Raw genomic sequence first — 53,274 nt, forward strand, 5'->3', positions numbered from 1 at the left:
CTATCCGCGAAGGCGGCCGCACCGTGGGCGCCGGCGTCGTTGCCAAGATCATTGCGTAATCCTCGAAACACAAGGAATACCCAATGTCCAAGCAAAAGATCCGTATCCGCCTGAAGGCGTTCGACTACAAGCTGATCGACCAGTCTGCAGCCGAAATCGTGGAAACCGCCAAGCGCACCGGCGCGATCGTCAAGGGCCCCGTGCCGCTGCCGACCCGCATGAAGCGCTTCGACATCCTGCGTTCGCCCCACGTGAACAAGGCTTCGCGCGACCAGCTCGAAATCCGCACCCACCAGCGCCTGATGGACATCGTCGACCCGACCGACAAGACGGTTGACGCGCTGATGAAGCTGGACCTGGCTGCCGGCGTGGACGTCGAAATCAAACTGCAATAAGCCTTTTGTGCAACGCCGCAAGGCGTTGCCGGCTGGCATTTTTAACGCGGACTTGCTGAAAAGCCAAGTCCGCGTTAAAATTTATGGCTTCGCGTCTTGAGTGATCAAGGCGCGGAGTTTTTATCAACCTTCTTTCGCGCCCTGGGCCTTGGATCCTGGGCAACACCGGGCCAATTGCAGTTTCGGTGGCGAGAGTTTTGGAGCAACAAATGAGTCAAAGCAACTCCCTCGGGTTGCTGGGCCGCAAAGTGGGCATGATGCGCCTCTTTACGGATGACGGGGATGCAGTTCCTGTCACCGTGGTGGACGTGTCCAACAACCGCGTGACCCAGGTCAAGACCCAAGAGAACGACGGCTACGTGGCCCTGCAGGTCACTTTCGGCAAGCGTCGTGCATCGCGCGTGACCAAGCCTGCTGCCGGCCACCTGGCCAAGGCTGGCGTCGAAGCCGGTGAAATCATCAAGGAATTCCGCGTCGAAGCAGAAACCGCTGGCAAGTATGCCGCCGGCGCAACCCTGCCCGTGACCGAAGTCTTCTCCGTGGGCCAGAAGGTGGACGTGCAAGGCACCTCCATCGGCAAGGGCTACGCAGGCACCATCAAGCGTCACAACTTCAGCTCGCAGCGTGCATCGCACGGTAACAGCCGTTCGCACAATGTCCCCGGCTCGATCGGCATGGCACAAGACCCCGGTCGCGTGTTCCCCGGCAAGCGCATGACCGGCCACATGGGCGATGCGACCGTGACCACCCAGAACCTCGACGTGATCCGCATCGACGAAGCACGTCAGCTGCTGTTGATCAAGGGCGCCATTCCCGGAGCCAAGGGCGGCTTCGTGACCGTGTTCCCCGCCGTCAAGGCAGTTGCTAAAGGAGCGAACTAATGAAGCTCGAACTCCTGAATGACCAAGGCCAGGCCGCATCGGACTTCGATGCGCCCGAGACCGTGTTCGGCCGCGACTTCAACGAAGACCTGATCCATCAGATCATCGTTGCCTACCGCGCCAACGGCCGCCAGGGCACCCGTGCCCAGAAGGACCGTGAACAGGTTCGCCACACCACCGCCAAGCCGTTCCGCCAAAAGGGCACCGGCCGCGCGCGTGCCGGTATGTCGTCCTCGCCGCTGTGGCGTGGCGGCGGCCGCATCTTCCCGAATCTGCCTGAAGAAAACTTCACGCAGAAGATCAACAAGAAGATGTACCGCGCCGGCATGGCTTCCATCCTGTCGCAGCTGGCCCGCGAAGGCCGCCTGGCCGTGGTGGATTCGCTGAAGGTGGATTCGCCCAAGACCAAGGTGCTGGCCGACAAGTTCAAGTCCATGAAGCTGGACTCGGTGATGGTGATCGCCGACGAAGTGGACGAAAACCTGTACCTGGCATCGCGTAACCTGAAGAACGTGTTCGTGGTGGAGCCGCGCTACGCCGACCCCGTGTCGCTGGTGCATTTCAAGAAAGTGCTCGTCACCAAGGGCGCGATCGACAAACTCAAGGAGATGTTCGCATGAGCACGCTCAAGTTTGACGAAGGTCGTCTGATGCAAGTGTTGGTCGCTCCCATCGTGTCCGAAAAGGCCACGCTGGTTGCCGAGAAGTCCAACGCTGTGACATTCAAGGTGCTGCAGAACGCAACCAAGCCTGAAATCAAGGCCGCCGTGGAACTGCTGTTCAAGGTGGAAGTGAAGGCCGTGTCTGTGGTGAACACCAAGGGCAAGACCAAGCGCTTTGGCAAGACCATCGGCCGCCGCGACAACGTGCGCAAGGCCTATGTGATGCTCAAGCCCGGTCAAGAGCTGAACCTCGAAGGAGGCGCTGCTTAATCATGGCTGTTATCAAACTCAAACCCACCTCCCCTGGCCAGCGCCACGTGGTGAAGGTCACGCGTGGTCACCTGCACAAGGGTGAAGGCTACGCGCCCCTGCTGGAATCGCAATTCCAGAAGGCCGGCCGCAACAACAACGGCCACATCACCACCCGCCACAAGGGCGGTGGCCACAAGCACCACTACCGCGTGGTGGACTTCAAGCGCAACAAGGACGGCATCCCCGCCAAGGTTGAGCGCATCGAGTACGACCCGAACCGTACGGCCCACATCGCCCTGGTGTGCTATGCCGACGGCGAGCGCCGCTACATCATCGCTCCGCGCAACCTCGAAGTGGGCGCGACCATCCTGAGCGGCTCCGAGGCGCCGATCCGCGTGGGCAACACCCTGCCGATCCGCAACATCCCCGTGGGCTCGACCATCCACTGCATCGAGCTGAACATCGGCGGTGGTGCACAGATCGCGCGTTCCGCCGGTACCTCGGCCACGCTGCTGGCCCGCGAAGGCGTGTACGCCCAGGTGCGCATGCGTTCCGGCGAAGTGCGCAGGATCCACATCGAGTGCCGCGCCACCATCGGTGAAGTCGCCAACGAAGAGCACAGCCTGCGCCAACTGGGCAAGGCCGGTGTGAAGCGCTGGATGGGTATTCGCCCGACCGTTCGCGGCGTGGTGATGAACCCTGTCGACCACCCGCACGGCGGTGGTGAGGGTAAGACTGGTGAAGGCCGTCATCCGGTTGACCCGTGGGGTAACCTGACGAAGGGCTACCGTACCCGTAACAACAAGCGCACGCAGACCATGATCGTCTCGCGTCGCAAGAAGTAAGAGGTAGCAAATGACTCGTTCTCTTAAAAAGGGTCCGTTTGTTGACCATCACTTGCTGGCCAAGGTCGAGAAGGCCATCGCCACCAAGGACAAGAAGCCAGTGAAGACCTGGTCGCGCCGCTCCATGGTCCTGCCCGAGTTCATCGGCCTGACCATCGCCGTGCACAACGGCAAGCAGCACGTGCCGGTCTACATTACCGACCAGATGGTGGGCCACAAGCTGGGCGAATTCGCCCTGACGCGCACCTTCAAGGGTCACCCTGCCGACAAAAAAGCCGGTAAGAAATAAGGAGTAGACCATGTCTGAAACACGTGCAGTCCTCCGCGGCGTTCGCCTGTCGGTAGACAAGGGCCGTCTGGTTGCGGATCTGATCCGCGGCAAGAAGGTCGACCAGGCCCTGAACATTCTCGAGTTCACGCAGAAAAAAGCTGCGGTGATCGTGAAGAAGGTTCTGGAGTCCGCCATCGCCAACGCCGAGCACAACGACGGCGCCGACATCGACGAATTGCGTGTCAAAACCATCTACGTCGAACAAGGCACCACGCTCAAGCGTTTCACCGCTCGCGCCAAGGGCCGCGGCAATCGCATCAGCAAGCCCACCTGCCACGTTTACGTGACGGTCGGCAACTGAGGCCAGAAGGAAGACTATGGGACAGAAAATCCATCCTACCGGCTTCCGTCTGGCGGTGAGCCGTAACTGGGCAAGCCGCTGGTACGCAAGCAACCGTGACTTCGCCGGCATGCTGGCCGAAGACATCAAGGTGCGCGAGTACCTGAAGGAAAAGCTGAAGAACGCCGCGGTGTCGCGCGTTCTGATCGAGCGTCCTGCCAAGAACGCCCGCATCACCATCTTCTCGGCACGTCCGGGCGTGGTGATCGGCAAGAAGGGCGAAGACATCGAGAACCTGAAGAAGGAACTCTCGACCCGTCTGGGCGTGCCGGTTGCCGTGAACATCGAAGAAGTGCGCAAGCCCGAAATCGATGCCCAGCTGATCGCCGACTCGATCACCCAGCAGCTCGAAAAGCGCATCCAGTTCCGCCGTGCGATGAAGCGCGCGATGCAGAACGCCATGCGCCTGGGCGCGCAGGGCATCAAGATCATGTCGTCGGGCCGTCTGAACGGTATCGAAATCGCTCGTACCGAGTGGTACCGCGAAGGCCGTGTGCCGCTGCACACCCTGCGCGCCGACATCGACTACGCCACCTCCGAAGCCAAGACCACCTACGGTGTGATCGGCGTGAAGGTGTGGGTCTACAAGGGCGACACCCTGGGCCGCAACGACCTGCCTGCTGCAGAGACGCCGCGTCCCGAGGAAGAGCGCCGTCCGCGCGGCCCGCGCCGTGACGGTCGTGGCGACCGCGATGGCCGTGGTGGCCCCCGTGGTGGCCGCGATGGCCGCCGTGGTGGCAATGGGGCACCTGCAGACGGCAGCGACAAGCCTGCCGGCGCTGGCGCCGATTCCGTTAAGCGCGTTCGCAAGACTGACGCGCCCGCTACAGCAGCGGACGGTAAAGGAGAATAAACATGCTGCAACCTGCTCGCCGCAAATATCGCAAGGAGCAAAAGGGCCGCAACACCGGCATCGCAACCCGTGGCAACACGGTTGCGTTCGGTGACTTCGGTCTCAAGTGCACGGACCGCGGCCGCCTGACGGCTCGCCAGATCGAGGCTGCACGCCGTGCAATCTCCCGCCACGTCAAGCGTGGTGGCCGCATCTGGATCCGCGTGTTCCCCGACAAGCCGATCTCGACCAAGCCTGCCGAAGTCCGTATGGGTAACGGCAAGGGCAATCCCGAGTACTACGTGGCTGAAATCCAGCCCGGCAAGGTGGTGTTCGAGATCCTGGGCGTGCCGGAAGAACTGGCCCGCGAAGCGTTCCGCCTGGCTGCCGCCAAGCTGCCGCTGCGCACCACGTTCGTTGCCCGCCAACTTGGCGCTTAATCAGGAGAGATCGATATGACGAAAGCTGCTGAATTGCGCCAAAAGGATGTTGCTGGCCTCGAAGCTGAAATCAAGTCGCTGCAAAAGGCCCACTTCGGCCTGCGCATGCAAAAGGCTACGCAACAGCTGGGTAACACGGCAACGCTCAAGGCTACCCGCCGCGACGTGGCCCGTGCCAAGACCATTCTTGCTGAAAAGCAAGCCGCCAAGTAAAAAGGAGCCGACATGACGGAAGAGAAAAAGTCCCTCAAGCGCACCTTGGTTGGCAAGGTGGTCAGCGACAAGCGTGCCAAGACGGTGACGGTGCTCGTCGAGCGCCGTGTGAAGCACCCGATCTACGGCAAGATCGTGATCAAGTCCAGCAAGTACCACGCTCACGACGAGCAAGGTGAGTACAAGCTGGGCGATACGGTCGAGATCACCGAGAGCCGTCCGCTCTCGAAAACCAAGAACTGGGTGGTGACCAACCTGGTGCAAAAGGCTGCCCTGGTCTAAGCCTATTACGGCTGTTGCCACTGCAACCTTGAAAACGACCCACAATGCGTGGGTCGTTTTTTTTATGGCTTTTTGTCGGCGCGCCAATGCGCCGGCAGCGACGACGGCCGTCTCTTGCCCGCGTGGCACTGTGAAACAAGGAGAACCTGATGATCAAAATTGGTGATGCGCTGCCCGCAGCAACCCTGAACGAATTCGTGGCCGTGGAAGGCAACGGCTGCAGCCTGGGCCCGAACGCCTTCGACGTGCAAAAGGAAGCCGCCGGCAAGACCATCGCCCTGTTCGCCGTGCCCGGCGCCTTCACGCCGACTTGCTCGGCCAAGCACCTGCCCGGCTACGTGGAAAAGGCCGCCGAGTTCAAGGCCGCCGGCGTGGATGAAATCTGGTGCCTGTCGGTGAACGACGCCTTCGTGATGGGCGCCTGGGGCCAGGACCAGAAGACCGAAGGCAAGGTGCGCATGATCGGCGACGGCGATGCGGTGTTCGCCAAGGCCACCGGCCTGACGCTGGACCTCAACGGCAAGGGCCTGGGCCTGCGCAGCAACCGCTACTCCATGCTGGTCAAGGATGGCAAGGTGGTGCAGCTGAACGTCGAAGGCCCCGGCAAGTTCGAGGTCAGCGACGCCGACACGCTGCTCAAGCAAGCCAAGGCCTGATTCTTTCCTGCTGTCAGCTGGCTGAAACCATAGCTGCCAGCGCTTATCTGTCAACGGTTTCAGATAGTTTTATATCTGAAATCCAGTTGTGGTAGGCGCTGGCAGCTATCTTTTTTACTTGTTGCGGAAACTGTCGTGGCAGTTCTTGCAGCTGGTGGCCGCAGGGCCGAAGGCGGCCTTGAGGTTGTCTACATTGTTGGTCTTGGCGGCGGCGGCCAGCTTCACCGTCTCGGCCTGCATCTTGTCGGCCAGGTCCTTGAACTTGGCCTGTTCCTTCCAGATCTCGGGCTTGGCCTTGCCGCCCTCGTGGGCGGCCTCGAAGGCGGCCCAGGGCAGCTTGGCCATGCTGGCGACGATATCCGCATTGGCCTCGGCGGCCTTGCCGTCGAAGGGAATCTTGCCGTTGGCCATGGCGCCGAGGCGGCCGAAATGCTGGCCCATGATGAACAGCGCCGACTGGCGGTATTTCACGGCGTCTTCGGCCTTGGCGAATTGCGCAGATGCAGGGGCGGCAAAGCCCGCCATCGCGGTGGCCAGGGCCAGGCTGGTCCAGAGCACGTTTTTCGAGGTCATGCAAAATCCTTCGTGGGCTTGTTGGTCTGGGTGATCGGGCCAGGGAGCTGGCCCGCTGGCGCACAATGCTGAACATTGCACCATTGGTTTGTAGCACATTCGAGACGGAGGCAGTGATGGCGACTTCTTACCGCATCCGCGTATGGGACCTGCCCACGCGGCTGTTCCATTGGGCGCTGGTGTTGTGCTTCCTGGGCTCGTTCGTCAGCGGCAAGCTCGGTGGCAACGCCATGGTCTGGCATTTCCGCTGTGGCTATGTGATTGCCGCGCTGCTGCTGTTTCGACTGGCCTGGGGCCTGGTTGGCGGCTACTGGTCGCGCTTCGGGCAGTTCGCGCTTGGGCCGGCGCAGGTGCTGGCCTATCTGCGCGGGCGCGGCGCGTCGCGCCACGAGGTAGGCCACAGCCCCACCGGCGCCTGGGCGGTGCTGGCGATGCTGCTGCTGCTCGGCCTGCAGGTGGCAACAGGCCTGATGAGCGATGACGAGATCGCGTTTGCCGGGCCGCTCACGCGCTTCGTCTCCGGCGCGGTGGTGAGCCAGGCCACCAGCTACCACAAGGCGGTGGGCCAGTACCTGCTGCTGGGCATGATCGGGCTGCACCTGCTGGCCATCGTGTTCTACATCTTCCGGCTGCGCCGCACGGTGCTGCGTCCCATGCTGCACGGCCACAAGGAGCTGGAGCAGCATGTGGAGCATTCCATCGACAGTGCCGCGACCCGGCTGCTCGCGCTGCTGGTGCTGGCGGCCAGCGCCGGCCTGGTGTGGTGGGTCTCCAGCCTGGAGGCCTTGGGTTAGATCCTGACGTCGGCCTTCAGGTAGTGGGTGCCGGCGATGGGGTTGTGGTAGTAGGGCGGGATCTCCTCGAAGCCCGCATCGGCATACAGCGCGCGCGCCGACTCCATTGAATCGAGCGTGTCCAGCAGGATGCAGTCGTAGCCCAGGCGGGCGGCCGCGTCCAGCGTGGCATCGACCAGCAGGCGGCCGAGGCCGAAGCCGCGGAAGGCCTTGCGCACGTACAGGCGCTTCATCTCGCAGGCGTTGGCATAGTCCACGTCATCGATGGGGCGCAGTGCGCAGCAACCGGCCACCGAGCCGTCGACGATGGCCAGCAGCAGCTCGCCGCGCGGCGGCGCGTAGTCGCCAGGCAGCTGGGCCAGCTCGTCGGCAAAGCCCTGGAAGTCGAGGTCGACCTTCAGGCTGTCGGCGTATTCCTGGAAGATCTCGCGCGTCAGCCGCAGTTGTTCGGCGGTGGCGGGGGTGATGAGCGTGACCGCGGGCGTGTCCACTGTTGCGTTGGCAGAGTTGATCCAGTCCCGAGTGTAGCGGTCAGGCCTCGGCCAGCAGTTTTTCGATCAGCTGGTGCAGCTCGGCGAAATTGGGCGCGCCGATGTAGCTCTTCACGATCTGGCCGCGCTTGTTGACGATGTAGGTGGTCGGGGTGAGCTGCACATCGCCCCAGGCCTTGGCCACGCTGCCGGTGTTGTCTATCGCCACCTTGAACGGCAGCTTGCGGGTCTCGGCGTAGTTCACCACGTAGCTGGGCGGATCGTAGCTCATGGCCACGGCCATGGTCTCGAAGCCCTTGGACTGGTATTTGTTGTAGGTGGCGATGATGTCGGGCATCTCGGCCATGCAGGTCACGCAGCTGGTGGCCCAGAAGTTCACCAGCGTCACCTTGCCCTGCAGGTCGGCCGTGGTCTTGGAGCTGCCGTCCAGCAGCACGAAGGTGCTTTGCGGCGCCGGCGACTGGCCGGCGCCCCGGTACACATAGGCGCCCACGCCCAGTGCGGCCGCGACGGCCACGCCTGCCAGAAGGGATTTTGCGGTTTTCGATGCCATGGCTGCTGCTACTCGTGAGAACGCCCAGTGTAGCTAGAGTCGCCGATCCGGGAGAAGTTCAAGGGTATGGCGATAATCGTGCCATGCCTCGTCCTCTCTCGCCTGCCATTGCCATTGCAGCTACCGCTGCCGCCTTGCTGGTGCTCGCCGGCTGCAGTCCCAGCCTCAACTGGCGCAGCGTGCCGCTGGACGGCGCGCCGGTCATCGCCACCTTCCCCTGCAAGCCCGACCATGCCGTGCGCAGCGTCGACTGGGGCCAGGGCCCGGTCAGCCTGGCCATGGCGGGCTGCGAGGCCGACGGTGCGACCTTCGCGCTCTCGCACATGCCGGTGGCGCAGCCGGCCCAGGCCTCCGAGGTGCTGCAGCGCTGGCAGCAGGCGCTGCAAAAGCAGCTGCACCTGCCGGCCGGGGCGCCGGCCGGCACCCCCTTTGCAGCGCCTGGCGTCATGGGCCTGCCCCAGTCCGTGCGGGTGCAGTGGCAGGGCCGCGACGAGGGCGGCCGCCCGGTCTGGGTCGATGCGCTGTGGTTCGCCCGCCTGGAGGGTGCGCAGGCGCGGCTCTACCATGCTGTGGTGCTGTCGCCACGCGAGATCGGGCAGGCGGCGCGCGACACCTTCATGCAAGGCATGGCCATGCAGTGAGCGCGGGCCGCAAAGGTGAACATGTATCAAGGCGACAGCCTAGTGGTTTTCGTCTATGTTGCACTGCCGCATAAACGCTACACTTGCTTGATCGACCTGCCGCTTTTTTGCCTTGCAGCCATGAACAACCGGATTTTGCTGATTGCCCACGCTCCGCTGGCACATGCCCTGCGCGAGTGTGCCCGGCATGTGTTTCCGGATTGCGCCACGCAGGTGCTGACGCTGGATGTCGTGGCCAACGCCGATCCGCAGGCCAGCCTGGAGCAGGCCCGTGCGCTGCTGGACGCGGCTGGCGATGCACCGGTGCTGCTGCTCACCGACGTTTTCGGGGCCACGCCCCACAATGTGGCGCAGGAGCTGGCCAAGCGGCCCGACGCGCGGCTGGTCACCGGGGTGAACCTGCCCATGCTGCTGCGCAGCATCTGCTATGCGCAGGAGCCGCTCGATGCGCTGGCCGCGCGTGCGCTGGCCGGCGGCACCCAGGGCATCCTGCAAGTGACTTCCGCCACTCCCCAAAACCAGAACACCAGGCACTATGATCCAGACCAACGTGACCATCAGCAATAAGCTGGGCCTGCATGCCCGCGCGTCCGCCAAGCTGACCAAGCTCGCGGGCAGCTTCCCCTGCGAGGTGTGGATATCGCGGGGCGAGCGGCGCGTCAATGCCAAGAGCATCATGGGCGTCATGATGCTGGCCGCCGGCATGGGCACCGAGGTGGTGGTGGAGACCGACGGCGAGCAGGAGCAGGCGGCGATGGACGGGCTACTGGCCCTGATCAATGACAAGTTCGGTGAGGGTGAATAGCGCCCAGGCGGGCGCCGATCCGCTACAGTAGCGAGGCCGCCAGCGTGCGGCCTTTGTGTTGAGCACCGCAGGATACCTTCATGACCTTTGCGATCCATGGACTCGCCGTTGCGCGGGGAATTGCCATTGGGCGAGCCGTGCTGGCGGCATCGAGTCATCTGGAGGTGGTGCACTACTTCATCGAGCCCGAACTGGTCGAGGCGGAGATCGAGCGGGTGCGCACCGGGCGCATGGCCGTCATCGAGGAGCTGCAGCGCCTGCGCAGCGGCATGGGGGCGGATTCGCCGCACGAGCTGGCGCCGCTGCTTGACGTGCACCTGATGCTGGTGCAGGACGACATGCTCAGCAGCGGCGTGCGCCACTGGATCTCCGAGCGCCTGTACAACGCCGAATGGGCGCTGACCGCGCAGCTGGAGGTGCTGTGCCACCAGTTCGACGAGATGGAGGACGAATACCTGCGCGAGCGCAAGGGCGACCTGCAGCAGGTGGTGGAGCGCATCCTGCGCCATATGCGCGGCGTGGCCAGCCCGGTCACCGCGCCCGCGCCGGCCCCCGGCAAGGCCCAGCAGGACTGGGTGGGCGACGAGCGCGAGGCGCCGATGGTGCTGATCGCGCACGACCTGTCGCCCGCCGACATGCTGCAGTTCAAGCAAAGCGTGTTCGCCGGCTTCGTGACCGCGGTGGGCGGCAAGACCTCGCACACCGCGATCGTGGCGCGCAGCATGGACATTCCGGCCGTGGTGGGCGCGCGCAGCGCCAGCCAGCTGGTGCGGCCCGACGACCTGATCATCATCGACGGCGATGCGGGCGAGGTGATTGTCAATCCATCGCCCATCATGCTGGAGGAATACCGCTTCCGCCAGCGCCAGCTGAAGCTGGAGCGCGAGCGCCTCTCGCGCCTGCGCGACACCCCGGCGCTGACGATCGACGGCCAGCGCGTCGAGCTGCTGGCCAACATCGAGCAGCCTGGCGACATCGCCTCCGCGGTGCGGGCGGGCGCGGTGGGCGTGGGGCTGTTTCGCAGCGAATTCCTCTTCATGGGGCGCGGCGGCAAGATCCCCGGCGAGGAAGAGCAGTACGCCGCCTACGCCGAGGTGGTGCAGGGCATGCAGGGCATGCCGGTGACGCTGCGCACCGTGGACGTCGGCGCCGACAAGCCGCTCGACAAGACCAAGGAAACCACGCTCAATCCGGCGCTGGGCCTGCGCGCCATCCGCTGGAGCCTGTCCGATCCGCAGATGTTCCGCGCCCAGCTGCGCGCCATGCTGCGCGCGGCGGCGCACGGGCCGGTGCAGATCCTGTTCCCGATGGTGGCGCAGCAAAGCGAGATCCGGCAGATCCTGGCCCAGGTCGAGCTGGCGTCGCAGGAGCTGCGCGACCGCGGCGAGGCCCAGGGCGCGGTCAAGCTCGGGGCGATGATCGAGGTGCCGGCGGCGGCCATCATGGTGCGCAGCTTCCTGCGGTACTTCGACTTCCTGTCCATAGGCACCAACGACCTGATCCAGTACACGCTGGCGATCGACCGCGCCGACGAGGCCGTCGCCGACTGGTACGACCCGCTGCACCCGGCGGTGCTGCAGCTGATCGCCGACGTGATCGCAGCCTGCAACCAGGCCGGCAAGAAGATCAGCATCTGCGGCGAGATGGCCGGCGATCCGGCGATGACCGACCTGCTGCTCGGCCTGGGGCTGCGCAGCTTCTCGATGCAGCCCGCCGGCATCCTGCCGGTCAAGCAGCACATGCTGCAGACCAATACCCAGCCGCTGGTCGCCTGGGCGCAGCAGGTACTGCAGGCCGAGGACCCGCAGGCCTTCATGGCCGAGCATGCCCCCGCCTGAAGCCGGGTGAAGCCAGGAATGGGGGGAAGGAGTGGTGGGGTGGGCCTGGTCGCGCCTGCCCGTCAGTGCATGACCACGGGCTGCTGGGCCAGGCCGGTATAGCGGTCCAGCGCGGCCTCCACCTCTTCCTCGGTGGGCGCATTCGCCTGCCAAGCCTGCAGCTGCTGCTGGAATATCTCGGCCCACACGCCGTCCAGGTACAGCTCCTTGCCGCTGCGCTTGTCCACGATCTCGAATCCCTGGCGCAACAGCTTGCGAACGGGCTCCGTCACGGGCGGCTGCGTGGTGGCGCCGTCGGCAGACAAGGGAATTTCGGGCATGAGGTGCAGCACCACGAAAGAATCCGAGTCGTAAATCATTTGCATGGCATACCTCCTTAGCTTCGCAGGTGGTGGCGCCGCCCGGGTTTGCAAGAAGCGCCACAAGCTCTTTGTAGCAGCTTTTGGCAGCTGTTTTTTGCAAACACGGGGGCTTTTGTCTCCCTAACGCGCCAGCGCGCCAAAAAACAGACAAATCAGGGCGGCTGGCTGGCCGATTTCAGCGACAGGTCGGCGAAATCGCCATTGGGCTGGGACAGGTGGATGCGCACCGGCAGGTAGTTCAGCCCGGGCGCCAGCCACAGCTGGGCCTTCTGGTCGTCGCCTGGCAGCTGGCGGCGCGTCAGCCGGATGGTCTCGCGCCGGCCCTCGGGAAGCTCCAGCGTCTCGGGGCCGTCCACCACCAGGGTCCATACCGCGGCGGCGGTGGCGCTCGCGGTGTTGATGCTGATGGCCGTGCCGGGCGGATAGCGCTCGGGCGCCGCCGCGAACATGCTGGCCAGCTGCACGAAGATGGACAGCCGGTCCTGCACGCCGGGCGTGACCGCGCTGGCATTGCCATTGCTGAAATTCACCCGGGCGGGCGCGGCGTCGAACTGCGCCACGCGTTCGCTGCGGGCCTTGTCGCCAAAGCGCTGCGGCACCAGGCCGTTCAGGTCGATGCGGCCGGTGCTGGTCTGGGTGCGCGAGCCGATCAGGAAGGCCGAGATCTCCTGGCGCGCCTGGTACTGCCTGCCATCGCTCTGCCACCGCAGCGAGGCGCTGGCCGAATAGTTGAAACCCTTGGCCGAGCCCTTGGCATCGAACTTCAGCTCGGTGGACGGCGGTACCCGCGCGGCCGGCAGGGCGCCGGTGTAGCCGGCGCTGCCTATGCCCAGCGCGGGGGCGTCCGGCGCGGCGGGTGCATCGGCGGCAGGCGCTGCCGGCGCGCTGGGCTCGGGCGTGGCCGCGGATGGCTGCGCATCCGCGGCATCGGCGGCGGCAGCGCTGGCTTCGTGCGGCTCGGGCGGGGCGTTCTTGTCGTCGCCGAGCAAATCATCCAGGCTGGCGCCGGGGGCCGGGGCCGGCCCCGGCGCTTCACTGGCTGCCGCTGCTGGCGCTTCGCTCGGCGGCGCCACGGGGGCTGCCTTGGCTGGTTTGGGGGCCGGCTTGGCGCGAGCGGGCGGCGCCGGCCTCGGGGCCGGTGCTGGCGCGGGTGCCGGCGGCGCGGCAGCCTCGGGTTGCGGCGCGGGACTGATGCCACGGGTGCTGAAGCGCAGATCCTGCGGCGCGGGCAGGGCGCGCGGGCGCATCCAGGCCGGCAGGCCGGGCGCCAGCAGCACGATGGCATGTACCGCCAGTACGGCGGCCGTCAGCGGATACAGCAAGCGAGAGCGCATAGGCTGCAAGTGTAGGTGGGGTGTATAGGCGGGGAGGATAAGCCCGGGTAAAGCCGCTGCGTCTGGGCTAGGGCCTGTTCACACCAATACGGGGTCGCGCAAGCCCGACAGGGCTGTCAATGCTAGGCACGCGACGCCGTGCGTGTGCCCACCCGCACAAGAAGCGTAACGACGCAGTGGCGGCCCTGCCGCACTTGCCCGAAGGGTTGAGCCCTCTTGGGCGGTCTGCTGCGTTGCTGTCTCTTGCAAGGTACCTACCTTGCTGCGGGCCAGCGCCTTGCAGCCCATCCCAAGAGGACTCAACGCGATCCCCGTGCTTTGTGTGAACAGGCCCTAGCGCCGCGCCTTGCCGTCAAATCCCAGCGCGTGCGAGAGCTGGGCCGCCAGGGACTGCAGCGCCTGGTCGATGGCGCCGCCCCAGTGCGGATCGAAGCTGGCGATGGTGCCCAGCGTGGTGATGCCCAGCGCCACATGGCCGCGCGCATCGAACACCGGCGCGCAAAAGGCCACCACGCTGGGCAGCAGGGTGTCAACCACGCGGGCCGAGCCGCGGGCGCGCACCTCGGCGAACAATGTCTCGGCCGCCTCAGGCGTGTGCGGCAGGTCGCCGCGCTGGTTGCGCCGGGCCAGCTCCAGCTCGGCCTGCAGCAGCGGCGCGGTGCGCGCCGCCGGCAGCCAGGCGCCGAAGCAGCGGCCCGTGGCGGACGACAGCAGCGGCATCACATCGCCCAGGCGCAGATGGCCGGTGGTGCCCTGCGGCGGCTCCTCCCAGTGCACGATGGTCGCCCCCCGGTTGCCCCACACGGCCAGCGCCACCGTGTGGTCCAGCTGCTGCAGCAACTGCGGCATGCGCTCGCGCGCCAGCCGCACCGGGTCGCTGCGGCGCAGCGCGGCCAGGCCCAGCTGCAGCGCCATCGGGCCCAGGTCGTAGCGCGCGGTGGCGGCGTCCTGCGCCACCAGGCCGCTGCGCTGGTAGCTCACCAGGTAGCGGTGGGCCTTGGCGGCCGGCATGTGCGCCATGGCGGCCAGATCCTTGAGCATCAAGGGTCCCGGCGCCTCGGCCAGCGCCTGCAGCAGGGCAAAGCCCACCTCCACCGATTGAATACCCGTGCGTTCCTTGTCCATCGGCTGATTTTCCGGTATTATCGATTTCGTTTAGGTGAATTGATTTCTTATAGTTTAATTTTGACCAGGCGATGCGGCGGCGAAGGCCACCGCGTTCTGGCACGATAAGGGCTTGTATTCCAACCAGAGCAATGCGCCATGAAGCTTGCAACCTATAAAGACGGATCGCGCGACGGACAGCTGGTCGTCGTCTCGCGCGACCTGCGCACCGCCCACTACGCCACCGGCATTGCCCATCGCCTGCAGCAGGTGCTGGACGACTGGGGCTTTCTCGCGCCGCAGCTGCAGGATGTGTACGACGCGCTCAATACCGGCCGAGCCCGCCACGCCTTCGACTTCAACCCCGAGCAGTGCATGGCGCCGCTGCCGCGCGCCTACCAGTGGCTGAGCGGCGCGGCCTATCCTGGCCATCTGGAGCTGGAGCAGCGCGCGCTGGGCCTGGAGCCCGCGTCCGCCGGCCTCACGCCCTCCATGTACCAGGGCTGCGGCGATGACTTCCTCGGGCCCTGCGACGACATCGTGGTGGCCAGCGATGCCATGGGCGTGGATTTCGGCGCGGAGCTCGCGGTGGTGACGGCCGACGTGCGCATGGGCACCGGCCCCGAGGACGCGCTGGACGCGGTGCGCCTGCTGGCGGTGGTGGACAACATCAGCCTGCGCCAGCTCGCGCCGGCCGAGCTGGACAAGCGCTGCGGCTGGGTGCAGAGCCGGCCGGCGGTGGCGTTCGCGCCGGTGGCCGTCACGCTGGACGAGGTGGGCGAGGCCTGGCGCCATGGGCGCGTGCACCTGACGCTGCAGGCCTCGTGGAACGGCCGCAAGGTCGGCATGTGCGATGCCGGTGCCGACATGGGTTTTCACTTCGGCCAGTTGATCGCCCATGCGGCCGCCACGCGCCATCTGCGTGCTGGCACCGTGGTGGGCTGCGGCACGGTGGCGAATGCGGCAGTGGACAAGAAAGGCAGCCTGGATTGGCCCAAGGGCTATGGCTGCATCGCCGACAAGCGCGGCATGGAAATCTTGCAAAACGGCGCCGCAAAAACCGGCTACCTGCAGCTGGGCGACAGCGTGCGCATCGAGATGAAGGGCAAGGACGGCGCCAGCCTGTGCGGCGCCATCGACCACAACCTAGTCAGCGCGCAGGAAGCGCGCACGCGCCGCACCAAGGCAGCCGAGGCGGAGCCGGCATGATGGACGGGCAGGCGTTGCCGGGCGGAAGTCCGGGCCGGAGTTCAGGCTGGAGTTGCGGCGCAGCGGCGCGCGTGCTCCAGCAGCCGGTCCAGCAGCTGGCCGAACAGCGCCTGCTCGTCGCTGCTCAGCGCCGCCACCACTTCGCGGTTGCGCCGGTCGATCACCGCCATCAGCCGGGCCCACATCTCGCGGCCCGCCGGCGTCAGCGTCAGCACCACGCTGCGGCCGTCCACATCGCTGGTCTGCTTGAGCACCAGCGCCCGCTCCACCAGCGACTGCGTGGAGCGGCTGGCCTGTGCCTTGTTCAGGTTGGTGTGCATGGCCAGGTCGTTGACCGACAGCGGATAGAAGGCGCCGATGGCGGCCAGACATCGGCCTTCGCTGATCGGGATGCCCACTTCGTGCTCGTAGGCCCGTTGGGTCACCCGGTCTATGACCTTGGCAAGCGCATGCAGGCGATGCGTGAACGTGCGATCCAGCACGGGTGGGGCGGAGGGGGTTGTCATGCTCATTGGAGTTCCCCGCAATGTCAACGAGCACCAATATGCCACGGACCATGCGCGCATGGATCGGGATTTCTCTCGCCTACCCCGCAAACGCGGGCCGCCTGCGGGAAAGCACTTAGAACCTGTTCACGATCGCTACGCAGCCGCGCCAGTGCATTTGCGGGATGGGATGCAAGGCGCGATACCGCAGCCATAGCCCAGCTATGGCGAGGATTCGCGCGGCCGGCGAGGCAACGCCGCAGACCGCCCCTACCCGGGCGGCCGCAAATGCACTGGCCCTGCGGGTTGCGACGCAATCGGGCGATTGCTTCGCGCTGCGTCTTGCATGCACACCAGTGCATGCTGCGCCACATCGACTCGCACTCATCCCGATTGCGTCTGCAACGCGGCTGCGTAGCGATCGTGAACAGGTTCTTAGAAGCTCTCAGGAGATGACCATGACCACTACTTTCACCAGCCGGCAGTACATGACCGGCTTTGCCAACGAATGGGCCACCGAGGCGATTGCGGGCGCCTTGCCGGTGGGCCGCAATTCGCCGCAAGTTGCGCCGCTGGGCCTGTACGCCGAGCAGTTGTCGGGCACGGCCTTCACTGCGCCGCGGCACAGCAACCGCCGCTCGTGGCTGTACCGCATCCGCCCCGGCGCGATGCACGAGCCCTTCCAGGCCACGGAGCTGCCGCGCTGGAAGAGCCACGTCACCGGCGGCTTCGACGAAGTGCCCACGCCGCCCAACCAGCTGCGCTGGGACCCGCTGCCGCCGCCCGTCGGGCCGGTGGACTTCATCGAGGGCATGGTCAGCATGGCGGGCAATGCCAGCTGCGGCATCCACCTGTATGCGGCCAACCGCGGCATGCAGGGGCGCTTTTTCTACAACGCCGACGGCGAGCTGCTGATCGTGCCGCAGCAGGGCCGGCTCACCATTGCCACCGAGCTGGGCACGCTCGAGGTGGAGCCGCAGGAGATCGCGGTGGTGCCGCGCGGCGTGCGCTTCGCGGTGCACCTGCCCGACGGCCAGGCGCGCGGCTATGTCTGCGAGAACTATGGCGAGCTGCTCAAGCTGCCCGACCTGGGCGTGATCGGCTCCAACGGCCTGGCCAACCCGCGCGACTTCCAGACGCCGGTGGCCGCCTACGAAGACGTCGAGGGCGATTTCGAGCTGGTGGCCAAGCTGCGCGGCCGGTTCTGGAGCGCCCGCATCGGCCATTCGCCGCTCGACGTGGTGGCCTGGCACGGCAACTATGCGCCGTACAAGTACGACCTGCGCCGCTTCAACACCATCGGCTCGATCAGCTACGACCATCCCGATCCGTCGATCTTCCTGGTGCTGCAGTCGCCCAGCGCGCTGCCGGGCGTGGACACGCTGGATTTCGTGATCTTCCCGCCGCGCGTGCTGGCCATGCAGGACACTTTCCGTCCGCCATGGTTCCACCGCAACTTCGCCAGCGAATTCATGGGGCTGATCCATGGCGCCTACGATGCCAAGGCCGAGGGCTTCGTGCCCGGCGGCGCCTCGCTGCACAACTGCATGAGCGGCCATGGCCCCGACGCCGACACCTTCGCCAAGGCCAGCGCCGCCGACACCAGCAAGCCGCACTACGTCACCGACACCATGGCCTTCATGTTCGAGACGCCCGAGGTCATCCAGCCCACGCGCCATGCGCTCGAAACCGTGCAGCTGCAGCACGAGTACTATCGCTGCTGGCAAGGCCTGAAAAAGCACTTCAAGCCCGCTGGCCAGTGATGGCGCGCGATATTTGCTAACGACTGGAAAGATCATGACAATCCTGAACGAAACCCACGACGCCGGCCTGCAAAGCTGGGTGGCCAGCGCCCAGCAGGCCGGCACGGATTTCCCGCTGCAGAACCTGCCGTTCGGCAGCTTCCGCCGGCGCGGCGGCAGCGAGGCCTTTCGCGGCGGCGTGGCCATCGGCGACCAGATCCTCGACCTGGCGGCGCTGTGCGCCACCGGCACGCTGCAGGGCGGCGCCGCGGCCGCCGCGCAGGCCGCATCCGCGCCCAGGCTCAATGCGCTGATGGCGCTGGGCGGCCAGGCCTGGAGCGCGCTGCGCCTGGCGCTGTCGCGCGGCCTGCGCGCAGGCGCCGCCGAGCAATCGGCCTGGCAGGCCTGCCTGGTGCCGCAAGCCGAAGCCGAATATGCGGTGCCGGCCCAGATCGGCGACTACACCGACTTCTACACCTCCATCCACCACGCGACCAACATCGGCAAGCAGTTCCGCCCCGACAACCCGCTGCTGCCCAACTACCAGTGGGTGCCGATCGGCTACCACGGCCGCGCGTCCAGCATCGTGGTCTCGGGCCAGGCCTTCAGGCGCCCGGTCGGCCAGACCAAGGCGCCCGACGCCGCTGTGCCGAGCTTCGGGCCTTGCAAGCGCCTGGACATCGAGCTGGAGCTGGGCGTGTTCATCGGCCCCGGCAATGCGCTGGGCGAGCCGGTGGCGATGGCGGATGCCGAGGACCATGTGTTCGGCATCTGCCTGCTCAACGATTGGTCGGCCCGCGACATCCAGGCCTGGGAATACCAGCCGCTCGGCCCCTTCCTGTCGAAGAACTTCGCCTCCACCGTCTCGCCCTGGATCGTCACGCTTGAGGCGCTGGCGCCGTACCGCACCGCCTTCGCGCACCCGGCCGCAGACCCGCAGCCGCTGCCTTATCTGCAAAGCACTGCCAACAGCGCCGAAGGCGCGTTCGACATCCAGCTGGCGTTCGACCTGCAAACGCCGCGCATGCGCGCGGCCGGCCAGGGCTATGCCACCGTGGCGCAGACCAGCTACCGCCATGCCTACTGGACCGTGGCGCAGATGGTGGCGCACCATACCGTGAACGGCTGTAACCTGCAGCCCGGCGACTTCATGGGCTCGGGCACGCTGTCGGGCCCCACGCTGGACCAGGCCTGTGCCTTGATCGAGTTGACCATGGGGGGTAAGAAACCGGTTGAATTACCGGATGGCGAGCAGCGTGTCTTCCTGGAGGACGGCGACTCGGCGCGGTTGCGCGGCTGGTGCGAGAGGCCTGGATTTGCCCGCATCGGCTTCGGCAGCTGCGAGGGCGCGGTGCTGCCGGCGCGCAGCCTGTACGAGGGTGAAAAAGCCTAAAAGCAACAAAGTTTTAACGACATCAACAAATTGCAGTGATTGGCGTTAGAATAAGCGCGCCGAAAGGCAAAAACCTCCAGCGATTAGAAAGTTGAGTCACCAGCGCGATGTCTAGCAGACATCGCGCTTTTTTTATGTGCTTTTTTGTGCATACGTGCGTTGCTGGAGCGCGGGCTCAGCAGGAGGGCAGCCTGGCGAACTCCTCGGCCAGGTGGTCGATCAGCGAGCGCACCGCGGGCAGCATGCCGCGGCGCGAGGAAAAGACCACATGCACCGCGTCCTTGCGCGGCAGCCAGTCGGGCAGCAGCTGCACCAGCCGGCCCGACAGCACCTGCTCGTGCACCATGATGCTGGGCAGCAGCACCGCGCCCACGCCGGCCAGCGCCGCGCTGCGCAGGGCCATGATGTCGGTGGTCACCAGCCGGGGCTGGTGGGCAATGCTGAGCTGCCCCTGGCTGGGGTGGGTCAGCTGCCAGGTGAACTGCTGCTCGGGCGTGCCGTGCCACAGCGTGGGCCACTGCGCCAGCTCCTGCGGGCTCTGGGGCATGCCGTGGCGGCGCAGCAGCAGCGGGCTGGCGACCAGGTAGGTGGAATGCTCCTGCAGTATGCGCGTGGCCAGGTCGCTGTCGGCCAGCGGCAGCGGCCGCACGCGGATGGCCAGGTCCAGCCCCTCGGCGATCACGTCCACGCGCCGGTTGGTGACCTCCAGGTGCAGGGTGACCGCGGGATTGCGCACCAGGTAGTCGGTCAGCATGCTTTCCACCAGCGTGTGCTGCAGCGCCACCGGGCAGCTCAGCCGCACCACGCCGTGCGGCTCGGCGCGTACCGCATCGATGCTCATCTGCGCCGCCTCGGCCTCGACCAGCATGGCCTTGCAGTGCTGGTAGTAGGTCTGGCCCAGCTCGGTCACGGTGAACTTGCGGGTCGAGCGCTGCACCAGCCGCACGCCCAGGCGCTCTTCCAGCAGCGCCAGGCGCCGGCTGAGCTTGGACTTGGGCATGCCCAGGGCGCGGCCCGCGGGCGCGATGCCGCCGTGGTCCACCACTTGCACGAAGTAGTACAGATCGTTCAGGTCCTGCTGCATAGAAGAGGGGATATTGTTCAAAAAATGGAACGATGTATCAAGATTTCGCCAGCTACCGCCTTTGGTGTTCAATACCCATAATAGTTCCATGGCGGCTGCAGATGCCGCTCCACCTTCAGGAGCTGATGATGAAAAAGGTATTGCAAGTGCAGAACGCCCCCCGGCAGCACTGGGTGGGCGATGGCTTTCCGGTGCGTTCCCTGTTCTCGTACCAGAGCCATGGCAAGGAGCTGAGCCCGTTCCTGCTGCTGGATTTCGCCGGCCCGCAGGAGTTTGCCCCCACCGGCGCGCCGCGCGGGGTGGGCCAGCATCCGCACCGGGGTTTCGAGACCGTGACCATCGTCTATGACGGCGAGGTGGCGCACCGCGACTCCACCGGCAAGGGCGGGGTGATCGGCCCCGGCGAGGTGCAGTGGATGACGGCAGGCGCCGGCATCCTGCACGAGGAGTTCCACTCGCCGGGCTTCACCGAAAAGGGTGGCCTGCTGAAGATGGTGCAGCTGTGGGTGAACCTGCCGGCCAAGGACAAGATGGCGCCCGCTGGCTACCAGGCCATCACCAGCGGGCAGATCCCGGCGGTGGAGCTGCCGGATGGCGCCGGCGTGGCGCGGCTGATCGCCGGCAGCTACGGCGGCCAGACCGGGCCCGCCCGCACCTTCACGCCGCTGAGCGTGTGGGACCTGCGCATCCGCGCCGGCAAGACCGCGCGGCTGGAGCTGCCCGCTGGCTGGAACACCGCCCTGGTGGTGATCGAGGGCACGGTGCAGGTGGCTGGCGATGCGCTCGCCCGCGAGTCGCAGCTGGTGGTGCTGGAGGCAGAGGGCTCGGCGGTGGAGATCGAGGCCAACAACGACGCCACCGTGCTGCTGCTGAGCGGCGAGCCTATCGCCGAGCCCATCGTGGGCTATGGGCCGTTCGTCATGAACACGCAGCAAGAGATCGTGGATGCGGTGAATGACTTCAACAGCGGCAAATTCGGGCGCATGAGCGCCTGATGCGGGCCGGGCCGCTCCTGCCGGCAGCGGCCTTCGCCCGGGGCGCGGCGGCCCTCAGCCGCGGGCCGGCTGCATGCGCGGCCGTGCCTGGGTGCGGGCCTGGTCCCTGCCGATCAGCGCCGCGCACCAGGCGGACACCAGGCCGGCAAACAGCACATAGGCGCAGATCAGCCAGGGCTGGCCGCCGTTGGCCTTGAGCAGCGCGGTCGCGATGATCGGCGTGATGCCCGAGGCGAAGATGCCCGAGAACTGGTAGACGAACGAGATCCCGGTGTAGCGCACCTTGGCATCGAACAGGTCGCAGAACAGCCCGGCCTCGGGCGCGTAGACCATGGCGTAGAGGATGCCGAACGGCACGATGGTGGCGATCCAGATCAGCAGCATGTTGCCGTTGCTGGTGCTCATCAGCCAGAACGCCGGAAACGAGACGATGCCGGTGATGAGCGAGCCCCATTGGTACATGCGCGCGCGGCCCATCCTGTCGGACAGCCTGCCGAAGACCGGGATGCTGAAGCACATCACGATCGCGGCCACCATCACCCCCACCAGCGCCTCGGAGCGCGAGATCTTCACCGTGTTGGTGAGGTAGGTGATCGAGAACACGCCGAAGATGTTGAAGAACACGCCGTCGATGTAGCGCGCGCCCATGCCCTTGACCACGTTGCCGGGGTAGCGGCGCAGCATGTCCATGAACGGGATCGCGGTCTCGGCGTTGCGCGCCTTGATCGCGGCGAACTCGGGTGTTTCCTTCACATGCAGGCGGATGAACATGCCCACCGCCACCATCAGGCCCGAGAGCAGGAAGGCGGCGCGCCAGCCCCAGGCCATGAACTGCTCGTCGGTGCACAGCCAAGACAGCAGCCCGACCACGCCGGAGGCCATGAACAGGCCCAACGCCAGCCCGATCTGCGGCAGCGATGCGTAGAAGCCGCGCTTTTCCGGGGGCGCGTACTCGTAGGCCATCAGCACCGCGCCGCCCCATTCGCCGCCCAGGCCTATGCCCTGCGCCACGCGCAAGAGCAGCAGCAGCGCCGGCGCGGCCACGCCGATCTGCGCATAGGTGGGCACGAGGCCGATGAGGAAGGTGGCGACGCCCATGATCATCAGCGTCATCACCAGCATGCTCTTGCGGCCGATCTTGTCGCCGAAGTGGCCGAAGATCACGCCGCCGAGCGGGCGCGTCACGAACCCGACCGCAAAGGTGGTGTAGGCCAGCAGCGTGGAGATGAGTGGATCGTCGCTGGGGAAATAGAGTTTGTTGAAGACGATGCCCGCCACCACGCCATACAGGAAGAAGTCGTACCACTCGATGGTGGCGCCGACGATGGCCGAGGTGACCACCTTGCGAATGACGCGAGGGTCGGTACCCTGGGTTGTACTAGCCATGCTTGGTCTCCGGTTGAAGGCTGCAGGGAGGGCGATGCGCGCAGCCGCCTGCCCTGCCGATGCCAGGGCGAGCCGATCCGCGGCGATTGCCTGCCCGTCGCCGGTTGTCATTTCTGTTGAAGGATTGCGCCGGGATTGCCAGGTCCCGGCGCTGCGGCCGGTTTCAGGCCGCAGCGGATCGCCTTGCGTCTTCGCGAATCATGTCGGCCGCCTTCTCGGCCATCATCACGACAGGCGCATTCGTATTGCCCGACACGAGTGTGGGCATCACAGAGCAGTCCACCACGCGGATGCCCTTCACGCCATGCACACGCAGTCGGGCATCGACCACGGCCATGGCGTCAGCGCCCATGCGGCAGGTGCCGCTGGGATGGAAAATCGTGGCGCCGTTGTCGCGGCAGAACTCCAGCAGCTCGTCGTAGGACTGCATGTCTGGCCCGGGCTTCACCTCGCGCCTGACATAGGGCGCCATCGCGCGCGATGCGGCGATGGCGCGCGCCGCGCGCACCGCGGCCACGTTGGTGTCGCGGTCGAGCGCGGTGTCCAGGTAGTTGGGCTGCATGCCGGGCGGCTGCAGCGGATCGCGCGAGCGGATACGCACATGGCCGCGCGACTCGGGCCGCAGCTGGCACACCGACATGGTGAAGCCCGAATACGGATGCACCTTGCCACCGGCCATGTCGGCCGACAGCGTGGCGACGTGGAACTGGATGTCGGGCGTCTTCGCGACGGGCCGGCCGTCGGCATCGCGCAGCGCATGCATGAAGCAGCCGCCCTGGTTGATACCGACGGCCAGCGGGCCGCTGCGGTGCACCAGCCACTCCAGCCCGAGCCTGGCCTGGCCGAACAGCGAATTGAGCTGGTCGTTGGTGGTGATGGGCTTGGTGCATTCGAAGCCCAGGCGGATCTGCAGGTGGTCCTGCAGGTTCTCGCCCACGCCCGGCAGCTCGTGGGCCACCGGCACGCCCAGGCCCTCCAGCAGCTGGCGCGGGCCGATTCCCGACAGCTGCAGCAGCTGCGGCGACTGGATGGCGCCTGCGCAGAGCAGCACCTCGCAGCCTGCCATGGCCTTCAGGTCCCGGTCCTGGCGCCGGTAGTGCACGCCCACCACGCGCTTGCCGCGCAGCGCCAGCCCGGTGGCCTGTGCATTGGTTTCGATGTGCAGGTTGGGGCGGCGCCTGGCGGCGCTGAGGTAGGCCTTGGCGGTGCTGCAGCGCAGGCCGTTGCGGGTGGTGAGCTGGTAGTAGCCGGCGCCTTCCTGCGCGGCGCCATTGAAATCGTCGGTGCGCGGCACGCCCAGCTCTGCGGCGCCGGCGATGAAGGCCTCGATCAGCTCGTGCCTGGCGCCGATGTCCGAGACCTGCAGCGGCCCGCAGCCGCCGTGGAATTCGCTGTCGCCGCGCTGGTTGCCCTCGGACTTGATGAAGTAGGGCAGCACGTCGCGGAAGGCCCAGCCCTCGTTGCCCAGCGCGGCCCAGTGGTCATAGTCCTCGGCCTGGCCGCGGATATAGATCAGGCCGTTGATGGAGCTGGAGCCGCCCAGGGTCTTGCCGCGCGGCCAGTAGATGCGGCGGCCGTTCATGTTGGGGTCGGGGTCGGTCTCGAACTTCCAGTTGTAGACCGGGCTCCACATCGTCTTGCCGTAGCCGATGGGCAGGTGGATCCACGGCGAGCGATCGGGCGGCCCGGCCTCCAGCAGCAGCACCTGGTTGCGCGGGTCCTCGCTCAGCCGGGCCGCCAGCACGCAGCCCGCCGAGCCCGCGCCCACGACGATGTAGTCGTAGGTTCTTGCACTGTCCGATGCCATGGGTCTCCTTTATTTGTTCCGTTTAATGGAACTAAATGTTCCTTTTGATGGAACTTTAGGCGAAATAAGCCACCGTACAATGGGAAAAAACCCGTGGTACCAGAGACCCAGATCCATAGAACCATGCCGATTCGCAAGCCGGCCGCTGCCGCCAGTAAGGCCGCCCCCAGTGCCCCGGCACCCGCCGCTGCCAAGACCGGTGCCGAGCCGGTATCCGTGTCGGAGCGGGCGCTGTCCGTGCTGGACTTCGTCGCCACCTCGGGCCGCGTCGGCCTGATGGATGTGGCGGGGGCGCTCGCACTGCCCAAGGCCACGGCCTCGCGCATGTGCAGCCAGCTGGAGGCGCAGCAATGGCTCAGCCGCGACCTGTCGGACCGCAGCTTCGCGCCCGGCCCGCGGCTGTTGAAGATGGCGCTTGCCACGCTGGAGTCCGACCCGCGCCGTGAGCTGCGCCACCAGGTGCTGTCCGAGCTGGTTGGCGAGATCGACGAAACCTGCAATCTCACGGTGCTCGACGGCCTGAAGGTGCGTTACCTCGACCGTGTCGAAACCCATTGGCCGCTGCGCACGCAGCTGGAGGCCGGCTCGCATGTGCCGCTGCATGCCACCGCCAGCGGCAAGATGTACCTGGCGCTGATGCCGGCCGAAAAGCGCGCCGCCGTGCTGCAGCATGCGAGCTTTGCCAAGCTCACCGAGTTCACGCTCACCCGGCCCGAAGCGCTGGAGCGGGCCTGTGCGCAGATCCGCATCGATGGCTACTCCGCCGATGTCGAGGAATTCATGCTGGGCCTGATCGGCATGGCCGTGCCGATTCTGGATGACAAGGGCGAATGCCGCGCTACCATGGCGCTGCATGCACCCACGGCGCGCATGAAGCTCGAAGACGCGCTGGCCGCGTTGCCTGCGCTGCGCCGCGCGGCCGAGCGTGTGCGGCCGTTGCTGTTCTGATCCAATCGGGGCACAAGCCCCAACACAAGGAGACCTGCATGCGCAAAACCGTCTATACCGCCGTGGCGCTGGCCGCGGCCAGCCTGCTTGCCGCCTGCGGCGGCGGCGATGGCCGCCTGGGCGAGGGGGATCTGCTGAATCGGCCGACCACGCCGCTGGCGGTGGTCAGCGCCCAGCAGCTGGCGCAGGCGCTGTCGGCCACGGACTCGGGCCGCGCGCTGCTGCAGCTGGCCCAGGCGCCGCGCTGCGGCATCCGCTTCCACAAGATCGAGTACCGCACCGTGGGCGCGAGGGACGAGACGACGAACGCCACCGGCGCGCTGATGCTGCCGCAGGGCGACGACCCGGCCTGCAAGGGCGCGCGGCCCACGCTGTTGTACGCGCACGGCACCACGGCGGATCGCAATTTCGATATTTCCAACCCCATGAACAGCGCCAATTCCGGCGCCGGCGAGGGCATGATCCTGGCGGCCTTTTTCGCGGCCCAGGGCTACCGCGTGGTGGCGCCCAACTATGCGGGCTACGACCAGTCGAGCCTGGGCTACCACCCCTACCTGAATGCCGATCAGTCGGCCAAGGACATGCGCGATGCGCTCAAGGCCGCGCGCACCGCCATGGACCTGCTGGGCGAGGCCGCGGGCGGTGCGCTGGTGCTGTCGGGGTATTCGCAGGGCGGCCATGTGGCCATGGCCACGCAGCGGGCGCTGCAACAGGCCGGCGAGAAGGTGGCGGCCGCGGCGCCGCTGTCCGGCCCGTATGCGATGGCCGCATTCGGCGACACCATTTTCTCGGGCCGGGTGAATGCGGGCGCCACCGTGTTCACGCCGCTGGTCATCGACAGCTACCAGCGTGCCTACGGCAACCTCTACCAGGCGCCTGCGCAGCTGTATGCCGGCCGCTATGCCGATTCGGTGCCGGGCCTGCTGCCGTCGGCCACGCCGCTGGCCTCGCTGGTGCAGCAGGGCAAGCTGCCGGCTTCGGCGCTGTTCAGCAGCGAGGCGCCCGCGCCGCAATACCAGAGCCTGACGCCGCCCACCACGCCACCCGAGCTGGCGCCGCTGTTCAGCCTGGGCTTCGGCAGCGACTACCTGATCACGAATGCGGCGCGCCTGGCCTTCCTGAACGATGCGGCCCAGAACCCGGCCGCGCCGCAAAACCCGCTGCGCCAGGCGCTGGCGCGCAACGACCTGCGCAACTGGAAGCCGAGCAGCCCGGTGCTGCTGTGCGGCGGCTCGGGCGACCCGACGGTGTTCTACAGCGTCAACACCGCGGCGATGCTGGACTACTGGAAAGACCTGAGCGCTGGCCTGGTGACCGGGCTGGACCTGGAGAGCGCGGCGGCTGGCGCGAATGATGCCTATGCGCCGGAAAAGCTGGGCTTCCAGGCGGCCAAGGCGCAGGCCATGCAGTCGGGCGGCGCGGCGGCGGTGATCGCGGGCTACCACGGCAGCCTGGTGCCGCCGTTCTGCGTGTCGGCGGCGCGCAAGTTCTTTGCGGCCCATCTGTAGCCGCTGCCTGGCTGGAAAGGAAAAACCGCCTATCGAGGCGGTTTTTTCTGGGCGGGGCCGGGGGCTTACCAGTTGGCCTTCATGCGGTTGTAGACGCGGTCGCCCACCACCACATGGGCGGCCGGGGTGTAGTTCAGCGGGTCGGCAAACACATAGGTCGACAGCGTTGCGCCGGACAGCAGCGTGTTGGCGTTGCACAGCAGCGAATTGATCTGGTTGGCGCCGATGTTCAGGCCGTTGGTGGGATCGGCGGTGGTGCAGATGGCCGCGGTGTTGTTGCTGAAGCCGGAGCCGGCCGAGCCGCCCAGGGTGCCGGAGATCGAGTTGAAGAAGCCTTCCAGGTCCACGAACAGCACCTTGGTGCCGGAGTATTTGCCCACGGCGGACAGCGCGGCCTGGTTGAAGGCCGAGACTGCGCCTTGCAGCACCGAATCGGGCGCGGGGCTGGCATTGGGATGGGCCGTGTTCAGCTGGGCGGCCCACAGCGAGCGCGAGACGTTGGGCGAGTTGCTCACCAGCACATGCGGCGCGCCGGCATTCACCAGCCGGTCGACCTGGGCGCCCAGCTGCTGGGCGGCGGTCACCATGTCGGCATTGAACTCGGCCTGCGTCTTGGTGCCGGCCAGGTAGTCGTTCATGCCGGCGATGATATCGCTCTGGCCGCCGCCGATGAACACGAAGTCGGTGGCGCTGAAGCTGCCGCCGCCGGCCAGGTAGGCATCGACCTGCTGGGTGACGGACGGTGCGTTGGTGACGCCGCTGGCATCGGCCAGCGTCACGCGGGCATTGCCGCGGGCATAGCCGGCTCCGCCGGCATTGGCGGCGGTCGCGCTGATGCCGTAGCGGGAGGCGACTTCGGCAATCCAGTTGTTGGTGCTGCCGTCGTTGACGGTGTAGCGTGCGCCCGAGGGGCCCTGGCCGAGGTCGCTCACCGTGTCGCCGAAGCTGACGATGCGGGTGGGGGTCACCGAGTCCACCGTCGAGCTGCCGCCGCAGGCCGCCAGCAGCGTGGCACAGGCGCAGGCCGTCATTGCAAAGGTTCGGCGCATCCAGTTTGCTGCCATAGTGATCTCCAAAAAAAGTAGTGGGTAGTGTAGCGACTGTGTCCGGGGCTGCGCGGTTGCCGTGTCAAGCGGCTGCAGCGCGTTGCAACCGATCGTAAACCCCTTCCCATTCGGGCGTGTGGGGCGGCGGCTCGATCCAGATGAACTGGACGCCCAGCGCATCCAGGTCGCGCAGCGTGCCGAACAGCTCGCGCGCCGCGGCCTGAGGGTCGCCGGGCATGGTGCGCTGCACGATGTGCGGCGAGGCGACGGCCAGCGGCGTGCGGTGGTACAGCGCGATATGCCGGGCCTGCGGACCCCGCTGGTCCAGCGCCGATTGCAGCTGCTTCGCATCCATCAAGCGCACCTTGGCGTTCGGCGCATAGTGTGCCAGGAGTGTGCCCGAGGCGCGAGGGGTGTGCGCTGGCAGCTCTTCTTTCGAGAGCGGGCGCAGGCCGCAGGCGCGCTCGATGTCGGCCCGGGTGATGGCGCCGGGGCGCAGCAGCACCGGCACGCCGCGCGTGCAGTCGACTATTGTGCTTTCGATCCCCACCGCGCAGGCGCCGCCGTCGAGTACCAGCAGCTCGGTGCCGAACTCGGCCGCCACATGCTCAGCCGTGGTGGGGCTGACGCGGCCGAACTTGTTGGCGCTGGGGGCCGACACGCCCCAGACCGGGGGGCTGAGCCGCTGGCAGGCAGCGAGCACCGCGTGCGCCACCGGGTGGGAGGGGCAGCGCAGGCCCACGCTGTCCTGGCCGCCGGTCGATGCCAGCGCGGCCTGCGGCAGGCGCGGCAGGATGACGGTGAGCGGGCCGGGCCAGAAGGCGTCTATCAGCTGCTGCGCGAACAGCGGCACCTCCCTGGCGTAGCGGGTGATGGCGGCGCTGTCGGCCACATGTACGATCAGCGGGTGGTTGCTCGGGCGGCCCTTGGCGGCAAAGATCTGCGCCACCGCGGTATCGTTGTCGGCGTCGGCCGCGAGGCCGTAGACAGTCTCGGTCGGCAGGCCGAGCAGCGCGCCTTGCTGCAGCGCCTGGGCGGCGGCCTGTACCGACGCGGGCTGGAATCCGTCCACGACCATCGTCAGAACGCCGCGATGCCCAGGATTGCCGCGGCCCGCAGCGCGGTGGCGCGCACCTGCTCCACGGTGGCGCCGGTCACGTTCAGGTGGCCCATCTTGCGGCCACGCTTGGCGTCGCGCTTGCCGTACAGGTGCAGGTGGCAGCCGGGCAGCGCGAGCACCTGGTCCCAGGCCGGTGCCGCGGGCTGCTCGCCGCCGTGTGCGAACCACAGCTCGCCCAGCAGGTTGAGCATGATGGAGGGGCTGTGCTGGCGCGGCTGCGTCAGCGGCAGGCCGGTCATGCAGCGCACCTGCAGCTCGAATTGCGAGACGTCGCAGGCGTTCTGGCTGTAGTGGCCGCTGTTGTGCGGGCGCGGCGCGATCTCGTTGACCACGAGCATGCCGTCCTGCAGCACGAAGAATTCCACGCACAGCACGCCGACATAGTCGAGGCCATCCGCCACCGATTTCGCGGCGGCCAGCGCCTGCTCCACCTGCGCCGTGGGCAAATTGCCTTCGTAGACCTCGGTGACCGCCAGAATGCCGTCGCGGTGCAGGTTGCGCTGCACCGGCAGGTTGACGATGCTGCCGTCGCGCCCGCGCGCGACGATGACCGAGCATTCGTGCGCCAGCGGCAGCATTTTTTCGAGTACGCAGGCCACGCCGCCCAGCTGCTGCCAGGCGGTGGCCAGCTCCTCGGCGGTCTTCACCCGCACCTGGCCCTTGCCGTCGTAGCCCATGCGCGCGGTCTTCAGAATGCCGGGCAAGAGGCTAGGGCTCACGGCCGCGAGCTGCGCCTCGGCCTCGATCACCGCATAGGGCGCGCAGGGCACGCCGCAGCGCACGAAATGGGCTTTTTCGGCCGCGCGGTCCTGCGCGATGGAGACGGCGCTGCCCGCGGGCGACACCGGCATGTGCGCGGCCAGCAGGTTCAGCGACGCGGCGGGCACGTTCTCGAACTCGGTGGTCACCGCGGCGCACAGGCGGCGCAGGGCATGGAGGCCCTCGCGGTCCTCGTAGCCGGTGCGGATGTGGTGGTGGCTCACCAGGCCGGCGGGGCTGGTCGGATCGGCATCGAGCACCGCGGTGAAATAGCCCATGGCCTGGGCCGATTGCACGAACATGCGGCCGAGCTGGCCGCCGCCCAGCACGCCGAGCGTGGCGCCGGGCAGGATGGTGGCGGGCGCGCTCATGCGGACACCGGCGGCAGCGTCATCGCGCGCGCGGCGGCGGTCTGCTCGGCGCGGAAGGCTTCGAGCCTGGCGCGCAGCGCGGGGTCCGCGTTGGCCAGCAGCGCCACCGCGAACAGCGCCGCGTTGGCCGCGCCGGCCGCGCCGATGGCGAAGGTGGCCACCGGCACGCCCTTGGGCATCTGCACGATGGAGTGCAGCGAATCCACGCCCTGCAGGTGGCGGCTGGCCACCGGCACGCCGAGCACCGGCACCGTGGTCTTCGCGGCGATCATTCCCGGCAGGTGGGCGGCGCCGCCCGCGCCGGCGATGATGGCCTGCAGGCCTCGGCCCGCCGCGGCCTCGGCATAGGCGAACATGTCGTCGGGCATGCGGTGGGCCGAAACGACCCGCGCCTCGTGGGAGATGCCGAATTGCTGGAGAATCGCTACCGCGTGCTGCATGGTCTCCCAATCGCTGGAAGAGCCCATGACCACGCCAATCTGGATGGATGTCATAGTGTCGTTGCTGGGGCGGGAGCCGGGCAACCATGCCGCATCCGCCAAAACCGTGAATTCTACTTTTGCAGCCAAGCTGCCCGCTATTACCAGGATTTTTGCGCCATGATCGATGTCACCATTCAGAATTTCGAAGCCGAAGTGATCCACGCCTCGCTGGAGGTGCCGGTACTGGTGGACTTCTGGGCGCCGTGGTGCGGCCCCTGCAAGACATTGGGCCCGGTGCTGGAGAAGCTCGAAGTCGAATACGCCGGCCGCTTCAAGCTGGTGAAGATCGATTCCGACCAGGAGCAGCAGCTCGCCTCGATGTTCGGCATCCGCAGCATTCCCACCTGCGTGATGATGGTGGGCGGCAAGCCGGTGGATGGCTTCATGGGCGCCCAGCCCGAAGGCCAGCTGCGCGCCTTCCTCGACAAGCATGTGCCCAGCGAGGGCGCGCTGCAGGCCGAGGAGCAGGCCGACGAAGCCCAGCAGCTGCTGGATGCCGGCGACACCGCCGCCGCGCTGCGCAAGCTCGCCGAGGCGCTGGAGGCCGACCCGGCCAACGACGATGCGCGTTACGACTATGCCCGCCTGCTGATCCAGACCGGTGCGTTGGACGATGCCGAGGCGCTGATCGCCGAGCCGCTCAAGCGCGTGCAGCACGAGCTGCGCTTCGAGGCGCTGCAGCAGTGGCTGCAGGCCACGCGCTTCGTGCTGCAAGACGAGCGTGGCGACTGGCCGCTGGAGCAGTTCGACGCGCTGATCGCGCTTCACCCCCGCGACTTCGACACCCGCTTCGCCAAGGCCCAGGCACTGATGGCCGAGGGCCAGTGGACCGTGTCCATGGACGAGCTGCTGGAAATCATCATGCGCGACAAGGACTGGAACCAGCAGGCCGCGCGCAAGCTCTACGTCGCCATTCTGGAACTGATGACCCCGCCCAAGCCCAAGGCCGAGGCCGCCGCGCCCGGCAAGAGCGCCGGCGGCATCGAGCTCACCGGCAAGGCCGGCAAGCAGGAGGACGAGCTCACCCAGCTGCTCAACGGCTACCGCCGCCGGCTCAGCATGGCGCTGAATTGAGGAAGGCTTGCGGGCGGGCCGCTGCCAACAGCCTGTTGCAACTGCAATAAGCATGCGCGCGGAGTTGCAGTTGCTCGCGTTCTATACTGATTCGCAGTCAAGACAGCGCCGGCGGCCGTCGGCCTGCAACCAAGGAAGCTAGACAATGGGCTTGTGGCAATCATTGCTTCGCTGGTTCAAGCCATCGGAGCCTACCTCGCCGGCCAATGCCGCCGCCACGCTCGGCGAGCGCGTCGAGCCGGGCGTGGCGCCCGATGCGCTGCCCGCGGCGGAGCCGGAACAGGAACCCGCGCAGCACGAGCTGCCTTTCGATGGCGCGCTGGAAAGCGCGGCGCCAGTGGCGGCGGCCGCGCCGGCCGGCTCCGGCTGGGGCAGCGCGCGCCAGCAGCAGATGCTGGCGCTGTACTGCGGCATCGCCTGGGACCGGCAGATCGACTTCGCCGAACTGATCGGCGAGCGCGACTGGAGCGCCGATGCCGAGGCGGGCACGATCTCGTTCGGGCATGAGCTGACATTCGCCATGCAGGTGCTGGGCTCGTACTCCGCCGCCTCGGGCACCTGGCGCTGGATCTGGGCCAACGAGCAGGCGCAGGTGGGCGAGGGCTGCATGCTGGTCGCGCGCCAGATGCGCGCGCATGGCGAGCAGGAACGGCTGGACTTCCTGACCGAGCCGCAGTACCCGCTGGCGCAGCAGGACTTGCACCAGCTCGGCCTCATCGCCTGCGGCGCCGACGAAAGCGTGGGCTACTACCTGGCCGACTATGGCGAAGGCACCATGCTGGTGCTGATCGACCCGGGCCATGGCCTGCCCAAGGCCGGCTTCGATCTGGCCCGCGTGCTGAGCGTGGTGCCGCAGGTCATCAGCCAGTACCCGATGGACCATCGCCTGATGCTGCTGCACTACCTGCAAGCCAAGGGCATGGTGGTGCAGGACTCGGGCAGCGAGATCGTCGGCACGCGCGCCGGCCACCAGCTGGTGGTGCAGCTCGATTCGCAGGACCGTATCGCCAGCATCAAGGGCCGGTTGGCGCCGGCCTGAGCCGCCGCCGCAGGCGGCTATTCACCGTGATTTTTGATTACTTCGACTTGATTTGATTATTAAATAAAGTCAATCAATCGATGGTTCGTTGATATTTGATTTTCTTCATCGTAGATTTGCATACCTGTGCCGCCGTATGCGGCGTGTTCAGGTAGGAGCGAAAAATGCGAGCAGGGAATTGGGTTTGGGGCTTGTGCGCCGCGTCGGCAATGTGTGCCGCAGCCCAGGCGCAAGCCTCGGTGGCGGCGGGTTCGCAGTATTTCAAGGACTGGCAGATGGCCAAGTTCGCCACCGCCGTGACCCAGCCGGTCGCCGGCACGCCCATCAGCGCCAGCCTGGGCGCAGTTGCGTTCACGCTCAACACCCTGGGCGCGGCACCGGCCACCTACAGCACTTGGGGTGGTGGGCAAAATAGCGACCTCATGTATTCCACCGACCTGCCGGCCGATATCGGCCTGCCCACCGATCCCGGCAACGTATGGGAGCTGGGCGGCGGCGAGATTTCCATCAAGTTCCAGGCGCCGATGCCCGTGGGCACCACCTTGTTCAGCCATGACTTCGATAACAAGAACGTGGTGGAGTACCGCTTCTACCGCTGCGACGGCACACAGGTGGACGCGACTTCGGTGAGCTTCCTGCAGATCGCCACCGCGAACAATCCCGCGCAGACACCGCCGGTGGCCGGCGCCTCGGATTCGTTCTGGAAGCTGGCGAGCGTGGCGGATGTGGCCCTCGGCGGCACCACCTCCGGCCTGGTGGTGAATGCCGCCGATGTCTGCGAAATCCGCACCAAGGAGGCCGGCCTGTCGCGCGGCAACACGGTCGACTTCATGCTGGGCATTGCGCCGAAGCGCGAGCCGGGCGGCGGCGGCACCGGCGCCACCTCGGTGCCGGCGGACAGCCCCTGGGCCTTGCTGCTGGCATCGGCCGGGCTGATCGGCCTGGCCGTGCGCCGGGCCAGGCGCTGATAGGCGTTCAGAACCAGCGCGCCACCAGCGGCATCAGCAGCGCGGCCAGCAGCACCTGCAGGCTCAGCGCCAGGCCGGCGTAGGCGCCGGCATCCGCATTCACCTGCAGCGCCCGCGCGGCGCCTATGCCGTGCGAGGCAGTGCCCAGCGCGAAGCCGCGGGCCATCCAGTCGACATCGCTGGTACCCATGCCCAGGATGCGGAACAGGTAGCGCGCCGACAGGGCGCCGATCAGCCCGGTCAGCACCGCGAATACGGCCGCCAATGCGGGCACGCCGCCGAGTTTCTCGGCCACGCCCATGGCCACCGGCGCGGTGACCGACTTGGGTGCCAGCGAGCGCAGCACCTCGGGCGGCAGGCCCACGGCCCAGCCCAGTGCCACCGCCACGATGGCGGCAGTGGCGCCGCCCGCCAGCGCCGCCAGCAGGAAGCGGCCCCAGCCGCGCCGCAGCTCGGTGCGCCGCTCCCACAGCGGAAAGCCCAGCGCGACCACCGCGGGCCCGAGCAGGAAGTGGATGAACTGCGCGCCGGCGAAATAGCTCGGATAGGGCACCTGCGTGACGAGCAGCGCCGAGCCCAGCGCCAGCACCGACCACAGCACCGGGTTGGCCCACGGCGCCTGGCCCGAGCGGGTGTACAGCGCCTGCGCCAGCACATAGACCACGAGCGTGGCGGTGAGTCCGAACAGCGGCGCCGACGAGAGGTAGACCCAGAGTTGGACGAAATCAGGCATCGCCGCCGTCCTTGGCGGGCAGGCCCCGCATCAGCGCCCGCGTCAGCAGCGCGGTGACCGCCATGCCGGCCCAGGTGGACAGCGCGATCACCAGCATCAGCTTGAGGCCGTAGTCGCGCAGCAGAGCGAGGTGGGTGATGACGCCCACGCCCACCGGCACGAACAGCAGCGACAGGTGCGACAGCAGGAAGTGCGCCGCGGTCTGCACCGGCTCGCGCACCAGCGGCCAGCGCAGCGCTGGCACCAGCAGCAGCATGCCGACCACCGGGCCGGGAAAGGGCAGGCCCAGCAGCCGCGCCAGCGCCTCGCCCGCGAGCTGCAGCAACAGCAGCCAGGCCATGCCTTGCAGGGGCTGCATGGGCTCAGAACCGCTCTAGTTCGGGGTGCTTGATCGCCCCGGCGCGCACCAGCATCTTGCCGTACTCGGCGCAGCGGTTCAGCGTGGGTATGACCTTGCCGGGGTTGAGCAGGCCCAGCGGGTCGAACGCGGCCTTGAGCGCCAGCATCTGCGCGTTCTCCTCGGCGGAGAACTGCACGCACATGCTATTGAGCTTTTCCACGCCCACGCCGTGCTCGCCAGTGACCGTGCCGCCCATGGCGACGCTGGTCTCCAGGATGTCGGCACCGAACTTCTCGCAGCGCGCGAGCTGGTCGGGGTCGTTCGCATCGAACAGGATCAGCGGGTGCAGGTTGCCGTCGCCGGCGTGGAAGACGTTGGCGCAGCGCAGGCCGTACTGCTTTTCCATCTTCTGGATGGCGAGCAGGATGTCGGCCAGGCGCTTGCGCGGGATGGTCGAGTCCATGCACATGTAGTCGGGGCTGATGCGGCCGCTGGCCGGAAAGGCGTTCTTGCGCCCGCTCCAAAAGCGCAGGCGCTCTTCCTCGCTGCTGCTCACGCTGATGGCGGTGGCGCCGGCGGCGCGCAGCACCTGGCTCATGTGGGCGATCTCTTCCTCCACCTCTTCGGGCGTGCCGTCGCTCTCGCACAGCAGGATGGCCTCGGCCGTGAGGTCGTAGCCGGCCTTGACGAAGTCCTCGACCGCGGCGGTCATGGGCTTGTCCATCATCTCCAGGCCGGCCGGGATGATGCCGGCCGCGATCACCGCGGCCACCGCGTCGCCGGCCTTGCGCACGTCGTCGAAGCTGGCCATGATGCAGCGCGCCAGCATGGGCTTGGGAATGAGCCTGACGGTAACCTCGGTGGCCACCGCCAGCATGCCCTCGCTGCCGATCACCGTGGCCAGCAGGTCGTAGCCGGGCGCATCCAGCGCCTCGCAGCCGAACTCGATGGGCTCGCCCTCGATGGTGAAGCCCTTGATCTTGAGCACGTTGTGCACCGTGAGGCCGTATTTCAGGCAGTGCACGCCGCCCGAGTTCTCGGCGATGTTGCCGCCGATGGTGCAGGCGATCTGGCTGCTGGGGTCGGGCGCGTAGTACAGACCGTGGGGCGCCGCGGCCTCGCTGATCGCGAGATTGCGCACGCCGCATTGCACGAGGGCGGTGCAGGCCGCCGGGTCGATGTGCAGGATCTGGTTGAAGCGCGCCATCGACAGCGTGACGCCCAGCGGCAGCGGCAGCGCGCTGCCCGACAGCCCGGTGCCGGCGCCGCGCGCCACCACCGGCGCCTTGAGCGCATGGCAGCTGCGCAGCACCGCCTGCACCTGCTCGTAGGTTTCGGGCAGCGCCACCACCAGCGGGCGCTGGCGGTAGGCGGTCAGGCCGTCGCATTCGTAGGGCGTGGTGTCTTCGTTCTGCCACAACAGGGCGTGCTCGGGCAGGTGGCGGCGCAATGCGGCCACCACTTCGCGCTGGCGCGCGGCGCGGTCGACGGTGGGGGCCGGGGCGGGGGATTCGGCGATGGAGGACATGGCCTCCACTGTACCGCCATTGGCGCCATGCCAGGTGCGCGGCGCTTGTGAGAGTTTTTGCCGCGGGGCCGTGAAATCGCTGCAATCTGCCGATGCATTTCAAAAAAGAGAGCTGCCAGAGCTTGATATACCTTGTTCTTGGGTATAAAAATATTGTAAATCGTTATCCACCAATCGCTGACAGCTATCTTTTTAGCGAACCGCCTGCTGCAGCCACTGGGCGAAGGCGGTGCATTCCCAGCGATCCATCGCGCCGGTGTGCCAGCACAGGAAGTAGGCATGGGGGCTGGGCGTGCTGCGCTCGTACAGGCGCACGAGCTTGCCCTCGTCGAGCCAGGGCGCGCCGAGCTTGAGGCGGATCAGCGCGATGCCCATGCCGGCGGCGGCGGCGTCGCACATGAGGCCGATGTCGTTGAACTGCGAGCCCTCGTGCGGCTCGGGCCAGCGCAGGCCGCAGGCCACGAACCAGGTGCGCCAGGGGTCGAGCGCGCTGCGCAGCAGCGGCAGCTCGGAGAGGTCTTCGTACGCGTCGAAGGGGCCGTGCTCGCGCGCAAAGGCGGGCGAGGCCATGGGCGTGACCTCGTCGCGCGCCAGCTCCAGGTGCTCGACGTCGGCATAGCGGCCGGTGCCGTAGCGGATCATCAGGTCGGCGTCTTCGGCGATCACGTCCAGCAGCGGGATCGAGACATGCAGCGACAGGTCGATCTCGGGATAGGCATCGGTGAACTGGCGCAGGCGCGGAATGAGGATGGCGCGGGCAAAGGTGGGCGTGACCGCGATCTTCAGCCGCCGCTTGCCGGGCAACGTGGCCGAGCCGGGAAAGCGCTGCAGCGAATCCAGCCCCTCGCGCACATGGCTCAGGTAGGCATAGCCCTCGGTGGTGAGCGAGAAGTCGGCGCGGCCGAAGAGCGGCACGCCCAGCACCTGCTCCAGCTGGCGGATGCGATGGCTGACCGCGCTGGGCGTGACGCACAGCTCGTCGGCGGTCTGCGTCACGCTGCGCAGCCGCGCCAGCGCCTCGAAGGTCAGCAGGCACTGGATCGGCGGAATGCGCCGCGCGAGGCTGTTGCCGGGCGGCACGGGGAAGGCTTTGCCGGGTATCTGGTTCATGGACACTCGCTGTGCTCGGCAATGCTGGCCGGCAGGTAGAAGCTGTAGCCGGTGTTGCGCAGGGTCTTGACCGGCAGCTCCTGGCCGCTGAGCTCCTGCACCCTGCGCCGCAGGCGGCGCATCTGGGTGTCGAGGCGGCGCTGGTCGTAGTCCAGGTAGTCGGCGCCCAGCGCCTCGACGATGCGGCGCCGGCTGACCAGGCTGCCGGCCTCGCGCATCAGGCATTGCAGCACCACCAGGTCCTGCTGCGACAGCGGCAGCGGCGGCGCGCCGGGCGCGAGCAGGCGGCGCGGCGCGAGCTCCAGCCGCCACAGGGCCTGGCGCTGCTGCAGGCCCAGGCGGCGGGCCAGCGCGGCCAGCGTGGCTTCGAGCTCGTCCAGGTCGCAGCCCTTGCCCAGGTAGTGGTCGGCGCCGGCGGCCAGGCCGTGCACCCGGTCGGCGCCGGTGCTGCGCGCGCTGAACACCACGATGCCCAGCTGCTGGCCGTGGCTGCGCAGGCGCTGGATGAGCTGCAGGCCGTCGCCATCGGGCAGGCCGATGTCGATGACCGCCAGGCGGTGGCGGGCGGGATCGAAATCGCGCTCGAACTCGGCCAGGCTGGCGCAGCAGCAGGGCACGTAGCCCACGGCCTTGAGGAAATCGCCGAGTTCGTCGCGCAGGACAGGCTCGTCTTCGAGCAGGATGACATCCAGCATGGGGAGAGGGGGAAGTTCCGGGGTACGCTTGGGTTCTGCCATGGATCGCGAACCATCCACCATGCGCCATTATTGCGCAACCCCATTCTTGCCAGTACCGCAGCTGATGCGCCTGCTGGCGCTGCTGGCCTGCGCCTGGCCGCTGCTGGCGCAGGCCCAGGTGCTGCGCCTCGATGGCGCGGCCCCGATGCGCGAGGCACTGGGCTACCTGCAGCGCCTGGACGATCCGTCGCTTTCCCTGAGCGCCGAGCAGGCCGCCCAGGCGCCGGGCTGGCAGCCGCTGCCCGGCCACCTGAATGCGGGCTTCACCACCGCCGCGGTCTGGCTGCGCCTGCGCCTGCAGGTGCCGCAGCAGGTGCAGCAAGAGGTGTCGCGGGCGCAGGGCTGGACGCTGGTGTTGAGCAATGCCTTGCTGGACGATGTGCAGCTCTACGGCCGTGCGCCGGCGGGCCGCTGGCGCCTGCTGGGCCGCAGCGGCGAGGATGTGCCGCGCAGCGCCTGGCCGGTGGACTACCGCAGCCCCGCCTTCCTGTTCGAGCCCGCGGTGGCTGGCGAGCACGAGCTGCTGGTGCGGCTGCAGTCCAGGAACGCGATCGCGCTGCGGCTCGATCTGTGGCAGCGCCTGGCCTTTGACAACCACACGCGGCGCGCGGCGCTGGTTTTCGGCCTGTACTTCGGCGTCTACCTGCTGCTGATCTGCGTGCACCTGGTGTTCTGGCGGGCCACGCGGGCGGCGATGAGCGGGCTGTTCGTCGGCTATGTCGGCTGCTGCGTGCTGAATGCGGTGCTGTGGCTCGGGCTGCTGCAGCAGCTGACGGGCATGCCCGCCGCCTGGAGCGACCGCCTGCTCGCGCTGGGCCTGGCCTGCGCGGTTGCCGTGGGCGTGCAGCTCGCCTGCGGGCAGCTGGCACTGGCGCAGCGCCATCCGCGCGCGGCGGCGCTGCTGGTGCGCGGCGTCTGGCTGTGGTGCGGCGCCTGTGCGCTGGTGGCGGTGCTGCTGCGCCATGCCTGGGGCATGGTGCCGCTGCAGCTGCTGTTCATGGCGCTGATGGCGGGTTTTCTCATGCTGGCACTGTGGCTGCTGCGCCAGGGCGAGCCGCGCGCCGGGTTCTTTCTCGTGGCGTTCGGCATCTTCGATCTGTGCGTGGTGCTGGCCTTTCTGCGCAACCTGGGCGTCGTGCCGCTGCTGGCGATGGTTTCCGATCAGCTGGTGGCGAACAGCGCGGCCCTCGGCACCTTGCTGCACATGCTGCTGCTGAGCGCCTGGATCATCGGCGGCCATGAGCGCCAGCGCCGGCTGCGCGAGCGCCGGCAGGCGCTGCTGGAGGCCGAGCTGGCCCAGCGCCAGCGGCGCGAAAACGAACTGAGCCAGGCGCTGGAGCTGGAGCGGCGCGTGCGCCAGGAGCAACGCGAATTCGTGGCCATGGTGTCGCACGAGTTCCGCACGCCGCTGGCCATCATCACCACCTCGGCCCAGCAGCTGGCGCGCAATCTCGACGCGCCGCCCGAAAGGCAGCTGGCGCGCAGCCGCCATATCCGCGAGGCCGCGCAGCGCCTGCTGGCGCTGGTGGACGGCTACCTGAGCGACGACCGGCTGCACGAGTCCCAGCTCGAGCCGCAGCTGGAGCCCTGCGATCTGCGCGCGCTGGTCGGGGAGCTGCGCGAGGGCCTTGCGCCCGGCCGCGTGGCCTGCGTTTTCGGCGAGGGCGCAGACCGGCTGGTGACCGACAGCGGGCTGCTCAAGATCGCGCTGCGCAACCTGCTCGCCAATGCGGACCGCCATGCGCCCGCGGGCCTGGCGGTGCAGCTGCGCACCATGCGCGACGGCGCCTATCTGGGCATCGAGGTCTCGAACGTGGCGCCGCGCATCGCGGTGGCCGACCAGGAGCGTCTGTTCGAGAAATACTTCCGCGGCCAGAACGCCCGGCACCAGCCCGGCGCCGGGCTGGGCCTGTACCTGGTGCGCCGCATCGCCGAGAAGCTGGGCGGCAGCGTGGTGCTGGTGGCCGCGGGCGGCGAGCGGCCGGTGTGCCTGCGGCTGGTGTTGCCAATCGGCTAATGCTCAGATTTGCTCAGATTGGAAAGTGCGGTTTGTGACTACAGTCGGTTGACAGTTTTTTGCAATCGATTCATGCGGCATTTCTTCGTTCTGTGCCTGTGGGGCGCAGCCAGCCTGGGGGCCGGCGCGCAGCTGCGCGATGCCTCCTCTTGCGGCCCCGGGGCGGTGCAGCCCTGCGGGCAGCCGGCCGGGGCTGTGGCCGTGGCGCAGCTGGATGCCGCCTGCGGCGGCCCCAGCGTTGGCTGCAAGGCGGCGCCCGCGCCCCAAGCCGTGGCCGCCAGCGCACCCGATGCTGCGCCCGCGCCCAGCTGGGGCGAGTACGGCCGCTTCCTGCTCAGCGGCATCCTGGCGATAGTGCTGGTCGCCGTGCTGGGCCGCCGGCTGTACTAAGAGCCGCTAACACAACCCTTGATACGTCGTTGCTTCGCCTTGTCGTACTACCGTACTGCCTGCGGCTTGCCGATCGCGGCCCGGCGCCTCGTCTCAACCGCAAATCTTCGATTTGCTGGGTTGTGTTCGCAGCTCTAAGCCTGCGCGGCGGCGGCAACATCGCCTACCTGAACGCCTACCTGAAGACCACCGTCTTGTGGCCGTTGATCAGCACCCGGTGCTCCGAGTGCCACTTGACGGCGCGGGCCAGTACCTGGCTCTCGGTGTCTTGGCCGCGGGCGGTCAGGTCCTCCACGGTGTCGGTGTGGTCGGCGCGGGCCACGTCCTGCTCGATGATCGGGCCTTCGTCGAGGTCGGCGGTCACATAGTGGGCGGTGGCGCCGATCAGCTTCACGCCGCGGTCATGGGCCTGGTAGTAGGGCTTGGCGCCCTTGAAGCTGGGCAAAAAGCTGTGGTGGATGTTGATGGCGCGGCCCGAGAGCTTGGTGCACAGGTCGTTGGACAGCACCTGCATGTAGCGCGCCAGCACCACCAGCTCGGCACCCTCGGCCTGGATGATCTCGTACTGCCGGGCCTCGGCCTGGGCCTTGGTGGCCGCGGTGACCGGGATGTGGTGGAACGGGATGTTGTAGCTGGCCGCGAGCTGGTAGAAGTCGCGGTGGTTGCTGATGATGGCGCGGATGTCGATGGGCAGCAGGCCGCTCTTGAAGCGGAACAGCAGGTCGTTCAGGCAATGGCCCTGGCGGCTGACCATGATCACCGTCTTCATCGCCGCGGCCGCCGGGTGCAGCTGCCACTGCATCTCGTAGGGCGCGGCAAAGGCCGCCAGGCCCTCGCGCAGCGAGGCGCAGTCGGCGCCGCCGGCAAAGCGCACGCGCATGAAGAACAGGCCGGTGGCCGGGTCGTTGAACTGCGCGGCCTCTTCGATGTTGCCGCCGTTGTCGAGCAGGAAGCCGGAAACCGCGTGCACCAGCCCCAGGCGGTCCGGGCAGGAAAGCGTCAGAATGAATGCGTTGGTCATAAGCGCGCCATTGTCGCAGCTTGGCGCCGGCCGCGCGGGCTGCCGTGCTTTGGCAAAACTTTGGCAGAACTTTGGAAAAAGGACATGGGGCGCTCATGGTCTCTTGCACGGCGCAGCTTGATCGGCGGCAACACCCGGCCTGGTGAGAGGCGCAAAATGCCAGTTCGGATCAACGATCAAGGAGCCCGCATGAAGCGCGACCACCTGGCGCAGCCCGCACTCTCGCTCGCCCCGCAGGCCATCAGTCTCGACGTGCTGCAGGAGAAATACTTCAAGGGCGGCGAGACCCGTATCGACGAGCTGTACGCCCGCGTGGCGCGCGCACTGGCCTCGGTGGAGAAACCCGAGCTGCGGGCCGAGTGGGAGGCCCGCTTCTTCGCCAACCTGCAGGCCGGCGCCATCGGCGCGGGGCGCATCATGAGCGCGGCGGGCACCGACATCCAGGCCACGCTGATCAACTGCTTCGTGCAGCCGGTGGGCGACTGCATCCAGGGTGTGGACGGCGAGGGCTACCCCGGCATCTACGAGGCGCTGCGCGAAGCCGCCGAAACCATGCGCCGCGGCGGCGGCGTGGGCTACGACTTCTCGCGCATCCGCCCGCGTGGCGCCGAGGTCAAGGGCACGGCTTCGCTGGCATCGGGCCCCTGCAGCTACATGAACGTGTTCGACCAGAGCTGCTCCACGGTGGAGAGCGCGGGCAGCCGCCGCGGCGCGCAGATGGGCGTGCTGCGCATCGACCACCCCGACGTGCTGGAGTTCATCACCGCCAAGCGCACGCCGGGCCGCTGGAACAACTTCAACGTCTCGGTCGGCGTGCCCGATGCCTTCATGCAGGCGCTGGAGGGCGATGCCGACTGGCAGCTGGTGCACAGCGGCCGCCCGGGCGCCAAGCTGCAGGCCGCGGGGGCCTTCCAGCGCGGCGATGGGCTGTGGGTGTACCAGACGCTGCGCGCCCGCGCGCTGTGGGACACGGTCATGCAGTCCACCTACGATTTTGCCGAGCCCGGCATCCTGTTCCTCGACCGCATCAACCAGGACAACAACCTGCGCTATTGCGAAGGCATTGCGGCGACGAATCCTTGCGTCACCGCGGACACCCGGCTGGCGACCCAATATGGCCTGGTGCGGATTGGCGAGTTGTGTGCATCCGGCGTGCCGCTGGAGACGACGGTGGATCGCCGCGCGCTGGGATGTGGCGAGCGCGGCACGGAGGTTCGCCCGGCCCAAGCGGCCTTCAGGACGGCGCGCCAGGCCGATGTGTTCAAGGTGGTGACCGAAGACGGGTATGAAATCAAGGCGACGGCCTGGCATGATTTCTATACCGCGCGCGGAAAGATCAAGCTGTCTGAACTGCAGGTGGGCGACGAGCTGTGGGTGCAGTCGGGCAAAGGGCAGTTCGGCCGGCAGGGCAGTGCAGAGTTGGGCGAACTGCTGGGCTTGATTGCCGGAGATGGCCATTTCACTAACCGCGGAAAGGGCCAGGAAGCGGTCTGCATCAATCTCTGGAATCGGGAGCGGGTGCTGGCCGATCAAGTCGTAGGCACCGTCAATCGCCTGATCGCGGGCCTTGCGCAAGCGCCCCGTGGTTATCGGGTCGCTCCCGTGGTGCTGGCGCAGCGCAATCAGGTATTCATCCGTTCCGTGCTGCTGGCGCGGGCCTTGGCGCAGTGGGGATTCACGCGCGAGACGAAATTGAGGGTGCCCGAAGTCGTATGGCAAGGAACGCAGGCCTGCGCCAAAGCCTACCTCCGCGCCCTGTTCCAGGCGGATGGAACAGTGAATGTCTCCAGCGTCAAGGACAGCTGCTCCATACGCTTGAGCTCCAGCCACCCTCCACTGCTCAAGGATGTGCAGGTGCTGCTGATCAACTTCGGCGTGTTCAGCCGCCTGCGTTTGCGTCGGCGCGCCGCGCTGAAAACCTTGCCCAATGGCAAGGGCGGGCACGCTGAATATGCATGCAAGCCGCAGTATGAACTGATTGTCGATGGTGAGTCCCGCGAGCAATTCATGCGCGAAATCGGCTTCCTGCTGGATGACAAGACGAGCCGCTATCAGGAGTGGGTGGCCGGAAAGGCGCTGCTGAAAAGCCAGAGATTCGCCAGCAAGATCGTAGAGATTGCGCCTGCGGGCCAAGAAGAGGTGTTCGATACCACGCAATATGATCGCCATACCGTCATCTTCAATGGGCTGGTCACGGGACAGTGCGGCGAACAGCCATTACCGTCCTACGGCTGTTGCGACCTGGGGCCCATCATCCTGACGCGCTTCGTGCGCCATCCCTTCGGCTTTGGCGGGCTGCCGGGTTTTGACTTCGATGGTTTCGCGCAAGTGGTGGCCACACAGGTGCGCGCGCTCGACAATGTGCTCGACCTCACCTTCTGGCCGCTGCCGCAGCAGCAGGCCGAGTCCGCCGCCAAGCGCCGCATCGGCGTGGGCTTCACCGGCATGGGCAATGCGCTGGCCATGCTCACGCTGCGCTACAGCGAGCAGGCCGGCCGCGACATGGCCCGGCGCATTGCCGAGTGCATGCGCGACGCGGCCTACCGCGCCTCGGTGGAGCTGGCGCGCGAGAAGGGCGCCTTTCCCAGGTTCGACGCCGAGGGCTACCTGGCGCCGGGCACCTTCGCCAGCCGGCTGCCGCAGGACATCCAGGACAGCATCCGGGCGCACGGCATCCGCAACAGCCACCTGCTGTCGATCGCGCCCACCGGCACGGTGAGCCTGGCCTTTGCCGACAATGCCAGCAACGGCATCGAGCCGCCGTTCTCGTGGAGCTACACGCGCAACAAGCGCGAGGCCGACGGCAGCAAGAGCCAGTACCAGGTCGAGGACCACAGCTGGCGCCTGTACCGCGAACTGGGCGGCGATGTGAACGCACTGCCGCCGTATTTCGTATCGGCGCTGTCGATGAGCGCGGGCGAGCACCTGGCGATGATGGAGGCGGTGCAGCCCTATGTGGACACCGCGATCTCCAAGACGGTGAACATCCCGGCCGACTATCCCTACGAAGACTTCAAGGGCCTGTACCTGCAGGCCTGGCGCGCCAGGCTCAAGGGCCTGGCCACCTACCGCCCCAACAGCATCCTGGGCGCGGTGCTGGAGACCGCTGCGCCGGCGGCCGCACCCGAAGCCCCGGCTGCGCCGCCGGCGGACCCGATGAAGGTGGTGATCGAACGCCGCCCCGAGGGCGAGCTGGCCGCGGTGGTCGACAAGGTGGAGTACTGGACGCAGGAGGGCGCCAAGCGCCTCTACATCGTCATCTCCTTCCTGCCGATGGAGGCCGGCGACGGCAAGGGAGCGGTGGAGCGCGCGGTGGAATTCTTCATGCCCGTGGGGCAGAGCGGCGAGTCGCAGCAGTGGATCACGTCGAGCATGCGCCTCTTGTCGCTGGCGGCGCGCGGCGGCTTTCTGGAGCGCGCGCTGGCCGACATGCGCAAGGTGGCCTGGGACCGCGGCCCGGTGCGCCTGGGCAGCTACCAGAAGGCCGATGGCACGCGCGTGCCGATGTGGCACGACTCGGAGGTCGCCGCCATCGCCTATGCGGTGCAGCAGATCCTGGAGCGCCGGCGCCAGCACAGCCTGCCCGGCATGCAGGCCAGCCTGCTGGCGGCCGAGCCTGAGCACAAGCCCGTGCTGGCCGCGCCGCCAATCCAGACCATGGCCGGCAAGAAGTGCCTGGAATGCGGCGCGCACGCGGTGATCCGCAAGGATGGCTGCGACTATTGCACCGCCTGCGGCGCGCTGGGGGCCTGCGGTTGAAGGCTGGCGCATCCGGTGCTGGCTGCGCTTGGTTGCGGCGCCTTGTGGGTTGCGAGCGCAATCTTTTGTTCTTATGATCCGGCCCATCTACCTGGTTCAGCGGGTGAAAGGGCCCTGATTGCATGCCGCATCCATTATTCACACCGCGCTACGGTCATGACTGGCGAGGCCAGATGGTATGGCCAAACTGATTTTGCTGCTGCTGGGCGTGGATTTCCTGCGCGAGCGCTGGCACAGCCTGCTCGCCGCAGGTGTGTTGCTGGCATTGGCCGGAGTCGCGATCTTCGTTGATGCGCTGGATGGCGCGCTGTTCTTTCCGCTGCACTTCTTTGGCCTGCTTTTTGTGTTGGAGGGCGTGGCGACGCTGCTGGTTGTGAAATCGGGCGTGGGCGGGCAGCGGCTGCTTCGCTTGGGCAAAGGCATATTTGCGGTGCTGGTGGGAGTCCTGGTGCTGGTGGGCCAGCATCACCATGGGCATTTCCTGCTCTCCATGCTGTTCGGGGCTTTGTTCCTGGCCGATGGCTTGCTGCAATGCATCGCCAGCTCGGTGGTGCGCTACCAGCGCTGGAAATACGTGTTTGCAGCTGGTGTGCTTGAGATCCTGCTGGCCATCTTCTTCTTTCAGCCCTATCCTACGCACTACGTTGGCACGCTGCCGTATGGACTGGGGCTGTTCCTGTGCTTTGCCGGCCTGAAGCTGGTTGCGCTGGCGTGGCGGGCGCGTCGCCTAGAGGTCAATCCGGCAGTGCAGCAGGGGGAATTCGCTACCGGGGTGCCGCGAGCCATGTCGCCCGCGACCCGGGCCGTACTGTTCGATGGCCCGCCTGCAGCATCGGAGCCGGCTCTGACAGTTCATGTGTGGACGCCATCCGGCTCGGCCAAGGCGGATACGCGCAGCTATCCGTTAGTGGACCGCTACATCGCGGCGATGGATGTCAACGGCGTGGTTTCCACCGGGCATGCAGCACTCGAATCGCCTGAGGGCGTGTACATCAGCCTGTACCCTGCCACTGAGATCGATCGTTCACCGGACCAGTTCGGTGCCACGCTGCGCGCATCGCCCGACAACCATGTACCGGGCGTCTTCCAGCCTGACTATGCTACCGAGTCGGCTGCTTGGCAGCCTTCGACGGCGCAGGTGCGCATCCGCAACTACGACCCTATCCAGTTGCAGGCCTTTTGGCGGGAATACCGGCGCGACTCTACCTATAACCTTACCTATCGCAACTGCTCGACCTCGGTGGCCCGGGCGCTGGAGGCCGCGCTTGAAGGCGCCGCGCGGCGCCTGCATGGTGAGCAGCTTGGCTGGCGGGTTTTGCTGCGGCTGCTGCTGACGCCCGAGCTGTGGGTGGCTGCGCAGATTCGCAAGCGTGCGATGACTATGGCCTGGACGCCGGGCCTGATGCTGGACTATGCGCGTGCGATGAGCATGCTGGCCGATCCCCGGCCATTTGCATGGTGGCAGATGTCACAGGCTACGCTGCGCCGCATGGCCGCGCTGCGCAAGTCCTGGCGCGAGGGCGACCGCTCGGCCATGACCGAGCGCCGGTAGGGGTGTTCAGGCCGCCTCGTGGCCGGCCACGCCGGCCGCATGCGCCTGCTGGTCGGCATGGTACGAGCTGCGCACCATCGCGCCCACGGCGGCGTGGGTGAAGCCCATCTTGTAGGCCTCTTCCTCGAACATCTTGAAGGTGTCGGGATGCACGTAGCGGCGCACCGGCAGGTGGCTGTTGCTGGGCGCGAGGTACTGGCCGATGGTCAGCATGTCGATGTCATGCGCGCGCATGTCGCGCATCACCTGCAGGATCTCCTCGTCGCTCTCGCCCAGGCCCACCATGATGCCGCTCTTGGTCGGCACGCTGGGGTGCAGGGCCTTGAACTTCTTGAGCAGGTTCAGCGAGAACTGGTAGTCCGAGCCCGGGCGCGCCTCCTTGTAGAGGCGCGGCGCGGTTTCGAGGTTGTGGTTCATCACGTCCGGCGGCGCGGCCTTGAGGATCTCCAGCGCGCGGTCGTCGCGGCCGCGGAAGTCGGGCACCAGGATCTCGATCTGCGTGCGCGGCGACAGCTCGCGGATGTTCTTGATGCACTCCACGAAATGGCCCGAGCCGCCGTCGCGCAGGTCGTCGCGGTCCACGCTGGTGATCACCACGTACTTCAGGCGCAGCTGGGCGATGGTCTTGGCCAGGTTCAGCGGTTCGTTCACATCCAGCGGGTCGGGGCGGCCATGGCCCACGTCGCAGAACGGGCAGCGGCGCGTGCACTTGTCGCCCATGATCATGAAGGTTGCCGTGCCCTTGCCGAAGCATTCGCCGATGTTGGGGCACGAGGCCTCCTCGCACACCGTGTGCAGCTTGTTCTCGCGCAGGATGTCCTTGATCTCGTAGAAGCGCGTGGTGGGCGAGCCGGCCTTCACGCGGATCCACTCGGGCTTCTTCAGCACCTCGGCCTGCTCCACCTTGATGGGAATGCGCGACAGCTTGGCGGCAGCCTTCTGCTTGGCCAGCGGGTTGTAGTTGGCGGCGGACTGGGCTTCGCGGACGACTTCAGGGGTGCTCATGGCAGGTACTCACGGCGTATATCAGGGGGCCAGGCGGGATGCCAGCTCGGCCGCGAACACGTCGGCCACGGCTTCCCAGGAGGTATGGACGCCCATTGTAGAAAGATCGACCGTCCGCAGCCCTGCATAACCGCAAGGGTTGATGCGGTGGTAGGGTTCGAGGTCCATGCGCACATTGAGCGCGACTCCGTGGTAGGTGCAGTGCCGGCTCACCTTGATGCCCAGCGCGGCGATCTTGCCCAGGCCCTCGAAGTCTGGCTCGGGCGCCGGGCTGCCGGCCGGGCGGTACTGCGGGCGCTGGGGCAGCAGCGCATGGCTGCCGGGATCGTCCAGGCGCACGTAGATGCCGGGCGCGCCCGCCACGCGGTGGCCCACCACGCCCCAGTGCGCCAGGGTGCGGATCACCGACTCTTCGAGTCGATAGACATATTCCTTGACGAAATAGCCCGCGCGGCGCAGGTCCAGCAGCGGATAGGCCACCACTTGCCCCGGCCCGTGGTAGGTGATTTGCCCGCCGCGGTTGGTTTGTACCACCGGAATGTTGTCTGCATGCAACAGGTGCGCGGCCTTGCCGGCCAGACCCTGGGTGAAAGTGGGCGCGTGCTCACAAATCCATAGCTCGTCCTCTACATCCGGAGAGCGCGACTCGGTGAAACTTTGCATGGCAGACATGGTGGCGACATAGTCTGCGCGGCCCAGCAGGCGGGTGTGCATGGGGCCGGCCCTACAGCACGATCTTCACCATCGGATGCGAGGTGAGCGCGCGGTACAGGTTGTCGAGCTGCTCGCGGCTCGTGGCGGTCACGGTGATGGTGATGCCGAGGTACTTGTCTTCCTTGCTCGGGCGCAGCTCCACCGTGCTGGCGTCAAACTGCGGATCGTGCTCCTTGGCCAGCTGCGTGATCGCGTGCACGAAGCCGTCCTGGTTCAACCCCATCACCTTGATGGGGAATGGCGACGGGTACTCGATGAGAGAGTCCTTGCGAGGGTCCGATGCGGTGCTGGGGGTGTCGCTCATATTGCTGTGCTGCAGGTTGGTTATGGACTGGCAGGTTTTTGGAAGCTGTTAGGATCGCGGTTGCGTCGCACAGGGCCGGGATGCGCTGCGCCCACCAGGGCATGCAGCGAATATACGCGGTCACTGCGGCGACGATTGGCCGGTTGGAAAAGGAATGGGCGCAAAAACGCCTTCCGATTGCAACGGGTTTTTACTTATAATGAGAGGCTTTGTGTAGTTCCAGGGGGGCTGAATTCATGAATCCTGCTCCCGAGAATGAAGCTGAGGTTGAAGAGCTGGATTTCAAGCCCCTCACTGCGCAAGAGGCGCAAGAGTGGCGTAAGCGGCATCCGCCAATATCGGTGATGCGCGTGGTGGGGTGGCAGGCCGTGGCCGCATTGGCGGTGGCGCTGCTGGCCGGGTTGCTGTGGCAGCGGCAGGCGATTGCGCTGTCGGCGGGCTACGGGGCCTTGGCGGTGGTGATTCCGTCGGCCCTGTTTGCCCGGGGGCTGCGGATGCGCCTGGCGCCCGGTCATGCCCATGCCGCGATGCTCCGGTTCTTTGGCCTGGAGATCGCGAAACTCGCATTGACGGTGGTGCTGCTGGCAGTGGCGCCCAAGCTGGTGCGGGAGCTCAACTGGCTGGCCCTGGTGATAGGGCTGGTGGTAGTGATGAAGACGTACTGGTTGGCACTATGGATGTCGACCAGATCCAAATAACTGTTTGTGAATTGAGAAGAGTTGTCCGATGGCCGCAGAAGCGAACGCTCCGACTGCAAGTGAATACATCGTTCACCACCTGCAGCATCTCCAGAACATCAAGCAAAAGTCCATCATTGACTTCTCCGTGGTCAATCTGGACTCGATCGTGGTGGCTGCCCTCATCGGTCTGCTTGGCATCTTCGTGATGTGGCTGGCCGCCCGCAAGGCGACCTCGGGCGTGCCCGGCCGCTTCCAGGCCGCGGTGGAAATCCTGGTCGAGATGGTCGACAACCAGGCCAAGGCCAACATCCACAACGCGCAAAGCCGCAAGTTCATCGCCCCGCTGGCGCTCACCGTGTTCGTCTGGATCTTCCTGATGAACGCGATGGACATGCTGCCGGTCGACCTGCTGCCCTGGATGTGGCAGCACGCCCAGGGCGACCACCACGCCTACCTGCGCGTCGTGCCCACGGCCGATCTGTCGACCACGCTGGGCCTGGCCTTCGCCGTGCTGATCCTGTGCTTCTACTACAGCCTCAAGATCAAGGGCGCCGGCGGCTGGGCGCACGAGCTGGTGACCGCGCCTTTCGGCACCAGCAAGAATCCCATCTTCGCCCTGATCCTGGGCGTGGTGAATCTGCTGATGCAGATCATCGAATACGTTGCCAAGACCGTGTCGCATGGCATGCGGCTGTTCGGCAACATGTACGCTGGTGAGCTGGTGTTTATGCTGATCGCCCTGATGGGCGGCGCGGCTGCCATGTCACTCTCTGGTGTGTTGCTCCCCGTGGGGCACATCATTGCGGGTGCGATCTGGGCGATCTTCCACATTCTGGTGATCACCCTGCAAGCCTTCATTTTCATGATGCTGACGCTGATCTACCTCGGCCAGGCGCATGAAGCTCACTGACCTTTCCCTTTCCTTTTAACCTTTCTTTCTTTTTTATCTCAGGAGTCATCATGGAAAACATTCTCGGTCTCGTCGCTCTGGCTTGTGGTCTGATCGTTGGTCTGGGCGCTATCGGCGCTTCGATCGGTATTGCTCTGATGGGCGGCAAGTTCCTGGAATCCTCCGCTCGCCAGCCTGAGCTGATCAACGAACTGCAAACCAAGATGTTCATCTTGGCCGGTCTGATCGACGCCGCATTCCTGATCGGCGTGGCCATCGCCCTGCTGTTCGCTTTCGCCAACCCCTTCGCACTGGCCTAAGCTCCGATCAACGCCCTAGATAGAAAGGTGTTGCCGTGAGTATTAACGCGACCCTGTTCGTTCAGGCCATAGTCTTCTTGATTCTGGTGTGGTTCACGATGAAGTTCGTGTGGCCACCTATTGCCAAGGCGTTGGATGAGCGAGCAAAGAAAATCGCCGATGGTCTGGCCGCTGCTGATAAGGCAAAGTCGGAGTTGACGGCTGTGAACAAGCGCGTGGAGTCGGAACTGGCTCAGACGCGCAATGAAACAGCGTCGCGCATCGCGGATGCCGACCGCCGCGCCCAGGCCATCGTGGAAGAGGCCAAGGCCCGCGCCAGCGAGGAAGGCAACAAGATCATCGCCGCCGCCCGTGCCGAGGCCCAGCAGCAAGCCGTGCAGGCGCGTGAAGCGCTGCGCGAGCAAGTGGCTGCCCTGGCTGTGAAGGGTGCCGAGCAGATTCTGCGCAAGGAAGTGAACCCCGCCGTTCACAGTGATTTGCTCAACCGCCTGAAGACCGAGCTGTAAGGAAGCAAGATATGGCAGAAATCGCCACCATTGCCCGCCCTTACGCCGAAGCCTTGTTCAAGGCCTGCGCCGACAAGGGCGCAAGCTTGGACGAAGCCGTGTCTTGGGTGGACGTATTGGCGGCGATTGCCGCCGACCCTCAAATGCGCCAGCTGGCCGACAACCCCAAGGCCACGGACGATCAGGTGATCGACGTGGTGTCGGGTGTGGCCCAGGCGCGTGCTTGTGCACTGTCCGATCTGGCGCGCAATTTCCTGCGCACGCTGGTGGAAAACCGCCGCCTGGAAGCGCTGCCCGAAGTGGCCGCGCAGTTCCGCACGCTGGTGAACCAGCGCAACGGCTCGTCGGATGCCCTGGTGTACAGCGCATTCCCGCTGGACGCAGCCGCGCTCCAGGCGCTGGAGCCGGTGCTGGCGAAGCGCTTTGGCCGCAAGCTCAACCTGGCCACCCGGCTGGACGACTCGCTGATCGGCGGCGTTCGCGTGGTGGTGGGCGACGAGGTGCTGGACACTTCCGTCAAGGCCCGTCTGGAACAAATGAAAGCAACCCTCACTGCCTAGAGCAGTTGAAGGATTCGGCTAAACAATGAAAAGGAAAGAGTGATGCAACTCAATCCCGCAGAAATTTCTGAACTGATCAAGAGCCGCATTGAGGGTCTGTCAGGCAGCGCTGATGTTCGTAACGAAGGTACGGTGGTGTCGGTGACGGACGGTATCGTGCGCGTGCATGGCCTGTCCGACGTGATGCAGGGCGAAATGCTGGAGTTCCCGGCAACCCCCGACGGCCAGCCCACCTACGGCCTGGCGCTGAACCTCGAGCGCGACTCCGTCGGCGCCGTGATTCTGGGCGAATACGAGCACATCTCCGAAGGCGACACCGTCAAGTGCACGGGCCGCATCCTGGAAGTGCCTGTCGGCCCCGAGCTGATCGGCCGCGTGGTCAACGCCCTGGGCCAGCCCATTGACGGCAAGGGCCCGATCAACGCCAAGATGACCGACGTGATCGAGAAGGTCGCTCCCGGCGTGATCGCGCGCCAGTCGGTGGACCAGCCGCTGCAGTCGGGCATCAAGTCCATCGACGCGATGGTGCCTGTGGGCCGTGGCCAGCGCGAGCTGATCATCGGCGACCGCCAGACCGGCAAGACCGCCGTGGCCATCGACACCATCCTGGCCCAGAAGGGCCAGGGCGTGACCTGCATCTACGTCGCCATCGGCCAGAAGGCGTCGTCGGTCAAGAACGTGGTGCGCTCGCTGGAGCAGGCCGGCGCGATGGAATACACCATCGTCGTGGCTGCCACCGCCTCCGAATCCGCTGCGATGCAGTACGTGTCGGCCTACTCGGGCTGCACCATGGGCGAGTACTTCCGCGACCGCGGCGAAGACGCGCTGATCGTCTATGACGACCTGTCCAAGCAGGCCGTGGCCTACCGCCAGGTTTCGCTGCTGCTGCGCCGCCCGCCGGGACGCGAAGCCTTCCCCGGCGACGTGTTCTATCTCCACAGCCGCCTGCTCGAGCGCGCCGCCCGCGTGAACGCCGACTACGTGGAAGCCTTCACCAAGGGTGAGGTCAAGGGCAAGACCGGTTCGCTGACCGCGCTGCCGATCATCGAAACCCAGGCTGGCGACGTGTC

At 66.8% G+C, this 53,274-nt stretch carries 59 protein-coding genes (1 of these 59 only partly in view); 36 read left to right on the forward strand and 23 right to left on the reverse strand.

Annotated features, from left to right (window positions below; translation table 11 throughout):
• Window positions 1-83: 83 nt before the first annotated feature.
• The 12 genes from rpsJ (at window position 84) to ACODRX_RS19235 (ending at window position 6,128) form a co-directional block, all read left to right on the forward strand.
• On the forward strand, window positions 84-395 hold the full coding sequence (gene rpsJ / locus ACODRX_RS19180; RefSeq protein WP_460483262.1) for a 30S ribosomal protein S10: 312 nt from the start codon (window positions 84-86) through the stop codon (window positions 393-395).
• A gap of 209 nt (window positions 396-604) precedes the next feature.
• Window positions 605-1,276: a 50S ribosomal protein L3 gene (gene rplC / locus ACODRX_RS19185; protein WP_488873135.1), complete on the forward strand. Its 672-nt coding sequence runs from the start codon at window positions 605-607 to the stop codon at window positions 1,274-1,276.
• On the forward strand, window positions 1,276-1,896 hold the full coding sequence (gene rplD, locus ACODRX_RS19190; protein WP_488873136.1) for a 50S ribosomal protein L4: 621 nt from the start codon (window positions 1,276-1,278) through the stop codon (window positions 1,894-1,896). Before rplC ends, rplD begins: the two co-directional genes overlap by 1 nt.
• Window positions 1,893-2,207: a 50S ribosomal protein L23 gene (gene rplW, locus ACODRX_RS19195; RefSeq protein WP_488873137.1), complete on the forward strand. Its 315-nt coding sequence runs from the start codon at window positions 1,893-1,895 to the stop codon at window positions 2,205-2,207. The genes rplD and rplW overlap by 4 nt, the downstream gene beginning before the upstream one ends.
• Before the next feature lie 2 nt (window positions 2,208-2,209).
• Window positions 2,210-3,034: a 50S ribosomal protein L2 gene (gene rplB, locus ACODRX_RS19200; protein ID WP_488873138.1), complete on the forward strand. Its 825-nt coding sequence runs from the start codon at window positions 2,210-2,212 to the stop codon at window positions 3,032-3,034.
• Between the two features lie 10 nt (window positions 3,035-3,044).
• The gene (gene rpsS, locus ACODRX_RS19205; RefSeq protein WP_488873139.1) at window positions 3,045-3,323 is read left to right on the forward strand and encodes a 30S ribosomal protein S19; all 279 of its coding nucleotides are present in this window, start codon (window positions 3,045-3,047) and stop codon (window positions 3,321-3,323) included.
• A 10-nt stretch (window positions 3,324-3,333) separates the two neighbouring features.
• Complete coding sequence (rplV, locus tag ACODRX_RS19210; RefSeq protein WP_313303005.1) at window positions 3,334-3,666, forward strand: 50S ribosomal protein L22; 333 nt, start codon at window positions 3,334-3,336, stop codon at window positions 3,664-3,666.
• Between the two features lie 16 nt (window positions 3,667-3,682).
• Window positions 3,683-4,558: a 30S ribosomal protein S3 gene (rpsC, locus tag ACODRX_RS19215; RefSeq protein WP_488873140.1), complete on the forward strand. Its 876-nt coding sequence runs from the start codon at window positions 3,683-3,685 to the stop codon at window positions 4,556-4,558.
• A gap of 2 nt (window positions 4,559-4,560) precedes the next feature.
• Window positions 4,561-4,977, forward strand: coding sequence for a 50S ribosomal protein L16 (rplP, locus tag ACODRX_RS19220; RefSeq protein ID WP_460483255.1), 417 nt, complete (start codon window positions 4,561-4,563; stop codon window positions 4,975-4,977).
• Window positions 4,978-4,992: 15 nt separating this feature from the next.
• Window positions 4,993-5,190: a 50S ribosomal protein L29 gene (gene rpmC / locus ACODRX_RS19225; protein WP_184711657.1), complete on the forward strand. Its 198-nt coding sequence runs from the start codon at window positions 4,993-4,995 to the stop codon at window positions 5,188-5,190.
• Window positions 5,191-5,202: 12 nt separating this feature from the next.
• Window positions 5,203-5,472 (forward strand): 30S ribosomal protein S17, encoded by a 270-nt coding sequence (rpsQ, locus tag ACODRX_RS19230; RefSeq protein ID WP_488873141.1) that lies wholly within the window; start codon window positions 5,203-5,205, stop codon window positions 5,470-5,472.
• A gap of 149 nt (window positions 5,473-5,621) precedes the next feature.
• On the forward strand, window positions 5,622-6,128 hold the full coding sequence (locus tag ACODRX_RS19235) for a peroxiredoxin (RefSeq protein ID WP_488873142.1): 507 nt from the start codon (window positions 5,622-5,624) through the stop codon (window positions 6,126-6,128).
• 114 nt (window positions 6,129-6,242) lie between these two features.
• On the opposite strand, the gene ACODRX_RS19240 is transcribed toward ACODRX_RS19235, so the two are convergent.
• Window positions 6,243-6,701 carry a c-type cytochrome gene (locus ACODRX_RS19240; protein WP_488873143.1) on the reverse strand — a complete coding sequence of 153 codons (459 nt, stop codon included), beginning with the start codon at window positions 6,699-6,701 and terminating at the stop codon, window positions 6,243-6,245.
• 116 nt (window positions 6,702-6,817) lie between these two features.
• Here ACODRX_RS19240 and ACODRX_RS19245 point away from each other — a divergent pair, with 116 nt between their 5' ends.
• Window positions 6,818-7,495 carry a cytochrome b/b6 domain-containing protein gene (locus ACODRX_RS19245; RefSeq protein WP_488873144.1) on the forward strand — a complete coding sequence of 226 codons (678 nt, stop codon included), beginning with the start codon at window positions 6,818-6,820 and terminating at the stop codon, window positions 7,493-7,495.
• Here the strand turns inward: ACODRX_RS19245 and ACODRX_RS19250 are convergent.
• Both ACODRX_RS19250 and ACODRX_RS19255 read right to left on the reverse strand, forming a co-directional pair.
• Complete coding sequence (locus tag ACODRX_RS19250) at window positions 7,492-7,986, reverse strand: GNAT family N-acetyltransferase (RefSeq protein WP_488873145.1); 495 nt, start codon at window positions 7,984-7,986, stop codon at window positions 7,492-7,494. The two genes, ACODRX_RS19245 and ACODRX_RS19250, sit on opposite strands and share 4 nt — an antisense overlap.
• Before the next feature lie 40 nt (window positions 7,987-8,026).
• Window positions 8,027-8,539, reverse strand: coding sequence for a TlpA disulfide reductase family protein (locus ACODRX_RS19255; RefSeq protein WP_488873146.1), 513 nt, complete (start codon window positions 8,537-8,539; stop codon window positions 8,027-8,029).
• Between the two features lie 83 nt (window positions 8,540-8,622).
• Here ACODRX_RS19255 and ACODRX_RS19260 point away from each other — a divergent pair, with 83 nt between their 5' ends.
• From ACODRX_RS19260 to ptsP, 4 genes are all read left to right on the forward strand, one after another.
• Window positions 8,623-9,180 carry a hypothetical protein gene (locus ACODRX_RS19260; protein WP_488873147.1) on the forward strand — a complete coding sequence of 186 codons (558 nt, stop codon included), beginning with the start codon at window positions 8,623-8,625 and terminating at the stop codon, window positions 9,178-9,180.
• Between the two features lie 120 nt (window positions 9,181-9,300).
• Window positions 9,301-9,747 carry a PTS sugar transporter subunit IIA gene (locus ACODRX_RS19265; protein WP_488873194.1) on the forward strand — a complete coding sequence of 149 codons (447 nt, stop codon included), beginning with the start codon at window positions 9,301-9,303 and terminating at the stop codon, window positions 9,745-9,747.
• Window positions 9,716-9,985, forward strand: a complete 270-nt coding sequence (locus ACODRX_RS19270) for an HPr family phosphocarrier protein (protein ID WP_488873148.1) — start codon at window positions 9,716-9,718, stop codon at window positions 9,983-9,985. The genes ACODRX_RS19265 and ACODRX_RS19270 overlap by 32 nt, the downstream gene beginning before the upstream one ends.
• A gap of 80 nt (window positions 9,986-10,065) precedes the next feature.
• Window positions 10,066-11,823 (forward strand): phosphoenolpyruvate--protein phosphotransferase, encoded by a 1,758-nt coding sequence (ptsP, locus tag ACODRX_RS19275; RefSeq protein WP_488873149.1) that lies wholly within the window; start codon window positions 10,066-10,068, stop codon window positions 11,821-11,823.
• Between the two features lie 62 nt (window positions 11,824-11,885).
• Here the strand turns inward: ptsP and ACODRX_RS19280 are convergent, their stop codons facing one another.
• The 3 genes from ACODRX_RS19280 to ACODRX_RS19290 form a co-directional block, all read right to left on the reverse strand.
• Window positions 11,886-12,188, reverse strand: coding sequence for a BTH_I0359 family protein (locus ACODRX_RS19280; protein WP_488873150.1), 303 nt, complete (start codon window positions 12,186-12,188; stop codon window positions 11,886-11,888).
• Between the two features lie 149 nt (window positions 12,189-12,337).
• The gene (locus ACODRX_RS19285) at window positions 12,338-13,519 is read right to left on the reverse strand and encodes a DUF3108 domain-containing protein (protein ID WP_488873151.1); all 1,182 of its coding nucleotides are present in this window, start codon (window positions 13,517-13,519) and stop codon (window positions 12,338-12,340) included.
• Between the two features lie 333 nt (window positions 13,520-13,852).
• Window positions 13,853-14,644 carry an IclR family transcriptional regulator gene (locus tag ACODRX_RS19290; RefSeq protein ID WP_488873152.1) on the reverse strand — a complete coding sequence of 264 codons (792 nt, stop codon included), beginning with the start codon at window positions 14,642-14,644 and terminating at the stop codon, window positions 13,853-13,855.
• A gap of 138 nt (window positions 14,645-14,782) precedes the next feature.
• On the opposite strand from ACODRX_RS19290, the gene ACODRX_RS19295 reads away from it, so the two are divergent.
• Window positions 14,783-15,832, forward strand: a complete 1,050-nt coding sequence (locus tag ACODRX_RS19295; protein ID WP_488873153.1) for a fumarylacetoacetate hydrolase family protein — start codon at window positions 14,783-14,785, stop codon at window positions 15,830-15,832.
• A gap of 41 nt (window positions 15,833-15,873) precedes the next feature.
• Here the strand turns inward: ACODRX_RS19295 and ACODRX_RS19300 are convergent, their stop codons facing one another.
• Window positions 15,874-16,338: a MarR family winged helix-turn-helix transcriptional regulator gene (locus ACODRX_RS19300; RefSeq protein WP_488873154.1), complete on the reverse strand. Its 465-nt coding sequence runs from the start codon at window positions 16,336-16,338 to the stop codon at window positions 15,874-15,876.
• A gap of 431 nt (window positions 16,339-16,769) precedes the next feature.
• Between ACODRX_RS19300 and hmgA the strand changes: the two genes are divergently transcribed.
• Window positions 16,770-18,080 (forward strand): homogentisate 1,2-dioxygenase, encoded by a 1,311-nt coding sequence (hmgA, locus tag ACODRX_RS19305; RefSeq protein ID WP_488873155.1) that lies wholly within the window; start codon window positions 16,770-16,772, stop codon window positions 18,078-18,080.
• Window positions 18,081-18,114: 34 nt separating this feature from the next.
• Window positions 18,115-19,452, forward strand: a complete 1,338-nt coding sequence (gene fahA / locus ACODRX_RS19310) for a fumarylacetoacetase (RefSeq protein ID WP_488873156.1) — start codon at window positions 18,115-18,117, stop codon at window positions 19,450-19,452.
• 175 nt (window positions 19,453-19,627) lie between these two features.
• Here the strand turns inward: fahA and ACODRX_RS19315 are convergent, their stop codons facing one another.
• The gene (locus tag ACODRX_RS19315; RefSeq protein ID WP_488873157.1) at window positions 19,628-20,536 is read right to left on the reverse strand and encodes a LysR family transcriptional regulator; all 909 of its coding nucleotides are present in this window, start codon (window positions 20,534-20,536) and stop codon (window positions 19,628-19,630) included.
• A gap of 128 nt (window positions 20,537-20,664) precedes the next feature.
• Here ACODRX_RS19315 and ACODRX_RS19320 point away from each other — a divergent pair, with 128 nt between their 5' ends.
• The gene (locus tag ACODRX_RS19320) at window positions 20,665-21,531 is read left to right on the forward strand and encodes a pirin family protein (RefSeq protein ID WP_488873158.1); all 867 of its coding nucleotides are present in this window, start codon (window positions 20,665-20,667) and stop codon (window positions 21,529-21,531) included.
• A gap of 54 nt (window positions 21,532-21,585) precedes the next feature.
• On the opposite strand, the gene ACODRX_RS19325 is transcribed toward ACODRX_RS19320, so the two are convergent.
• Together ACODRX_RS19325 and ACODRX_RS19330 are read right to left on the reverse strand one after the other, a co-directional pair.
• Window positions 21,586-22,917: an MFS transporter gene (locus tag ACODRX_RS19325; protein WP_488873159.1), complete on the reverse strand. Its 1,332-nt coding sequence runs from the start codon at window positions 22,915-22,917 to the stop codon at window positions 21,586-21,588.
• A 163-nt stretch (window positions 22,918-23,080) separates the two neighbouring features.
• Window positions 23,081-24,724: a GMC family oxidoreductase gene (locus ACODRX_RS19330; RefSeq protein ID WP_488873160.1), complete on the reverse strand. Its 1,644-nt coding sequence runs from the start codon at window positions 24,722-24,724 to the stop codon at window positions 23,081-23,083.
• A 123-nt stretch (window positions 24,725-24,847) separates the two neighbouring features.
• On the opposite strand from ACODRX_RS19330, the gene ACODRX_RS19335 reads away from it, so the two are divergent.
• Window positions 24,848-25,672: an IclR family transcriptional regulator gene (locus ACODRX_RS19335; RefSeq protein ID WP_488873161.1), complete on the forward strand. Its 825-nt coding sequence runs from the start codon at window positions 24,848-24,850 to the stop codon at window positions 25,670-25,672.
• A gap of 38 nt (window positions 25,673-25,710) precedes the next feature.
• Window positions 25,711-27,180 (forward strand): alpha/beta hydrolase family protein, encoded by a 1,470-nt coding sequence (locus ACODRX_RS19340; protein WP_488873162.1) that lies wholly within the window; start codon window positions 25,711-25,713, stop codon window positions 27,178-27,180.
• Window positions 27,181-27,245: 65 nt separating this feature from the next.
• Here the strand turns inward: ACODRX_RS19340 and ACODRX_RS19345 are convergent, their stop codons facing one another.
• From ACODRX_RS19345 to purE, 4 genes are all read right to left on the reverse strand, one after another.
• Window positions 27,246-28,229: an SGNH/GDSL hydrolase family protein gene (locus ACODRX_RS19345; RefSeq protein WP_488873163.1), complete on the reverse strand. Its 984-nt coding sequence runs from the start codon at window positions 28,227-28,229 to the stop codon at window positions 27,246-27,248.
• A gap of 79 nt (window positions 28,230-28,308) precedes the next feature.
• Window positions 28,309-29,304, reverse strand: a complete 996-nt coding sequence (locus ACODRX_RS19350; RefSeq protein ID WP_488873164.1) for an L-threonylcarbamoyladenylate synthase — start codon at window positions 29,302-29,304, stop codon at window positions 28,309-28,311.
• A 2-nt stretch (window positions 29,305-29,306) separates the two neighbouring features.
• Complete coding sequence (locus tag ACODRX_RS19355; RefSeq protein WP_488873165.1) at window positions 29,307-30,476, reverse strand: 5-(carboxyamino)imidazole ribonucleotide synthase; 1,170 nt, start codon at window positions 30,474-30,476, stop codon at window positions 29,307-29,309.
• Window positions 30,473-30,970, reverse strand: coding sequence for a 5-(carboxyamino)imidazole ribonucleotide mutase (gene purE, locus ACODRX_RS19360; protein WP_488873166.1), 498 nt, complete (start codon window positions 30,968-30,970; stop codon window positions 30,473-30,475). The genes ACODRX_RS19355 and purE overlap by 4 nt, the downstream gene beginning before the upstream one ends.
• A gap of 105 nt (window positions 30,971-31,075) precedes the next feature.
• Here purE and trxA point away from each other — a divergent pair, with 105 nt between their 5' ends.
• The 3 genes from trxA to ACODRX_RS19375 all read left to right on the forward strand — a co-directional run bounded on the left by trxA (window position 31,076) and on the right by ACODRX_RS19375 (window position 34,039).
• Window positions 31,076-32,032 (forward strand): thioredoxin, encoded by a 957-nt coding sequence (gene trxA / locus ACODRX_RS19365; protein ID WP_488873167.1) that lies wholly within the window; start codon window positions 31,076-31,078, stop codon window positions 32,030-32,032.
• 145 nt (window positions 32,033-32,177) lie between these two features.
• The gene (locus ACODRX_RS19370; RefSeq protein WP_488873168.1) at window positions 32,178-33,071 is read left to right on the forward strand and encodes a DUF6882 domain-containing protein; all 894 of its coding nucleotides are present in this window, start codon (window positions 32,178-32,180) and stop codon (window positions 33,069-33,071) included.
• A gap of 209 nt (window positions 33,072-33,280) precedes the next feature.
• Entirely contained in the window at window positions 33,281-34,039 is a 759-nt protein-coding gene (locus tag ACODRX_RS19375; RefSeq protein WP_488873169.1) for a hypothetical protein, read from the forward strand.
• Window positions 34,040-34,046: 7 nt separating this feature from the next.
• Here ACODRX_RS19375 and ACODRX_RS19380 read toward each other — a convergent pair whose 3' ends face one another.
• The 5 genes from ACODRX_RS19380 to ACODRX_RS19400 form a co-directional block, all read right to left on the reverse strand.
• Complete coding sequence (locus ACODRX_RS19380) at window positions 34,047-34,772, reverse strand: LrgB family protein (protein ID WP_488873170.1); 726 nt, start codon at window positions 34,770-34,772, stop codon at window positions 34,047-34,049.
• Complete coding sequence (locus tag ACODRX_RS19385) at window positions 34,765-35,130, reverse strand: CidA/LrgA family protein (RefSeq protein ID WP_488873171.1); 366 nt, start codon at window positions 35,128-35,130, stop codon at window positions 34,765-34,767. The genes ACODRX_RS19380 and ACODRX_RS19385 overlap by 8 nt, the downstream gene beginning before the upstream one ends.
• 4 nt (window positions 35,131-35,134) lie before the next feature.
• On the reverse strand, window positions 35,135-36,640 hold the full coding sequence (locus ACODRX_RS19390; protein ID WP_488873172.1) for an FAD-linked oxidase C-terminal domain-containing protein: 1,506 nt from the start codon (window positions 36,638-36,640) through the stop codon (window positions 35,135-35,137).
• Between the two features lie 192 nt (window positions 36,641-36,832).
• Window positions 36,833-37,750, reverse strand: coding sequence for a LysR substrate-binding domain-containing protein (locus ACODRX_RS19395; RefSeq protein WP_488873173.1), 918 nt, complete (start codon window positions 37,748-37,750; stop codon window positions 36,833-36,835).
• Window positions 37,747-38,445: a response regulator transcription factor gene (locus ACODRX_RS19400; protein WP_488873174.1), complete on the reverse strand. Its 699-nt coding sequence runs from the start codon at window positions 38,443-38,445 to the stop codon at window positions 37,747-37,749. The genes ACODRX_RS19395 and ACODRX_RS19400 overlap by 4 nt, the downstream gene beginning before the upstream one ends.
• 88 nt (window positions 38,446-38,533) lie before the next feature.
• On the opposite strand from ACODRX_RS19400, the gene ACODRX_RS19405 reads away from it, so the two are divergent.
• Together ACODRX_RS19405 and ACODRX_RS19410 are read left to right on the forward strand one after the other, a co-directional pair.
• Complete coding sequence (locus ACODRX_RS19405; RefSeq protein ID WP_488873175.1) at window positions 38,534-40,504, forward strand: sensor histidine kinase; 1,971 nt, start codon at window positions 38,534-38,536, stop codon at window positions 40,502-40,504.
• Window positions 40,505-40,576: 72 nt separating this feature from the next.
• Window positions 40,577-40,894, forward strand: coding sequence for a hypothetical protein (locus tag ACODRX_RS19410; RefSeq protein WP_488873176.1), 318 nt, complete (start codon window positions 40,577-40,579; stop codon window positions 40,892-40,894).
• A 175-nt stretch (window positions 40,895-41,069) separates the two neighbouring features.
• Here ACODRX_RS19410 and purU read toward each other — a convergent pair whose 3' ends face one another.
• Window positions 41,070-41,915: a formyltetrahydrofolate deformylase gene (purU, locus tag ACODRX_RS19415; protein ID WP_488873177.1), complete on the reverse strand. Its 846-nt coding sequence runs from the start codon at window positions 41,913-41,915 to the stop codon at window positions 41,070-41,072.
• 189 nt (window positions 41,916-42,104) lie between these two features.
• Between purU and ACODRX_RS19420 the strand changes: the two genes are divergently transcribed.
• A complete protein-coding gene (locus ACODRX_RS19420) occupies window positions 42,105-45,674 on the forward strand; it encodes an LAGLIDADG family homing endonuclease (RefSeq protein ID WP_488873178.1) in 3,570 nt (1,189 codons plus the stop codon).
• A gap of 178 nt (window positions 45,675-45,852) precedes the next feature.
• Window positions 45,853-47,226, forward strand: coding sequence for an HdeD family acid-resistance protein (locus ACODRX_RS19425; RefSeq protein WP_488873179.1), 1,374 nt, complete (start codon window positions 45,853-45,855; stop codon window positions 47,224-47,226).
• A gap of 6 nt (window positions 47,227-47,232) precedes the next feature.
• Here ACODRX_RS19425 and lipA read toward each other — a convergent pair whose 3' ends face one another.
• From lipA to ACODRX_RS19440, 3 genes are read right to left on the reverse strand one after another with little or no spacing between them, the layout of a single operon-like run.
• Complete coding sequence (gene lipA / locus ACODRX_RS19430; RefSeq protein ID WP_488873180.1) at window positions 47,233-48,231, reverse strand: lipoyl synthase; 999 nt, start codon at window positions 48,229-48,231, stop codon at window positions 47,233-47,235.
• 21 nt (window positions 48,232-48,252) lie between these two features.
• Window positions 48,253-48,945, reverse strand: coding sequence for a lipoyl(octanoyl) transferase LipB (gene lipB / locus ACODRX_RS19435; protein WP_488873181.1), 693 nt, complete (start codon window positions 48,943-48,945; stop codon window positions 48,253-48,255).
• 10 nt (window positions 48,946-48,955) lie between these two features.
• The gene (locus tag ACODRX_RS19440; protein ID WP_488873182.1) at window positions 48,956-49,249 is read right to left on the reverse strand and encodes a YbeD family protein; all 294 of its coding nucleotides are present in this window, start codon (window positions 49,247-49,249) and stop codon (window positions 48,956-48,958) included.
• Window positions 49,250-49,485: 236 nt separating this feature from the next.
• On the opposite strand from ACODRX_RS19440, the gene ACODRX_RS19445 reads away from it, so the two are divergent.
• The 6 genes in view from ACODRX_RS19445 to atpA are tightly spaced (at most 50 nt apart) and all read left to right on the forward strand, a layout consistent with a single transcriptional unit that may run on beyond the window.
• A complete protein-coding gene (locus tag ACODRX_RS19445) occupies window positions 49,486-49,947 on the forward strand; it encodes an ATP synthase subunit I (protein ID WP_488873183.1) in 462 nt (153 codons plus the stop codon).
• A gap of 28 nt (window positions 49,948-49,975) precedes the next feature.
• The gene (gene atpB / locus ACODRX_RS19450) at window positions 49,976-50,839 is read left to right on the forward strand and encodes a F0F1 ATP synthase subunit A (RefSeq protein ID WP_488873184.1); all 864 of its coding nucleotides are present in this window, start codon (window positions 49,976-49,978) and stop codon (window positions 50,837-50,839) included.
• Window positions 50,840-50,889: 50 nt separating this feature from the next.
• Window positions 50,890-51,138, forward strand: coding sequence for a F0F1 ATP synthase subunit C (gene atpE / locus ACODRX_RS19455; RefSeq protein ID WP_460483209.1), 249 nt, complete (start codon window positions 50,890-50,892; stop codon window positions 51,136-51,138).
• Window positions 51,139-51,173: 35 nt separating this feature from the next.
• Window positions 51,174-51,644, forward strand: coding sequence for a F0F1 ATP synthase subunit B (locus ACODRX_RS19460; protein WP_488873185.1), 471 nt, complete (start codon window positions 51,174-51,176; stop codon window positions 51,642-51,644).
• Window positions 51,645-51,655: 11 nt separating this feature from the next.
• The gene (locus tag ACODRX_RS19465; protein WP_488873186.1) at window positions 51,656-52,204 is read left to right on the forward strand and encodes a F0F1 ATP synthase subunit delta; all 549 of its coding nucleotides are present in this window, start codon (window positions 51,656-51,658) and stop codon (window positions 52,202-52,204) included.
• Between the two features lie 42 nt (window positions 52,205-52,246).
• On the forward strand, window positions 52,247-53,274 hold the 5' portion of the coding sequence (atpA, locus tag ACODRX_RS19470) for a F0F1 ATP synthase subunit alpha (RefSeq protein WP_488873187.1). Its footprint extends 532 nt past the window's final position; only the first 1,028 of its 1,560 coding nucleotides appear in the window; it begins with the start codon at window positions 52,247-52,249; its stop codon lies beyond the right edge, outside the window.

The organism is Comamonas sp. FG99 (assembly GCF_057808605.1).

What these genes read in the sequence shown, in the direction of transcription:
- ACODRX_RS19395 (WP_488873173.1), bottom strand. Translation starts at nt 37,750, where the DNA reads ATGAACCAGATACCCGGCAAAGCCTTCCCCGTGCCGCCCGGCAACAGC.
- ACODRX_RS19255 (WP_488873146.1), bottom strand. Translation starts at nt 8,539, where the DNA reads ATGGCATCGAAAACCGCAAAATCCCTTCTGGCAGGCGTGGCCGTCGCG.
- trxA (WP_488873167.1), top strand. Translation starts at nt 31,076, where the DNA reads ATGATCGATGTCACCATTCAGAATTTCGAAGCCGAAGTGATCCACGCC.
- ACODRX_RS19410 (WP_488873176.1), top strand. Translation starts at nt 40,577, where the DNA reads ATGCGGCATTTCTTCGTTCTGTGCCTGTGGGGCGCAGCCAGCCTGGGG.
- ACODRX_RS19400 (WP_488873174.1), bottom strand. Translation starts at nt 38,445, where the DNA reads ATGCTGGATGTCATCCTGCTCGAAGACGAGCCTGTCCTGCGCGACGAA.
- rplP (WP_460483255.1), top strand. Translation starts at nt 4,561, where the DNA reads ATGCTGCAACCTGCTCGCCGCAAATATCGCAAGGAGCAAAAGGGCCGC.
- ACODRX_RS19320 (WP_488873158.1), top strand. Translation starts at nt 20,665, where the DNA reads ATGAAAAAGGTATTGCAAGTGCAGAACGCCCCCCGGCAGCACTGGGTG.
- ACODRX_RS19290 (WP_488873152.1), bottom strand. Translation starts at nt 14,644, where the DNA reads ATGGACAAGGAACGCACGGGTATTCAATCGGTGGAGGTGGGCTTTGCC.
- ACODRX_RS19375 (WP_488873169.1), top strand. Translation starts at nt 33,281, where the DNA reads ATGTGTGCCGCAGCCCAGGCGCAAGCCTCGGTGGCGGCGGGTTCGCAG.
- ACODRX_RS19270 (WP_488873148.1), top strand. Translation starts at nt 9,716, where the DNA reads ATGATCCAGACCAACGTGACCATCAGCAATAAGCTGGGCCTGCATGCC.
- purU (WP_488873177.1), bottom strand. Translation starts at nt 41,915, where the DNA reads ATGACCAACGCATTCATTCTGACGCTTTCCTGCCCGGACCGCCTGGGG.
- rpmC (WP_184711657.1), top strand. Translation starts at nt 4,993, where the DNA reads ATGACGAAAGCTGCTGAATTGCGCCAAAAGGATGTTGCTGGCCTCGAA.
- ACODRX_RS19370 (WP_488873168.1), top strand. Translation starts at nt 32,178, where the DNA reads ATGGGCTTGTGGCAATCATTGCTTCGCTGGTTCAAGCCATCGGAGCCT.
- ACODRX_RS19240 (WP_488873143.1), bottom strand. Translation starts at nt 6,701, where the DNA reads ATGACCTCGAAAAACGTGCTCTGGACCAGCCTGGCCCTGGCCACCGCG.
- rplW (WP_488873137.1), top strand. Translation starts at nt 1,893, where the DNA reads ATGAGCACGCTCAAGTTTGACGAAGGTCGTCTGATGCAAGTGTTGGTC.
- purE (WP_488873166.1), bottom strand. Translation starts at nt 30,970, where the DNA reads ATGACATCCATCCAGATTGGCGTGGTCATGGGCTCTTCCAGCGATTGG.
- rplD (WP_488873136.1), top strand. Translation starts at nt 1,276, where the DNA reads ATGAAGCTCGAACTCCTGAATGACCAAGGCCAGGCCGCATCGGACTTC.
- atpE (WP_460483209.1), top strand. Translation starts at nt 50,890, where the DNA reads ATGGAAAACATTCTCGGTCTCGTCGCTCTGGCTTGTGGTCTGATCGTT.
- atpB (WP_488873184.1), top strand. Translation starts at nt 49,976, where the DNA reads ATGGCCGCAGAAGCGAACGCTCCGACTGCAAGTGAATACATCGTTCAC.
- ACODRX_RS19385 (WP_488873171.1), bottom strand. Translation starts at nt 35,130, where the DNA reads ATGCAGCCCCTGCAAGGCATGGCCTGGCTGCTGTTGCTGCAGCTCGCG.
- ACODRX_RS19285 (WP_488873151.1), bottom strand. Translation starts at nt 13,519, where the DNA reads ATGCGCTCTCGCTTGCTGTATCCGCTGACGGCCGCCGTACTGGCGGTA.
- ACODRX_RS19440 (WP_488873182.1), bottom strand. Translation starts at nt 49,249, where the DNA reads ATGAGCGACACCCCCAGCACCGCATCGGACCCTCGCAAGGACTCTCTC.
- lipB (WP_488873181.1), bottom strand. Translation starts at nt 48,945, where the DNA reads ATGCACACCCGCCTGCTGGGCCGCGCAGACTATGTCGCCACCATGTCT.
- ACODRX_RS19245 (WP_488873144.1), top strand. Translation starts at nt 6,818, where the DNA reads ATGGCGACTTCTTACCGCATCCGCGTATGGGACCTGCCCACGCGGCTG.
- rpsS (WP_488873139.1), top strand. Translation starts at nt 3,045, where the DNA reads ATGACTCGTTCTCTTAAAAAGGGTCCGTTTGTTGACCATCACTTGCTG.
- ACODRX_RS19350 (WP_488873164.1), bottom strand. Translation starts at nt 29,304, where the DNA reads ATGGTCGTGGACGGATTCCAGCCCGCGTCGGTACAGGCCGCCGCCCAG.
- ACODRX_RS19380 (WP_488873170.1), bottom strand. Translation starts at nt 34,772, where the DNA reads ATGCCTGATTTCGTCCAACTCTGGGTCTACCTCTCGTCGGCGCCGCTG.
- fahA (WP_488873156.1), top strand. Translation starts at nt 18,115, where the DNA reads ATGACAATCCTGAACGAAACCCACGACGCCGGCCTGCAAAGCTGGGTG.
- hmgA (WP_488873155.1), top strand. Translation starts at nt 16,770, where the DNA reads ATGACCATGACCACTACTTTCACCAGCCGGCAGTACATGACCGGCTTT.
- ACODRX_RS19335 (WP_488873161.1), top strand. Translation starts at nt 24,848, where the DNA reads ATGCCGATTCGCAAGCCGGCCGCTGCCGCCAGTAAGGCCGCCCCCAGT.
- ACODRX_RS19330 (WP_488873160.1), bottom strand. Translation starts at nt 24,724, where the DNA reads ATGGCATCGGACAGTGCAAGAACCTACGACTACATCGTCGTGGGCGCG.
- ACODRX_RS19260 (WP_488873147.1), top strand. Translation starts at nt 8,623, where the DNA reads ATGCCTCGTCCTCTCTCGCCTGCCATTGCCATTGCAGCTACCGCTGCC.
- ACODRX_RS19390 (WP_488873172.1), bottom strand. Translation starts at nt 36,640, where the DNA reads ATGTCCTCCATCGCCGAATCCCCCGCCCCGGCCCCCACCGTCGACCGC.
- lipA (WP_488873180.1), bottom strand. Translation starts at nt 48,231, where the DNA reads ATGAGCACCCCTGAAGTCGTCCGCGAAGCCCAGTCCGCCGCCAACTAC.
- ACODRX_RS19445 (WP_488873183.1), top strand. Translation starts at nt 49,486, where the DNA reads ATGAATCCTGCTCCCGAGAATGAAGCTGAGGTTGAAGAGCTGGATTTC.
- ACODRX_RS19295 (WP_488873153.1), top strand. Translation starts at nt 14,783, where the DNA reads ATGAAGCTTGCAACCTATAAAGACGGATCGCGCGACGGACAGCTGGTC.
- rplV (WP_313303005.1), top strand. Translation starts at nt 3,334, where the DNA reads ATGTCTGAAACACGTGCAGTCCTCCGCGGCGTTCGCCTGTCGGTAGAC.
- ACODRX_RS19420 (WP_488873178.1), top strand. Translation starts at nt 42,105, where the DNA reads ATGAAGCGCGACCACCTGGCGCAGCCCGCACTCTCGCTCGCCCCGCAG.
- ACODRX_RS19425 (WP_488873179.1), top strand. Translation starts at nt 45,853, where the DNA reads ATGGCCAAACTGATTTTGCTGCTGCTGGGCGTGGATTTCCTGCGCGAG.
- ACODRX_RS19265 (WP_488873194.1), top strand. Translation starts at nt 9,301, where the DNA reads ATGAACAACCGGATTTTGCTGATTGCCCACGCTCCGCTGGCACATGCC.
- ACODRX_RS19235 (WP_488873142.1), top strand. Translation starts at nt 5,622, where the DNA reads ATGATCAAAATTGGTGATGCGCTGCCCGCAGCAACCCTGAACGAATTC.
- ACODRX_RS19300 (WP_488873154.1), bottom strand. Translation starts at nt 16,338, where the DNA reads ATGACAACCCCCTCCGCCCCACCCGTGCTGGATCGCACGTTCACGCAT.
- ACODRX_RS19345 (WP_488873163.1), bottom strand. Translation starts at nt 28,229, where the DNA reads ATGCGCCGAACCTTTGCAATGACGGCCTGCGCCTGTGCCACGCTGCTG.
- ACODRX_RS19315 (WP_488873157.1), bottom strand. Translation starts at nt 20,536, where the DNA reads ATGCAGCAGGACCTGAACGATCTGTACTACTTCGTGCAAGTGGTGGAC.
- ptsP (WP_488873149.1), top strand. Translation starts at nt 10,066, where the DNA reads ATGACCTTTGCGATCCATGGACTCGCCGTTGCGCGGGGAATTGCCATT.
- rplC (WP_488873135.1), top strand. Translation starts at nt 605, where the DNA reads ATGAGTCAAAGCAACTCCCTCGGGTTGCTGGGCCGCAAAGTGGGCATG.
- rpsQ (WP_488873141.1), top strand. Translation starts at nt 5,203, where the DNA reads ATGACGGAAGAGAAAAAGTCCCTCAAGCGCACCTTGGTTGGCAAGGTG.
- rplB (WP_488873138.1), top strand. Translation starts at nt 2,210, where the DNA reads ATGGCTGTTATCAAACTCAAACCCACCTCCCCTGGCCAGCGCCACGTG.
- ACODRX_RS19280 (WP_488873150.1), bottom strand. Translation starts at nt 12,188, where the DNA reads ATGCAAATGATTTACGACTCGGATTCTTTCGTGGTGCTGCACCTCATG.
- rpsC (WP_488873140.1), top strand. Translation starts at nt 3,683, where the DNA reads ATGGGACAGAAAATCCATCCTACCGGCTTCCGTCTGGCGGTGAGCCGT.
- ACODRX_RS19325 (WP_488873159.1), bottom strand. Translation starts at nt 22,917, where the DNA reads ATGGCTAGTACAACCCAGGGTACCGACCCTCGCGTCATTCGCAAGGTG.
- ACODRX_RS19465 (WP_488873186.1), top strand. Translation starts at nt 51,656, where the DNA reads ATGGCAGAAATCGCCACCATTGCCCGCCCTTACGCCGAAGCCTTGTTC.
- ACODRX_RS19340 (WP_488873162.1), top strand. Translation starts at nt 25,711, where the DNA reads ATGCGCAAAACCGTCTATACCGCCGTGGCGCTGGCCGCGGCCAGCCTG.
- ACODRX_RS19355 (WP_488873165.1), bottom strand. Translation starts at nt 30,476, where the DNA reads ATGAGCGCGCCCGCCACCATCCTGCCCGGCGCCACGCTCGGCGTGCTG.
- rpsJ (WP_460483262.1), top strand. Translation starts at nt 84, where the DNA reads ATGTCCAAGCAAAAGATCCGTATCCGCCTGAAGGCGTTCGACTACAAG.